This is a genomic window from Pseudoalteromonas sp. SR41-7 (assembly GCF_014163935.1).
GTDB lineage: Bacteria > Pseudomonadota > Gammaproteobacteria > Enterobacterales > Alteromonadaceae > Pseudoalteromonas > Pseudoalteromonas distincta.
The window spans coordinates 57,672-115,342 of sequence record NZ_JACJEF010000011.1; the positions used below are offsets into that span (position 1 = coordinate 57,672).

45 protein-coding genes and 2 pseudogenes (2 of these 47 cut by a window edge) are annotated in these 57,671 nt (G+C 38.6%); 24 read left to right on the top strand and 23 right to left on the bottom strand.

Annotation, left to right across the window (positions count from 1 at the left end; genetic code table 11):
• Both H5092_RS14795 and H5092_RS14800 read left to right on the top strand, forming a co-directional pair.
• On the top strand, positions 1–624 hold the 3' portion of the coding sequence (locus H5092_RS14795; protein ID WP_182733807.1) for a hypothetical protein. Its footprint begins 42 nt before the window's first position; the window shows 624 of its 666 coding nt (coding positions 43–666); its start codon lies off the left edge, out of view; its stop codon occupies positions 622–624.
• Between the two features lie 1,060 nt (positions 625–1,684).
• The gene (locus H5092_RS14800) at positions 1,685–4,444 is read left to right on the top strand and encodes a response regulator (RefSeq protein ID WP_182733808.1); all 2,760 of its coding nucleotides are present in this window, start codon (positions 1,685–1,687) and stop codon (positions 4,442–4,444) included.
• 26 nt (positions 4,445–4,470) lie between these two features.
• On the opposite strand, the pseudogene H5092_RS14805 reads toward H5092_RS14800, so the two are convergent.
• Positions 4,471–5,161: pseudogene (locus H5092_RS14805) on the bottom strand (DUF1826 domain-containing protein).
• Positions 5,161–6,360, bottom strand: a complete 1,200-nt coding sequence (gene zigA, locus H5092_RS14810) for a zinc metallochaperone GTPase ZigA (protein WP_182733809.1) — start codon at positions 6,358–6,360, stop codon at positions 5,161–5,163. Before zigA ends, H5092_RS14805 begins: the two are co-directional and overlap by 1 nt.
• 223 nt (positions 6,361–6,583) lie before the next feature.
• Between zigA and H5092_RS14815 the strand changes: the two genes are divergently transcribed.
• Positions 6,584–8,719: a TonB-dependent siderophore receptor gene (locus H5092_RS14815; RefSeq protein WP_182733810.1), complete on the top strand. Its 2,136-nt coding sequence runs from the start codon at positions 6,584–6,586 to the stop codon at positions 8,717–8,719.
• A gap of 34 nt (positions 8,720–8,753) precedes the next feature.
• On the opposite strand, the gene H5092_RS14820 is transcribed toward H5092_RS14815, so the two are convergent.
• From H5092_RS14820 to H5092_RS14850, 7 genes are all read right to left on the bottom strand, one after another.
• The gene (locus H5092_RS14820) at positions 8,754–9,848 is read right to left on the bottom strand and encodes a mechanosensitive ion channel family protein (protein ID WP_182733811.1); all 1,095 of its coding nucleotides are present in this window, start codon (positions 9,846–9,848) and stop codon (positions 8,754–8,756) included.
• Positions 9,849–9,945: 97 nt separating this feature from the next.
• Positions 9,946–10,347, bottom strand: coding sequence for a DUF6691 family protein (locus H5092_RS14825; RefSeq protein WP_002958285.1), 402 nt, complete (start codon positions 10,345–10,347; stop codon positions 9,946–9,948).
• Between the two features lie 3 nt (positions 10,348–10,350).
• Complete coding sequence (locus tag H5092_RS14830; RefSeq protein WP_021032090.1) at positions 10,351–10,764, bottom strand: YeeE/YedE family protein; 414 nt, start codon at positions 10,762–10,764, stop codon at positions 10,351–10,353.
• A 2-nt stretch (positions 10,765–10,766) separates the two neighbouring features.
• A complete protein-coding gene (locus H5092_RS14835) occupies positions 10,767–12,026 on the bottom strand; it encodes an OmpP1/FadL family transporter (protein WP_182733812.1) in 1,260 nt (419 codons plus the stop codon).
• Between the two features lie 380 nt (positions 12,027–12,406).
• Positions 12,407–13,837 carry a sugar porter family MFS transporter gene (locus tag H5092_RS14840; protein ID WP_182733813.1) on the bottom strand — a complete coding sequence of 477 codons (1,431 nt, stop codon included), beginning with the start codon at positions 13,835–13,837 and terminating at the stop codon, positions 12,407–12,409.
• Between the two features lie 36 nt (positions 13,838–13,873).
• The gene (locus H5092_RS14845; protein ID WP_182716195.1) at positions 13,874–14,977 is read right to left on the bottom strand and encodes a FecR family protein; all 1,104 of its coding nucleotides are present in this window, start codon (positions 14,975–14,977) and stop codon (positions 13,874–13,876) included.
• Positions 14,970–15,542, bottom strand: a complete 573-nt coding sequence (locus H5092_RS14850; RefSeq protein ID WP_002958279.1) for an RNA polymerase sigma factor — start codon at positions 15,540–15,542, stop codon at positions 14,970–14,972. The genes H5092_RS14845 and H5092_RS14850 overlap by 8 nt, the downstream gene beginning before the upstream one ends.
• Before the next feature lie 346 nt (positions 15,543–15,888).
• Here H5092_RS14850 and H5092_RS14855 point away from each other — a divergent pair, with 346 nt between their 5' ends.
• The 4 genes from H5092_RS14855 (at position 15,889) to H5092_RS14870 (ending at position 22,301) form a co-directional block, all read left to right on the top strand.
• Positions 15,889–19,182, top strand: coding sequence for a TonB-dependent receptor (locus H5092_RS14855; RefSeq protein WP_182733814.1), 3,294 nt, complete (start codon positions 15,889–15,891; stop codon positions 19,180–19,182).
• A 71-nt stretch (positions 19,183–19,253) separates the two neighbouring features.
• Positions 19,254–20,810, top strand: a complete 1,557-nt coding sequence (locus H5092_RS14860; protein WP_182733815.1) for a tryptophan halogenase family protein — start codon at positions 19,254–19,256, stop codon at positions 20,808–20,810.
• Positions 20,811–20,848: 38 nt separating this feature from the next.
• Positions 20,849–21,589: a SapC family protein gene (locus H5092_RS14865; protein ID WP_182716192.1), complete on the top strand. Its 741-nt coding sequence runs from the start codon at positions 20,849–20,851 to the stop codon at positions 21,587–21,589.
• Positions 21,582–22,301 (top strand): DUF6445 family protein, encoded by a 720-nt coding sequence (locus H5092_RS14870; protein WP_182716191.1) that lies wholly within the window; start codon positions 21,582–21,584, stop codon positions 22,299–22,301. The genes H5092_RS14865 and H5092_RS14870 overlap by 8 nt, the downstream gene beginning before the upstream one ends.
• A gap of 8 nt (positions 22,302–22,309) precedes the next feature.
• Here the strand turns inward: H5092_RS14870 and H5092_RS14875 are convergent, their stop codons facing one another.
• On the bottom strand, positions 22,310–22,804 hold the full coding sequence (locus H5092_RS14875; RefSeq protein ID WP_182733816.1) for a dual specificity protein phosphatase family protein: 495 nt from the start codon (positions 22,802–22,804) through the stop codon (positions 22,310–22,312).
• An 89-nt stretch (positions 22,805–22,893) separates the two neighbouring features.
• Between H5092_RS14875 and H5092_RS14880 the strand changes: the two genes are divergently transcribed.
• The 3 genes from H5092_RS14880 (at position 22,894) to H5092_RS14890 (ending at position 27,128) form a co-directional block, all read left to right on the top strand.
• A complete protein-coding gene (locus tag H5092_RS14880; protein WP_182733817.1) occupies positions 22,894–25,095 on the top strand; it encodes an exonuclease domain-containing protein in 2,202 nt (733 codons plus the stop codon).
• Positions 25,096–25,230: 135 nt separating this feature from the next.
• Positions 25,231–26,112, top strand: a complete 882-nt coding sequence (locus H5092_RS14885; RefSeq protein WP_182733818.1) for a hypothetical protein — start codon at positions 25,231–25,233, stop codon at positions 26,110–26,112.
• Between the two features lie 62 nt (positions 26,113–26,174).
• Positions 26,175–27,128: a hypothetical protein gene (locus H5092_RS14890; RefSeq protein ID WP_182733819.1), complete on the top strand. Its 954-nt coding sequence runs from the start codon at positions 26,175–26,177 to the stop codon at positions 27,126–27,128.
• Here H5092_RS14890 and H5092_RS14895 read toward each other — a convergent pair.
• The gene (locus tag H5092_RS14895) at positions 27,112–28,458 is read right to left on the bottom strand and encodes a S8 family serine peptidase (protein ID WP_182733820.1); all 1,347 of its coding nucleotides are present in this window, start codon (positions 28,456–28,458) and stop codon (positions 27,112–27,114) included. The genes H5092_RS14890 and H5092_RS14895 overlap by 17 nt on opposite strands.
• Positions 28,459–28,598: 140 nt before the next feature.
• Here H5092_RS14895 and H5092_RS14900 point away from each other — a divergent pair, with 140 nt between their 5' ends.
• The 3 genes from H5092_RS14900 to H5092_RS14910 are packed head-to-tail and all read left to right on the top strand — an operon-like array spanning position 28,599 to position 30,365.
• Complete coding sequence (locus H5092_RS14900) at positions 28,599–29,090, top strand: RNA polymerase sigma factor (RefSeq protein ID WP_182733821.1); 492 nt, start codon at positions 28,599–28,601, stop codon at positions 29,088–29,090.
• Positions 29,087–29,827, top strand: a complete 741-nt coding sequence (locus H5092_RS14905) for an anti-sigma factor (RefSeq protein WP_182733822.1) — start codon at positions 29,087–29,089, stop codon at positions 29,825–29,827. The genes H5092_RS14900 and H5092_RS14905 overlap by 4 nt, the downstream gene beginning before the upstream one ends.
• A 25-nt stretch (positions 29,828–29,852) precedes the next feature.
• The gene (locus H5092_RS14910) at positions 29,853–30,365 is read left to right on the top strand and encodes a CC0125/CC1285 family lipoprotein (protein WP_182733823.1); all 513 of its coding nucleotides are present in this window, start codon (positions 29,853–29,855) and stop codon (positions 30,363–30,365) included.
• A 32-nt stretch (positions 30,366–30,397) separates the two neighbouring features.
• Here H5092_RS14910 and H5092_RS14915 read toward each other — a convergent pair whose 3' ends face one another.
• Positions 30,398–31,282 carry a DMT family transporter gene (locus tag H5092_RS14915; protein ID WP_182733824.1) on the bottom strand — a complete coding sequence of 295 codons (885 nt, stop codon included), beginning with the start codon at positions 31,280–31,282 and terminating at the stop codon, positions 30,398–30,400.
• A gap of 102 nt (positions 31,283–31,384) precedes the next feature.
• On the opposite strand from H5092_RS14915, the gene H5092_RS14920 reads away from it, so the two are divergent.
• Together H5092_RS14920 and H5092_RS14925 are read left to right on the top strand one after the other, a co-directional pair.
• A complete protein-coding gene (locus H5092_RS14920) occupies positions 31,385–31,522 on the top strand; it encodes a hypothetical protein (protein ID WP_002958262.1) in 138 nt (45 codons plus the stop codon).
• Between the two features lie 136 nt (positions 31,523–31,658).
• Positions 31,659–32,036: pseudogene (locus tag H5092_RS14925) on the top strand (sel1 repeat family protein); the annotation flags it as partial.
• 176 nt (positions 32,037–32,212) lie between these two features.
• Here H5092_RS14925 and H5092_RS14930 read toward each other — a convergent pair.
• Positions 32,213–33,100 (bottom strand): LysR family transcriptional regulator, encoded by an 888-nt coding sequence (locus tag H5092_RS14930; protein ID WP_182733825.1) that lies wholly within the window; start codon positions 33,098–33,100, stop codon positions 32,213–32,215.
• A 101-nt stretch (positions 33,101–33,201) separates the two neighbouring features.
• Between H5092_RS14930 and H5092_RS14935 the strand changes: the two genes are divergently transcribed.
• The 5 genes from H5092_RS14935 to H5092_RS14955 all read left to right on the top strand — a co-directional run bounded on the left by H5092_RS14935 (position 33,202) and on the right by H5092_RS14955 (position 36,435).
• Positions 33,202–34,191, top strand: coding sequence for a zinc-binding dehydrogenase (locus H5092_RS14935; protein WP_182733826.1), 990 nt, complete (start codon positions 33,202–33,204; stop codon positions 34,189–34,191).
• A gap of 61 nt (positions 34,192–34,252) precedes the next feature.
• Complete coding sequence (locus H5092_RS14940) at positions 34,253–34,543, top strand: putative quinol monooxygenase (protein WP_182693737.1); 291 nt, start codon at positions 34,253–34,255, stop codon at positions 34,541–34,543.
• A gap of 12 nt (positions 34,544–34,555) precedes the next feature.
• Positions 34,556–34,975 (top strand): VOC family protein, encoded by a 420-nt coding sequence (locus H5092_RS14945; protein WP_182712605.1) that lies wholly within the window; start codon positions 34,556–34,558, stop codon positions 34,973–34,975.
• Between the two features lie 56 nt (positions 34,976–35,031).
• On the top strand, positions 35,032–35,796 hold the full coding sequence (locus H5092_RS14950) for a type 1 glutamine amidotransferase domain-containing protein (protein WP_182733827.1): 765 nt from the start codon (positions 35,032–35,034) through the stop codon (positions 35,794–35,796).
• Between the two features lie 45 nt (positions 35,797–35,841).
• Positions 35,842–36,435, top strand: a complete 594-nt coding sequence (locus H5092_RS14955) for an NAD(P)H-dependent oxidoreductase (protein WP_182712604.1) — start codon at positions 35,842–35,844, stop codon at positions 36,433–36,435.
• Between the two features lie 270 nt (positions 36,436–36,705).
• On the opposite strand, the gene H5092_RS14960 is transcribed toward H5092_RS14955, so the two are convergent.
• The 7 genes from H5092_RS14960 to H5092_RS14990 form a co-directional block, all read right to left on the bottom strand.
• Complete coding sequence (locus H5092_RS14960; RefSeq protein ID WP_076914928.1) at positions 36,706–36,858, bottom strand: DUF2496 domain-containing protein; 153 nt, start codon at positions 36,856–36,858, stop codon at positions 36,706–36,708.
• The gene (locus H5092_RS14965; protein WP_002958257.1) at positions 36,842–37,123 is read right to left on the bottom strand and encodes a late competence development ComFB family protein; all 282 of its coding nucleotides are present in this window, start codon (positions 37,121–37,123) and stop codon (positions 36,842–36,844) included. The genes H5092_RS14960 and H5092_RS14965 overlap by 17 nt, the downstream gene beginning before the upstream one ends.
• Before the next feature lie 51 nt (positions 37,124–37,174).
• Positions 37,175–38,068 carry a histone deacetylase gene (locus tag H5092_RS14970; RefSeq protein ID WP_182733828.1) on the bottom strand — a complete coding sequence of 298 codons (894 nt, stop codon included), beginning with the start codon at positions 38,066–38,068 and terminating at the stop codon, positions 37,175–37,177.
• A gap of 13 nt (positions 38,069–38,081) precedes the next feature.
• Positions 38,082–38,690, bottom strand: coding sequence for a primosomal replication protein (locus tag H5092_RS14975; protein WP_182696020.1), 609 nt, complete (start codon positions 38,688–38,690; stop codon positions 38,082–38,084).
• Between the two features lies 1 nt (position 38,691).
• A complete protein-coding gene (locus tag H5092_RS14980) occupies positions 38,692–39,468 on the bottom strand; it encodes a TSUP family transporter (RefSeq protein WP_002958254.1) in 777 nt (258 codons plus the stop codon).
• Complete coding sequence (gene dinG, locus H5092_RS14985; protein ID WP_182733829.1) at positions 39,468–41,543, bottom strand: ATP-dependent DNA helicase DinG; 2,076 nt, start codon at positions 41,541–41,543, stop codon at positions 39,468–39,470. Before dinG ends, H5092_RS14980 begins: the two co-directional genes overlap by 1 nt.
• An 84-nt stretch (positions 41,544–41,627) precedes the next feature.
• Entirely contained in the window at positions 41,628–43,361 is a 1,734-nt protein-coding gene (locus tag H5092_RS14990; RefSeq protein ID WP_182712601.1) for a tetratricopeptide repeat-containing sulfotransferase family protein, read from the bottom strand.
• A gap of 108 nt (positions 43,362–43,469) precedes the next feature.
• On the opposite strand from H5092_RS14990, the gene H5092_RS14995 reads away from it, so the two are divergent.
• The 3 genes from H5092_RS14995 to H5092_RS15005 all read left to right on the top strand — a co-directional run bounded on the left by H5092_RS14995 (position 43,470) and on the right by H5092_RS15005 (position 50,664).
• On the top strand, positions 43,470–45,809 hold the full coding sequence (locus tag H5092_RS14995; protein WP_182733830.1) for a DNA polymerase II: 2,340 nt from the start codon (positions 43,470–43,472) through the stop codon (positions 45,807–45,809).
• Between the two features lie 279 nt (positions 45,810–46,088).
• Complete coding sequence (locus H5092_RS15000) at positions 46,089–48,953, top strand: TonB-dependent receptor domain-containing protein (RefSeq protein WP_182733831.1); 2,865 nt, start codon at positions 46,089–46,091, stop codon at positions 48,951–48,953.
• 58 nt (positions 48,954–49,011) lie between these two features.
• Complete coding sequence (locus H5092_RS15005) at positions 49,012–50,664, top strand: sulfotransferase (protein ID WP_182733832.1); 1,653 nt, start codon at positions 49,012–49,014, stop codon at positions 50,662–50,664.
• Between the two features lie 46 nt (positions 50,665–50,710).
• Here H5092_RS15005 and H5092_RS15010 read toward each other — a convergent pair whose 3' ends face one another.
• The 3 genes from H5092_RS15010 to H5092_RS15020 form a co-directional block, all read right to left on the bottom strand.
• Positions 50,711–51,904: a DUF547 domain-containing protein gene (locus H5092_RS15010; protein WP_182733833.1), complete on the bottom strand. Its 1,194-nt coding sequence runs from the start codon at positions 51,902–51,904 to the stop codon at positions 50,711–50,713.
• Positions 51,905–51,909: 5 nt separating this feature from the next.
• Positions 51,910–53,706, bottom strand: coding sequence for a putative 2OG-Fe(II) oxygenase (locus H5092_RS15015; RefSeq protein WP_182733834.1), 1,797 nt, complete (start codon positions 53,704–53,706; stop codon positions 51,910–51,912).
• Positions 53,707–53,769: 63 nt separating this feature from the next.
• Positions 53,770–54,933 (bottom strand): DUF547 domain-containing protein, encoded by a 1,164-nt coding sequence (locus tag H5092_RS15020; RefSeq protein WP_182733835.1) that lies wholly within the window; start codon positions 54,931–54,933, stop codon positions 53,770–53,772.
• 314 nt (positions 54,934–55,247) lie between these two features.
• Here H5092_RS15020 and H5092_RS15025 point away from each other — a divergent pair, with 314 nt between their 5' ends.
• A protein-coding gene (locus tag H5092_RS15025; RefSeq protein ID WP_182733836.1) for a TonB-dependent receptor domain-containing protein crosses the window boundary here: on the top strand, positions 55,248–57,671 show its 5' portion. The gene runs 393 nt beyond the window's last position; 2,424 of the gene's 2,817 nt are visible here — the first part of the coding sequence; it begins with the start codon at positions 55,248–55,250; its stop codon lies off the right edge, out of view.

Sequence of the window (57,671 nt, forward strand, 5' to 3'; positions counted from 1 at the left end):
TATTCGCAAGAAGATAAAAAGATATTTCTTTTTAAGTCTCGCTGCTTGTGTAATTTCTGGGAAAGGGAAGTGAGCAAACTTAAGTTTACCTCTAAATTTTCACGAATTAATGTTTATGTGACTGATGGCAGTACAGAGGCGCGGGTACAGGCAATGAAGGTTGTGCCTTTCCTCGAAGTTGTAGTTAATTACCCAATAGATAAAATAAGTCATTTAGAGGATATTCAACTACAACAGCATTACATGAAAATATTAGAAAAAGCTTTGTCGGCTGCTGTATCCGCTATGCCAATACCTCTTGAACAAAGCTTGGATATATTGAGACGGTTCGAAGCAAGCAATTTTGAGAATGAATGGGTTCAATCTGAGAGAGTGTGGGCCAAGAAATCAATAAAATCTAAAGTGATTGCTAAACTATCAATGCATGAATTTAAATTGATACAATTTGTTTATATGGATTGCAAATTAGCAGGACAAATCATTATAGCCAAAACTCAACCAAGAGAGCTCTTGTTTAATGGCTTTCTAGGAGAGCTTTCTATATCGAAAAGCGATATTCTTGAATATAAAAAAGGAAAAAAAATCTTATCACAGTTCGATCTTAAATTAGCTAAGTTTATTTAATTTTTTCGGTCAATACTAATAATGAAAAATTTTACTTTATGTAGTAGCCAACGACTCTGTAACTAAATCTGTTACAGGGTCTAGCTAAGTGTTGAACTTTCAGTTACTTCTTATAATTTACGTATCAGTATATACTTTAACTATCAAATTAAATCCTGTTGTCTTTGGTTTGATAGTTAATGTGCTAATTAAGCTGGGTGTTATTTTTTCATTAAAAGTCGGCTTGGTTATTGAAGCCTTTAATCCCCCCAAAAAATACTTTTTAAGCAAAATCAGTCGACATACTTGCTAGCTACTTTATGTCAGTTTTTGCTTCAATGTTATGCCATGTTATACTTCACTTACGATGCTGTAGCTCAGTAAAAGCATATCTTCTTATGCCAACTTACACTTCAAACAACATTTGGGTGTTGTTTGAAGTATAAGTTGACATATTTGTACTAAAAAATTGCATAAACCAGAAGCATAAGATGACATAATTTAGTATTAACCAAATTGTTAAATGGCTCACTCACATTTGCACTTCGGCTTTTTGCCTTTTCCAATAACTTGATAAAGGCTACCACTGACTGTTTTGATTAGCTGGTTCTGAGGTGATATTTCCACTATTCTTGATGTGCTAATATAATCGTTCGTTGTGAATCGGTACGTCATGTCATCGACATAGATATCCCATAAAATTTATCCAATCATTTTCTTCACCATCAAAAATTGAAACTTAACGGTGTTTAAGTCTTAATGAGAAATATCTATTTCTACTAAATTAATCGGAATTTTTTAGCATTAAAAAACTGGCTTTGGTATCAGGAGCTTTTAATTTAAGAAAACCAGTCACTTTATGCCATTTTATGATTCAACTCTATGCCAACTTATACTTCAAGCAACATTGGGTGTATATCGCTAACTCCTTAATATTTATATTTTTTCACTAAATTAATCCATAATACCTAATAGTTTCCAGCTCCTTTTCTCGCTAGACAACTTTTAACTTGTACGCAATAATGTAGCAATTATATTAATTTAACACTGCGTGTTAACAAAGTACTCTAGGGTTGAAGTAATGCCTCAAAGAAGTAAGTGGACACTCGCTGTTTTATTAGGGTTGCTAGGGGGTTTAGTTAACCTCTCGCCGTTATATTTTTTCGACAGTTCTGAGTTTTTATTTGGGCAAGTATTTGTATTATGTAGCTTAGTGTTTATTGGGCTGCGTTATGCGTGCTTAAGCCTTGCGATCGTATCTGGCTTTTTACTTTATAGGTGGGGGCATTGCTGGCCGAGTATTGTTTATTTACTCGAGCTTTTTTGGCTTTACACTTTTTGTTTACGCCGCTCTAAACCCATACTCCCTCTTGGTACTGTTTTTTGGCTGTTAGTTGGTTTACCTATAATTTGGGGAATAGGGCAGTTTCTTATTGGTCTGCCATGGTTAACGCTAGTTGTTGCAATATCAAAGTACCTCATAAATGCGTTAATTAGCTTAGCTTTAGTTGATTTATTTAGTGTATTTGTACCCCACGCCAGCCGTGCCTATCAGGGCAGGCCTCTTGCTCGCATTCTTAGCTATGTTGTAAGCGTTATTATTATATTGGTTATACTGCTTACCAGTGTAATTTTAGTGAACGATCACCACTCTCGGTTAGAGTATGAGGTAGACGCCCAGCTTGAAGAAAAAGCCAAATATATAAGCACTCAATTAAGTGATTATTTAACGTTTCATAAAAATGCCATTGTAATGAGTAGCGACGCCATAAGCGCGGGCACAGATAGTGAGCAGCAGTTAAAAAGGCTAATGAATCTATTTCCAGGGTTTGCTACAAGCTTGTATGCAAACCCTAGCGGCTACGTCGAAATAACGTCGCCTAATAACCTTATAGCGGGGTTAACTAAGGCGCAGCGTAATATCAATGATCGCGAGTACTTTAATCAGGCTAAGCAATATCCTCTCGGTTATAGCGGTGGTGTGTTTCAAGGGCGAGGGCTTGGCAATGAAGCCATTGTTGCGCTGTCGGCACCTATTTATCGTGATGGTGAGTTTTTCGGCGTAGTAGAGGGGTCGTTAAAGCTTGGACGATTAGAGCAGTTTATTCCTAATTTATTTGAAAATACTGGCGAATTAGTTGTACTGGATGATAAGCAAAAAGTGGTTTTTAGCTCGCTTGAGCAGTTTAAAATATTAACCGACTTTAACGAAGATGGTTTTAATACGCGTAATATGGGCGATAAAAATTTATTTCGCTCCAATAATAATGAGGTTTACCATAGTTCTAGATATGTTAATCCGCAGAGCAAATGGCAAGTAATCACTTTTTATAATCGTAAACATTTGAGTATGGCTGTAGCCAAAGCCTGGCTGCCAAGTATTTTGCTAGGCGCTATGCTAATTATTATGGTGGTGCTGTTTGTACGCCAACTTGCAAATTTATTAGTGCAGCCAATCAGTGGTTTAACTAATTTAATGCAAAGCTTTAATAAATCAAAAAAACAGACTTTTAATACAGATTCAAGTTGGCAAGAAGTACTGCAACTTCAGCAGCAGTTTGAAATGCTCGCCACTGCGCTACAGCATTCAATAGAAAACCTGCAAGCGTCAAATATAAAAAACCAAGACCTAAACAAACAACTCAGTGAGTTTAACCAGCAGCTAGAAAAACAAGTTGCTGAGCAAACCAATAAGCTTAAGCAAGCAGTAGAGCGTGCTAATTTAGCTAATGTGGCTAAATCGCAGTTTTTAGCAAATATGAGTCATGAACTACGCACCCCAATGAACGGTATTTTGGGCATGGGTGAGGTATTGCTGCGTGATAGTTCGTTAACCGACGAGCAAAGAGATCTTTTAGATACGCAACAAAAAAGTGCTCAAAACTTATTGAAAATCTTAAACGATATTTTAGATTTTTCTAAAATTGAGGCTAATGCAATGCAAATTAGCCCGCGTCCTACAAATTTAGCGCCTTTTATCGAAAATATTAAATCGTTGTTTTCACCCATTGTAAGCTCTGACGATGTGCAGTTTATAGTTCAGTGCAGTAACACCTTGCCAGATTGTATTAACGTGGATGATTTACGCTTAAACCAAGTTATTATTAATTTATTATCTAACGCGTATAAGTTTACTGAGCGCGGGTTTGTACGTTTATCGTTTGATTACAGTGGCCAGCAGTTATTTGTAAGTGTGTCTGATAGCGGCATAGGCATAGCAAAAGATCAGCAATCGTTATTGTTTAGCGAGTTTACACAAGCTGATGTAGGTGTTGCACGTAAATACGGTGGTACCGGGCTTGGTTTGGCCATTAGCCAAGGGTTAATTAAAAAAATGCAGGGTGAAATATCTTTAAATAGTGAACCCGGTAAAGGCAGCATGCTTAAGTTTTACATTAATGCGCCTAAAGCTGAGTTTATAAAGCACACAGCCGCAGTACAGTCGCAATCAGTACCTAACCTTGGTAGCAAAAAATTACTATTGGTAGAAGACAACCCCATAAACCGCCAAGTAATTGCAAAAATGTTAGAGCCAACTCATGTACAAGTTACAATGGCTAACGATGGAATTGAAGCGTTAAAAGTGCTTAAGGGTAATACCTTTGACTTAATTTTAATGGATTGCCAAATGCCAAATATGGATGGTTACGAATGTACCCAAACCATACGTGCTAACGAAGTAAACACTAAGGCACATGTGCCCATTATTGCAATTACCGCTAATGCCTACGAAGATGATAAACAGCGCTGTTTAAGTGTAGGTATGGATGACTTTGTATCTAAACCTGTAAGCACACAAGGTTTGTACGAAGTAATCGCTAGGGTGATAAACGCGCATTAGCTTAGCGTTTATCACCACAACAAATTTTAGATAAAATCGAGCGTAAGTAATAAGCGTTGCTCGTTTTCAGCCACCGGGGGTGAGCGATGTACAAGCCCTGCACCTTCGTTTTCATCCCAGTACTCGCCTTTAAGCAGGGCAACATCACCTTGCTTGAGTTGATTAATATTATTTAGGCTTTTAAATAAACCAGATTCTTCATCGGGTTTACCTAAATTACCAGTACCTAGCTTTGAGCGGTTTACATCGCTGTGATTTAACCACTGCGTAGCAACACCTTGATAGGTAGTAACTAGCCGGCACGGAATTTTGTCTACATGAAAACGCGGGCACATAGGTTTATCTAATATTTTTAGCCTTAAACCGGCGCGTTTTAAATCAAACAGGCAGCAAAACATTTCAACCAACAGTGCGATATCTTCACACAGAGCTTTAACTTCATCGCGGTTATTATCTTCTGGCTTAAGCGCTTTTTATTAATTGATCAAACGCATCATCGGGCGATACCGCAAGTTCTAGTGGCTTTAAAGCATTTGCGCTAATGAGAGTATTAACTGCATTTGTTAATGTTTGCTCAAGGTCTCTTTGCCAAATAACAATGTTAGTGTCTTGGTTATAAATTTGTGGCAATACATCGGCGTCACACTCTTTAGCTGCTTTTCGGTACAGCGGTTCCGCAGGCTTTATTTGCGCAGTTATTGGGGCTAGGGCATTCATTACTCTTCCTCCCAAATAGGAAACGGGTCGTTATAGGTTCTCCAAAAGTCCTTACCCTTAAGTACCTCATCTTCTGGTAGTAGGCAGTCATCAAGCGCTTTAATCATCGCTTGTTTATTTAATGATTGACCAATAAACACAAGCTCTTGGCGCATATCACCAAAGGGTTCTACCCATTTATTATTTATGTCAGCAAGCAGTTCAGGCTCTGTGGGCCAGTCTTTTTTAGGTATTGCTTTATAAAACATACCTGCAAACCCGTAATGAGCTATACCGCCAGCTTGGCTCCACTGCGCGCAAAATAAAGGGCGCGTTGCTAACCAAAAATACCCTTTTGATCGAATAAGTTTGCCAAATTGTTCGGTGCTATGAAGAAAGTTATAAAACTTTTCTGGGTCAAATGGGCGGCGCGCAGTGTAATTAAAGCTGCTAATACCATACTCTTCAGTCTCGGGAATATGTTCACCACGCATTTCTTTAAGCCACCCCGGTGCTTGTTGGGCACGTTCAAAATTAAATAAACCGGTGTTTAGCACTTCGTTAATATTAATATGGCCGTTTGAAATAGGAATAATGTTAGCTTGAGTATTAAGCGTATTTAAAATGGCAGTGAGTTTATTTAATTCATCGTTTGTAATTAAATCAGTTTTACTAATTAAGATTACATCGGCAAATTCAACTTGGTCAACAAGTAGGTCGGCTACGCTTCGCTCGTCGTCTTTTCCTAATGATTCGCTAGTATCTTGTAAATCATTTGCTTGTTCGTAGTCGTTTAAAAAGTTAACCGCGTCAACCACTGTTACCATGGTATCGAGGGTGGCAACATCACCAAGTGAAACACCGTTTTCGTCGGCAAAGGTGAATGTTTCGGCAACGGGGAGGGGTTCAGATATACCGGTTGATTCAATAACGAGGTAATCAAAACGCCCATCTTTGGCAAGTTTGCCCACTTCAACAAGTAAATCTTCTCGTAGGGTGCAGCAAATACAACCGTTGCTCATTTCGACTAGTTTTTCGTTACTGTGATTGAGCGATACACCACTTTTAATAGTGGCTGCATCGATATTTATATCGCTCATATCGTTTACTATAACGGCGACTTTTTTACCTTGCCTGTTATTAAGAATATGGCTAAGTACAGTGGTTTTACCAGCCCCCAAAAAACCTGATAACACTGTGACGGGCAGTTTATTTATCATTTAATAATCTTACTAAATTACAATTAAAGGTATGTTATATTATATCAATTTTGTATTCCAGTAATGCTAATTAATTTTTTTAATGCTGAGCTGCAAATTTAGTGTGTTACTCAAAAACTCTTCATTCGAAAAATAAGGATGAATATGAAATTATTTACATTGCACATGTTAATGATAGTCGTTATCATTCGCAGTGTTTTATAAATCTCTTCTTTGGATCAATATGTTTAACCAAAAATATTTGGCGCTCAGTATTGCTGCGTCTTTTTCTGCTTTTTTTAATGTGGCATTTGCCGAGCAAAATAACGATATTGAAAAAATAGAAGTAACAGGCCGCGCTCAGCAGTTTTACCTAGAAACCGAAAGTAAAATTGGTACTAAAACGGATTTAGATCTTATTAAATTACCGCAATCTGCGCAGGTATTAACCGAGCAACTTATTATTGACCAAGCCGCGCGCGACATTACCGATTTATACCGCTCAATAGCAGGGGTAAGTGAGTACAGTTATTCAGGCGTTACTTTTCGTGGTTTTAGAGACGATGCCAATGTATTTTACGATGGCGTACGTGGCGATCCGTACTCGGGCTTTGGTGTACCCCAATTATTTAATGTAGCGCGTGTAGAAGTATTAAAAGGCCCAGCCTCTGCGTTATATGGTGGTGGTGAGCCAGGCGGTATGATCAACTATGTGACTAAAAAGCCTTCGTACACGCAAAGCAAAGAGCTAAAGCTAACGCTTGGCAATTACAACACACGTGGTGCATCACTTGATATGACCGGCGGTTTAACCGACACCATGGCGTATCGTGTAGGTGGTTATTACGAGGAGCAAGACAGCTTTCGTAATAATGCAGATTCAAAAAACACCGAGTTTACCGGTGGTTTATTATTTGATTTAACAGATTCAACCACACTAACCACAAGTGTTGACTACATCAAACAAGACTTAGGCGGTAACCGTTTACGTGGTGTACCGGTAGATGACAACGGTAATTTTTTAGTTGACCCAAGTTACAACGCAAACGAAGCATTTGACTACCAAGACATGGAAGCGTTAGTGCTGCAAGCCGATCTAAAGCATTACTTTAATGATGATTTTTCTGTAAGTAGCACGCTGCGTTACATGGATAACGAACGCGACCAAGCCTACCATGAGTCGCAAAGCTGGGTAGATGTAAACGGCGATGGTGAAGCAAACATTGATGACGAAACCATTAAACGCGAATACCGTAAGCAATACCGCGCAAACGAAGAAACAAGCTTAACCACCGACTTTGTTTATAGCTTTGAGCAAGGCCAATTAGCACACCAAGTATTGTTTGGTGGCGACTACCACATAGTCGATACCGAGTACGATTACTTACGCGCCCGTTATGAAGCGGACGGCGTGGCTAACTTAAACATATTTGACTTAAATTACGGCGAAACCGACCCAAGTACTTATAACCTTACCGACATGAACCGCGATGGTGTTGATACTGACCGTTTTGGCCTATACGTACAAGATGTTGTAAGCATTAACGAGCAATGGACCGTGATTGCCGGCCTGCGTTACGATTATTTTAAAGAGCTAAACAAAGAAACCGGTTACAGTTACTCAGATAACGATGTAACCCCGCGCGTGGCTGTTACATACCAACCCGTTGAAAACACATCGGTATACATAAATTACTCAGAAAGCTTTAACCCAGCATCATCGGGCGATCAAGAAGATGTAGAGGGCGAGGGCAACTTAACCCCAGAAACCGGTAAACAAACCGAAATTGGTATGAAAAACAAATGGCTTAATGGCAAAATTATGAGCACCTTTGCTATTTACCAAATTAATAAAGAAAACGTAGTAATGAGTAACCCCGACGACACAGGCGCGGGTGATGGCATTGCAGCACTTTTAAATATAGGTGAAGTTGAAAGCCGTGGATTTGAAACAACTTTAGTAGGCGATTTATCCGAGCATTGGACAATAACGGCTAACTACGCATACAACGATACGCAAGTAGTAGACGGCGTAACGGGTGATACGCTTTCAGATACATTTGGTGATGGCTCGCGCTTTGCTAATGCGCCGTGCCATCAGGCAGGTTTATGGTCACGCTTTGGGCTCGATTCGATTAATTCCTCTATTGCGTTTGGCGCTAATTATGTGAGTGAGCAAGTAAGCTCCGATGGTCAAAAAGTAAAACCGTTTACCGTATTTGATATGAGCTGGACGAGTCGCTTTGATGACGTATTACTAAGTGTAAATATTAACAACCTGTTTGATAAGGAATATGCTGTAAGCGGATTTAGCCAGCGTAACGGTCACTTTCCTGGCAGCCCGCGTGAAATTGTTGGGCAAATAACCTACAAGTTTTAATACTTATTAGCGCGAGTGTCTCTCGCGCTTTGTTTTAAGTATCGCCTTGCACCTTTTTATCACTATTAAATTTAGCGGACTCTTGTGTAGTGTTAATAGCCGTAATAGGGAAGGGGATTACAATGCCTTCTTTTTTATAGCGTTTATGCAGGGCTTTTATAAAAGCAGATTTAACCCAAAAGCGATTAAAGTATTCTTTAGCTCTAAGCATTACCGTAAAGTTAATACTTGATCTGTCAAAGGTATGAAAAACCACAAAGGTATTGTAATCATCAACGCCCCATTCGTGTGAAATAAGTATTTCACGAGCCACTTCAAGTGTTACTTGCTCAACAAATTCTAAATCCGAATCGTAATGCACGCTTATATCTACAGGGACGCTTAGCTCTCTTTCAGGATAAAAGTAATTAATAATACGCGATTTAGATAATTGGCTATTAGGTATAATAATCATATTATTAGGTAGCATTTTAACCCATGTAGAGCGCCAGCCTATGTGATCTACAAAGCCTTGTTCTTTTGATTCAAGCTCAATAAAATCGCCCACTCTTATGGGTTTATCTATTACTAGCTGCACGCCAGAAAAAAAGTTTTCGAGGGTAGGTTGTAAAGCAAGGGCAACAGCCAGTGATGTAATACCTAACGAGGCAATAATGGGTGTAATAGAAATACCTAACGTGCCCATTAATACTAGTATTCCTACGGATGATAATGTAACGCGTATCACGCCTTTAATTATGCTTTTTGAATTAAAAACAACGGCAGATTGTTTGCCATAGTAATTAATAGTGCCAATAATAAAGCGGTCTAAAAACATAATAAGTGCCAGTAGAGCTAGTACAATATTAATGCTATTAAAAGGAATTTGTTGAGAAATAGAAGTACTAATAATGAAGGTGTCGTGCTCTAAAATGGTGAGTAGCACAATAATTGTGCACAGTGTTAGCGGCTTAGATATTGACTCTATTAGTAAAGTATCGAATATAAATTTGGTTTTTGAAGTCCATTTTTTTAGCCAGTACATTACAAAAAAACGAACTAAAAACAGTAGTATAGCTATAAGTAAAAGGGAGGACGCTGCGCCTAACCAAGGTGTGCTGTTAGAAAATTCCAGCGCTTTATTTAGCATAACTTAAACCTGTTCAATATAGTTTTATATATATTGCAGCAAGTTATGTACCTTTGTTTGGGTAAAAGTAGCTGCCGAGTTTAGTCGGCAGCAAATATTATACTTTTTTGGCTAACCACATACCGCCTAGCACGGCTGCAAAAAATAATAAAAACTCCATTTTAAGAGACACCAATTGAACCAAACCCGGGCCTGGGCATATACCACTTAAACCCCAGCCTAAACCAAAAAGTACCGAGCCGATAATTAAGCGCGCATCAATTTTTTTTAAATCACTTAAATTAAACGTTCCTGAAAGAAGTGGCTTCTCTTTTTTTGCAACCCATAACCATGTAAGCATCATTATTAGCATGGCAACAGCCATCACTATAATTAAGCTTGCGTCCCATTGGTTTCCATAAGTAAGAAAGTTAATCACTTTAGCGGGGTTTGTCATCCCGCTAATAATAAGTCCTAAGCCAAATATAAAGCCTATAACAACCATCATAATTGCTTTCATTATTTATCCTACAAGGTTTGCTGTAATGAAGGCGACAAGCATAAATGTGCATGTTGCAACCCAAGAGCGAGTAGAAAAGCGCGACATGCCGCACACACCATGGCCACTTGTGCACCCATTAGCTAACGTTGTACCAGCGCCAACTAAAAGCCCTGCAACAACAATAAGCCAAGGCGGTAATTGCAATTCACCTTCTAATAAAGATGGCGCAAATACCCTTACAGCCACTCCTGCCAACAACAACCCTAAAATAAAGTATAACTGCCAACGAGAGTCTGAATTTGCTTTAGCGAATACAGACTTAACAATGCCTGATATGCCCGCAATTTTTCCGTATAAAACCAGTAATAACGTACACGCTATACCTATTAATGCCCCGCCTATTGCAGCCGATACTGGGGTGAATTCTGTTATCATTTTTAAATTTCCCAAACAATAGAAACGCCTAAACCGGTTTGTTTCATTTCGATTGATAATTGTTGATTAGGCGCTAAGTAGTTAGCACCCGTTACTTTTTTTGCTGGCGAATAAAAAGCCATAGCGTTTAATTGTACCTTGTTGGTAAAAGAATGGCTAAAGCCAGTAGTAAGATGCCACTCTTGAACGCCCGGGGCTAAAATATTAAGCAAAACGTTTGATGAAGGAATAGGTTGCTCGGTATAAGATACCCCAAAACGAATCTTTTGTTGCGATGTACGTTGCCACTGATAGCCAAGCTTATAAATAGTCATATCGTTCCAGCCAAACCCAGCGCCGGCGTTAGCCCCTAAAGGTGCTGACACCAAGTTACTGATTGGATTTGCAATACTTTTTACTTCGCTGTAATTTATTTTTTGCCAATCAAATACAACCTGATTACTTGGGGTAAGCTTGTAGGCTGCGCCAAGTTGAAACGAACTTGGTAGATCAAATCCGCCTTGCTCTGCAAACAAACCTTTATAGCTATCAAACTCTTGCATAGACACTGATGAGCGGTAACTTGCTCCCCAGCTTAATGACGAATTTATATCTTGGCTAATACCTAGTTGAATGCCTAAGCCTGTGCTTGTATCGGTGCCATTATTTGTGAGCGCTTCTGGTGATTGCGAAAAAGGAGCAAAGTTTCCAAGCCCTTGCGCTTCAAACTGTTGCACCACGTAAATAGGGGATACACCAAGGCGTGTTTGTTCATTCAACTCATAGCTTACTGTTGGGCTAATAAAGAGTTGTTTTAAATCAACGCCCGTTGTACCAGCGTAAAAAGTCCCCTCAGGAGAGGATTCTGCGCCGTACTCGGTATTCATACCGCCGTTGCCATACACTAATAAACCAATATTTACTTTTTCATTTAATTGATGGCCAATAGCAAACTCTGGAATTACAAATACGGTGTTGTCGCTTTTTTGTGTTTTTGCTTCAAGATAAAATGCGCCAGGGTAAAAAGTATCTACTTTTGATGCAGTATATTTTCGTTCAGGTGAAAAAAGCTCTAAGCCCAGTGATAGCTCTGTTCCATTAGGTAAAAAGGTTGCTGGATTATTAGCGCCAGACATTAACTCTTCTGACAGCGCTACACCTGCGCCAGCCATGCCTTTGTGGGTCATGCCATAGCCGTGAGTAAAATAACCATTAGTAGCAAATGCACTGAACGAACCTAACGCACACGTTAAAGCTAAGCCTGAAATTAACTGTTTTTTCATTTTAGTAAATACATAAAGTTGGAATGGGCGGACAATAGCTAATTTTTGATATTCTAAAAAGGAATTTAAATAGATTAGTAATAATAAAAGGTAATACGGCAATGGTTATAAAGTTAAAATAAATGAGCGTAGATTGCTATTCAACCTTAACTTAAAGTTAAAAGTTTCGCTAACGTATTGAGCTGTAGTGATATTTAAGTATGCAATCGGTAGCTATAAACTTTGGTAGTAAAAGCTTGCTGGTAAAAGGAGCGTTTACGTATTAACAGCAGTTTAAAATATATTTATTAATTAACGTTGAGCTCATCCAAACAATCACTCTTAAATAACGCCATTGTATGTAAAAGCAAAGCGGTGATTAATATCACCGCTTTTAAAAATTACATAGATTCGAGCGTTTTACCGCGTGTTTCTTTTATGTATTTAACAACAAAAAATATGCTTATAAGTGCCGATAACGCATAAAAGCCATAAGCACCGGCAAGGCCAATGTTAGCCAGCATAATAGGGAAGGTCATGGTAATGGCAAAGTTAGCAATCCATTGTGCGCTAGCTGCAACAGCAAGGGCTGCACCACGAATACGATTATTAAACATTTCGCCTAATAATACCCATACAACAGGGCCCCAACTTAAGCCAAAAAATACCACAAATAAGTTAGCCATAATCAGTGCAAACGTACCCATGTTATCGCTAAGGGCAAGTTTGCCTGCTTCATCAAGGCCTGCACTACCAAATATATAAGTAAGCGCGCTTAAGCTAATAAACATACCAATACTGCCTACTAATAGCAGTGGCTTACGGCCAATTTTGTCAACTAGGGCAATGGCAATAAAGGTTGATACAATATTAGTAGTACCTGCGAGTACATTTATAAATAGCGATTGCGACTCGTCAAATCCAGCGGCTTGCCACAGCTCTGAGCCGTAATAAAACACCACGTTAATACCCACAAATTGCTGAAATACACTCAGCGCAACACCCACCCAAACAATTGGGTGTACTTTTTTACTGTTATCAATAAATAAATCGCGAATACTTGGCTTTGTGTCGCTATGCAATGAGCGTTTTACATCGCTTATTTGTTTATCTGCATTGTCGTCTGAAATTTTGCTAAATACCGCTTTTGCATCATCCACTTTACCTTGCGCCACTAAATAACGAGGCGACTCAGGAATAAACAACACACCCACTAAAAACAGTATTGCAGGCACAAGCTCAGCCCAAAACATCCAGCGCCAAGCGGCTGTATCAAGCATTAAAATATTTTGCGCGCTACCTGCTGCATCAGCAATTAAATAGTTACTTAAAAACGCAGCAAACAAACCCAGTACAATAGCGAGTTGTTGAAGTGTAGCTAAACGACCGCGAAGTGCTGGTGGTGCAACCTCAGCAATGTAAGCTGGCGCTAATACCGATGCAGCACCAATACCTAAGCCACCAAATAAGCGATAAAAAATAAATTCAGCTGAGCTTTCGCTAATGCCCGACCCAAAGGCACTAATGGCAAAAATAATCGCGGTGATGATCATAATTGCACGGCGGCCAAATTTATCAGCCAGCGGCCCCGCAGCAAGTGCACCTACGGCGCAGCCAAGTAACACAGACGCTACGTTAAAGCCCGTAGCTACACTGCTTGAGTTAAAAGCATTACCGAGTGCCGACACTGTGCCGTTAATAACACCTGAGTCAAAACCAAATAAAAAGCCACCAATAGCAGCCACGGCAGAGATAAAAATTACGTAAAAAAGTGAGCACGTGTTTGATGTGTGCGCCGAGCTATTATTCCTCGGCGATAAAGATGATGTCATGATTGTGTGTCCTGATTTTTATTATTGTGTACTGTACTATATTGAAGCGCTTGGATCTGCGTAATTTAAACGAATTTTATCTGGGCTAATTCTTTCATAACTAATATTAAAATTATTATTTAATACTTCTAATAAGCCCTTAACATCGCCTGTTTTAAACATACCAGCGACTTGTACCCTTGTTAAACGCTCATCATCAGAAAGCTCAAAGTCTATATTCGTATATCGACTAATCTCGGCCATGGCATCGGCAAGAGATTCGCCTCTAAAAATAAGGCTTCCTTTACGCCAAGAAAGACTAGCCGCTACGTCTATAGGGTCTACTTTTTCAACGTGCTTAGCTATTTTACCTTTGAAACTTAAATCGAGCTTTTCACCTTTAGAAACTGCTGTAGAGTTATTTGATAAAAATTTACCAAGCTTATTTGTTCCATTTTTTTGGAGGCTTGATGGTTGCGAATTACTTTGTTCGGCAACAAGCACTTTTCCATCAGTGACTATTAATTCTATTTGTTTTTCACCCACTTCAACATTAAACGCAGTGCCTACTGCCTGAATAACTTTATCACCAGCAATAACACTTAAAGGCCGTGCCTTATCATGCGCCACATTTATATGTATCTCCCCCCGCAGTAAGTTAATTACTCGAGAGTCTCGGGTATATCTTATTTGTACAAAACTATTAGTGTTTAATGTAATTTCACTTTTATCTGGCAAAATTATGTCTTTGCTTTCACCTACACCCGTTTGAAAGTTAAGTTGCTTAGCGACAACAGCTGACCGATTAACGGGATAAAAAAATGAAAAATTAAATGCTTCTTGAAAAAAGCTAAGTGCAACAGCCAATAAAACAGAAGCGGCCGTTGCACCTAACCACACAGGGAGGCGTTTTTGTCTAGATTGTGATTGCGGGAATAGATCAGATAAGCGGCTGAGTTCACCCATCTTGTCCCATAGGTGTGCAACTTCAAGTAATACTTCGACGTTTTTATATGACTGAGCTAACCAGAGCTGCAATGCGTCTTTTTCGGGTTTAGTTAAACCTCTATCGAGCTTAGCAAGCCATTCACTTGCACAATCAAGGCGTGCGTCTTCGACTGCCTTATTATTTCGTTCGTCTATATGGTGGACATTACTCATGACTACCCCCTGCACTTTTTTGTGAAGAAGAGTTAGGTTTGCCATACACACTTTTTTCAGATTGTCGCATAAACTGCGTACAACGTTTTACGCCGGTTGCTATATGTTTTTCCACGGTACTTTCACTAAGGTTTAATTGAGCAGCAATTTCTCGCTGCGAATAACCATACACTTTTTTTAATACAAACACTTTACGGCATTGAACAGGCAAAAGCCTGACAGCTTCACAAAAATTTGAAAATTCGCAATCGGTAAGCGCATTTTCGTACATTTCGTCTTTCTGATGTTCCGTTAAGAGTTGCTCTAATGCTTCCATGTTGTCGATACTATCGACTAGTCGTATATTGGCTTGCTTTTGATAATCGAGCGCTAGGTTACGCGCCGTTTTATAAATAAAAGATTTTGGTGAGCAAATGTTTTCAGTGTTTTTTATTTGACAAATTCGCACGTAAGTTTCTTGCACAATGTCTTCAATTTCATGTGGAGGCACTATGCGTGCCACTACATTTGAGAGACCTTTGCGCGAGGCCAGATAAGCCTTATAAAATAGTGTGTCTTTTGTCATTGAGTGTGTGTCTCGTGTGTGTGTGGTTTTGGCAATTGTTGTTATTGTTTTGCCATTACAGCTTAAGACGATTGGTAATAAAAAATCCGCTACTCAATTTTAAAATAAATTGTTTTTCTATTTGTAAAATTGCAGGCACTATCAATCCTTGTTGTTAAAAGCTTGTAATTTGAATACCAAGTGTACTACAGTTTTTCAAATTATTAACACGTATAGGCTAGCTTTATAATTATACGTGTTCATATAACCAATTAATTAATATAAAAATATATTTAACTTTTTTAGTTGAAACCCCACAACATTTTTTTGCACACCAAAAAATAATAAAGGTTTAGTAATAATAAGTATGGCTAGTCAAAAAAATAAATTATTTGAAAAAAATAAAAAATATTTATGGAGGAAAATAAAAAGTCACTCGTCTTCATCCTGTGTATGGCCAAAAACTATACGCATGGAATGTATACATTTGCCACTTTGTTTACCGCTATATGTGCTTGTTTTTAGCTTAGTCACCACAGAGGTGAAAGCGAGCTCGGTGGACGAAAAAGCAATGTTTAACATTCCTCGACAAAGGGCCGATTTATCGCTAATAAACTTTGCCGAGCAAGCCGATATTACTTTGCTTTTTCCGTTGGATAAAATTCAACAGTTACAAACAAATACTATTACTGGCGAGTATTCAATAATAAATGCATTACAGACTTTACTCGACAGTACCGGCTTGCAAATGCAAGTTAGCGAAGATGGGCAAATTTCTATTTTAATAGACCCTAGCTTCGAGAGAACTGACAACATGGCTAACTATAAAAAAAATGGCGTGTCCAGTGCAGTACTTGCTGTACTAAGCACAATGACAACGCTCCCTGCATTAGCAGAAACAGCAGCACAAGAACCAGAAATAATTGAAGTACGCGGAATTAGAGGCTCGCTTGGTCGAGCCATGGATGCAAAAAGAGAAGCCGGTGGCGTGGTTGACTCCATTTCAGCAGAAGATATTGGTAAATTTCCTGACACAAATTTAGCCGAGTCTTTGCAACGTATTACTGGGGTTTCAATAGACCGTTCAGGCGGCGAAGGGCAGCTTATTACGGTGCGTGGTTTTGGCCCGCAGTTTAATACTGTACTAGTAAACGGACGCCAAATGGCATCAGAGAATCAAAGCCGTGCATTTAGCTTTGATACCATTGCATCAGAATTGGTTAAAAGCTTAGATGTATTTAAAACCTCAACAGCCACTATGCAATCTGGTGGTATTGGCTCAACAGTAAACGTTAATACGGCACGTCCATTTGCGATTAGTGGCTTTAAAATAGCGGGTAGTGTTAAAGGTATTTACGATGAAAATAGCGAAGAAACCACACCTGAGATTTCTGGCTTAATTAGTAATACATTTAATGATGACACACTGGGTTTGTTGTTTGCCGTTTCTCGTCAAGAACGCGAAACACGCTTAAATCAGGCACAGGTAGACGGCTGGTTAGAAAACGTGGGCGTCCCAAATCCTCAAACTCAAAGCGGGCAAGCATACACCGGTAATATTTTCTCGCCACGTAATTACGATCATAAAGTTACTACAGAGACACGTACACGCACTAATGCAAATTTAGTTATACAGTATGCACCTTCAGATGATTTAGTTATCACTGCTGATGCGCTCTATTCAGATTTTGATGTAGAAGCAGACACAACGTCTTACGGGCACTGGTTTACAGCTCCAAACTTAGAAGGCTTTGGTGATGCTGCAGGCCCAACCGTTGATGAAAATGGCACTGTGGTTGATTTATATCAAGAGGTAGGTCTTGCCACCGATATGCACGCTAAAAAGTTTGATCGTTTAACCAACTCTAGCGCATTAGGTTTAAACTTTGATTGGCATGTAAACGATAACTTAAATATGAAGTTTGATTTGAGCCACTCAAAAGCCAAGCGTGAGGCTAATAATGGCGGTGGCGATCAGCTATCGTTGATTGGCTATGCTAACCGAGTTCGATTTGAAGTGGATGGCGGTATCTTACCTTACGCGAGTGAGTTTGCCTCTGCTAACCCTAACATTTATAGCGGCCAGCAAGAGCTGGACGGTGTTGCTTATAACCCTGCAGTTGCACCTGATGGCGTATCAAATCATTTAGATACAGCCAACAGCCGTGCACACGTAATGCTTCGCCGTGGTTGGGCTGTAGAAGATACTGTGGATCAGTTTCGTTGGGATAGCATTTGGCATAACGATGGCAGCTCAGGCCTAGTTTCGGTTAAATTTGGTACTATGTATTCAACTGAAACTAAAAACCTTGATCGTTGGGACAACGAAGGCGTAGGTATTCACTGTACCTTTTGTGGTTACCCAGATGACCCAAGTATGGATGGCTTAGTGCAATTTGTATTTGACGCAGGAGATGACTTTTTAGGTGATGTGAGCGGCAGCGGTCGTATGCCAACGTCATGGCTTGCACATGATGGAGAGGCAAACTTTGCGTACCTTGAGCAAATAGCTGCGGCGAATGGTCAGCCTATTAGTTTTGATGCAGTTAAACGTAATAAGTCGTTTGAGATAACTGAAGATACTTTCTCGTTTTATACAGAATTTGATTTTGAAGCTGAACTTGCAGGCATGCCTTTATACGCAACAGCGGGCTTTAGATATGAAAGCACCGATGTAAAAGTAAAGGGCACAGATGAGCCGGTTAGCGCGTTAACTATCTTAGATAAAACAGAAATGCTTGCTAATTTCGGCGCCGTAGAAAATATTTCAGCAAGTTCAGATTACGAAGCGATTTTACCTAACTTTAGCGTAAAGCTTGAAATAAGCGATGAGCTAATAGCACGTGCTGCTGTATCACAAACAATTACGCGACCAACACTCGATAGTATGTCGCCTGTAACAGTAATTGAAACAACGCGCCAAGGGGGCAATTTAACATCAAGCTCTGGTAACCCTGCGCTTGAGCCATTTACCTCTGATAACTTAGATTTATCATTAGAGTGGTATTACGCTGATGCCAGTTATTTATCCGCTGGTTACTTTAGAAAGAATGTTGCTAACTTCATTATCAATACCACTGAAGATTTAACCTTTGAATTGTCTGACGGCGGATTGTTGACTGACCCCTCAACAGGTAACGATGTAGATAACCCTGACGCTGCTGACTCGACGGCTGTATTTACAAACACATTACCAAATAATAGCGAATCGGCGATTGTTGATGGCTGGGAAATAGCCTTACAGCATAGTTTTGATAGTGGCTTTGGTTTTATGGTTAATGCAACATTTGTTGATAGTGATGCAGAACTAGACCCTGCAGATATAACTCAAGTATTTGCATTAACAGGCTTAAGCGACTCTTATAATGTGGTTGGCTTTTATGAGAATGGCCCATTTCAGGCGCGTTTAGCCTATAACTGGCGCGATAGCTTTGTACAGTCACTAACACAGTTAAATGGTGATGGTGTGACGATAGTTGAAGACTATGCACAATTCGATGCCAGTGGCAGCTATGATATTACCGAAAATGTATCGGTGTTCTTTGAGGGTATAAACTTAACCGAAGAATACGTACACAAACGTGGTCGCTTCTCTAATCAATTACTAATGGTTGAAGATAGCGGGCGACGTTTTGCGTTAGGTGTTCGTGGAAGTTTCTAACTTAAATAATAAAAGTGGCTTTTACATTTAGTAATAGCCACTTTTTAAATACGCCTTTATAGGTAACAAGCATGAACCAGCAAAATAAAGAAATAAAAACAGTGGTTGTCGTTGGTGGTGGTATAGCAGGCTGGCTAACAGCTGGTCGATTAGCGGCGCACCATAAAAGTAATACCCCCGATGGTCTTAATGTTGTGCTAGTTGAATCTCCAAATGTACCAATTATAGGTGTTGGTGAAGGCACTTGGCCTACCATGCGTAGTACATTAATAGCACTTGGTATTAGCGAAACCGATTTTATACGCGAGTGTGAAGCAAGCTTTAAGCAAGGAGCAAAATTCGCCAAATGGGTGGATGGCAGCGATGATGATTTTTACTATCACCCATTAGTTCTGCCGCAGGGCTTTTCAAAAACCGATATGGCAGGGCATTGGTTAAATAACACAGCAGAGTCAACGTCTTTTTCAAACGCAGTGTGTTACCAAGAAGCTATTTGTGAGCAAGGGCTTGCCCCTAAAACAATTCGTACACCAGAATATGCTGCTATAGCCAATTATGCCTACCATTTAGACTCTGCAAAATTTGCCGTTTTTTTACAAAAACATTGTACTCAGCAGCTAGGCGTTAAACATATTTTAGCTGATGTAACGCAGGTCAATAATGCTAAAAATGGCGATATTGCAAGCGTTACTACAAAGCAACAAGGTGAAATTAGCGGTGATTTATTTATCGATTGCACTGGTTTTTCATCATTGTTGTTAGGCGAGCATTATAAGATTCCTTTTCAGCCCTGCGATGATGTGCTGTTTATTGATACCGCCTTAGCAGTGCAAGTCCCTTATGAAGATGAAAATGACAGTATTGCATCTCACACAATTTCAACAGCGCAAGAAGCGGGTTGGATATGGGATATAGGATTACAGCACCGCCGTGGGGTGGGCTATGTGTACTCCAGTAAGTACAGTACCGAGTCGCAAGCAAGGGAAAAACTTAGAGAGTATGTAGGCGATAAAATAGAGTCGTTAACAATTAGAAAAATCCCTATTAAAAGTGGCCACCGCTCACATTTTTGGCAAAACAACTGTGTTGCGGTTGGGCTTTCGGCTGGTTTTTTAGAGCCACTAGAAGCTTCTGCATTGGTATTAGTAGAAATGTCAGCGCAAATGATAAGCGAACAACTTCCCCATACCCGGGATATTATGGATATTACCGCCAAACGCTTTAATGAGACGTTTACCTATAGGTGGGAAAAAATAATCGACTTTTTAAAGTTACATTATATTTTATCAACCCGTGACGATAACGCATTTTGGAGCGATAACAGAGACCCTAAAACGATTCCTCAAAGCTTACAAGATCTAATGAAACTATGGCAATACCGCGCCCCTGCTGATCACGATTTTACAAGTAACAATGAGGTGTTTCCAGCGGCGAGTTATCAATATGTTTTATATGGTATGGGCTTTAAAAGTGATTACAGCACAACTGCCTATATGCTTGAAGACACTGTTTTTGCTAAAAGTCAGTTTGATAAAAATAAGAGCATGATAAACCAAGCTGTAACTAACTTACCTAGTAACCGAGAATTGTTAAATAAAGTTAAGAATCATGGGTTTAGCACTATTTAGCTTAAAAATTTACACATAAAAACAATAAAGAGACACACATGGAAAATTTAGTCGCATTAGAACAAAATGCTCATCAGCACATAAAAATAGACACACAAAAGGCACAATCACACGCAGAAAACATTAATATGGTCCCTGTTGTTATGGCAGAACTTAATCAAATTGCTGTTCAGCAGCCTATAGTTTTTGCAAAAAACTCAGAAACAGGGGAGTTTACACTCAATGCTTTATTAGGCTTTGAGCAACATGAGAACTTGTTTTATCAGAACTCGCAGTGGCAGGGTGTGTATTTACCGCTTCAATTACAGCGTCAGCCATTTTTTGTTGGTGATACTCATGCGCAGCAAACTCAATACCCTGTGTGTATTAATTTAAATAGCCCAGCAGTCGTTAATAATCGAGCGCAAAGCCAGAATAATTTAGAACCAATTTATACCCAAAGCGCAGAAGAAAGTAGCTATTTCAAACAAATAAAGCAGTGTTTAGGGCATTTACTACAGGGCGAAATAGACAATAAAAAGTTAATTGATACCTTGTTACAGCATGATCTACTGCAGCCATTATCGCTTGAGGTCACGTTTCAGAACAGTCAAAAAACAAAGTTAAACGGCCTATACACTATTAACCAAGAAAGACTCGCACAACTTAATAGTGATCAAATTACGCTTTTACATCAAAGCGCTTTATTACCCGCTATTTATACTGTTATAACCTCACTTGGCCAAATATACCCATTGATAGAGCGTAAAAATGCAGTGCTTAATTTAGCCGATGATTGATTTTAAACTAAACGAAAATATGGCGTTACACATACATACTGTAGGGGAAGAAAAAACCCCAATTATTGTTATTGATGATTTTGTAAATAATGTAGATGCGCTTATTAATTTTGCTGCGTTTTCTCAAAGTGCTAGAGAAGCGTTTTGCGCACAAGAAAGTGATTTTTACCCAGGAGTAAGAAAAGCAGCACCGCTTAGTTATATCGAGCGGTTAAAAGCGCTTGCGCCAATTATTAATTCACACTTTGATATGGCGGATAAAAGCGAGTTCGATGTAATTCTTTCTGCTTTTTCAATTGCATGCACTGAGCCTAATAAGCTCAGGCCAATACAAATGCTCCCTCATTTTGATACACCTAATATGAATCAACTTGCTATGGTGCACTTTTTATGTGATGAAACTCATGGTGGCACTTCATTTTATAAGCATAGAGCCCTAGGGTATGAACGTATAACAAAAGAGCGGCTTATGCTTTATAGGCAAGCTATTAAGCAACAAGCCATGGCGCAAAAACTTCATAAAAATCCACAATATATAAATGGAAGTACAACTTTGTTTGAGCAAGTTTACAGTGTAGAGGCTAAGCTAAATCGGGCAGTTATATACCCAAGTAATTTATTGCATTCCGGTAATATAAACGCGTCTAATGGTTATGCCTGTGACCCAGTTAATGGGCGTTTAACTATCAGTAGCTTTGCTGTTTTACGCTAGCTTTTTTATTACCGACTAAAACTCTCAAAGTACTCTTTTTGCAATTCTATAGTAAGCGCTTTAGGGCGAATGCATTGTACTAGGCTGTATACTTCTTCTTTTGTGTAACCTGCCGAATTTAAAATAAGCGCAGCGACCAACCCTGTGCGGCCTGTACCGCCTTTGCAATGTATGGCAATGGTTTGTTTGTGTTGTATGGCCTGTAATATGTCGGTTTTGTGGGTGTTCCAGCTTGATGTAAAAGGCTGTTTGGGTGCTTCGTCGTCATTTATTGGTAAATGAAACCAAGTTATATCGTGCTTATTGCACTCACTATTAATTGTTTCTACGTTGTTTTTTTCAAGCTCCTTTTGCGGCATAAGCGATAACAGCATGTGAGTGCCAGCGGCTTTTAATGTGGCGATTGAATCCGCTAGGTTTTGTGTTTTTGTGCCAGGGCAAGGCGTAAAAATAATATTTGCGCCGTTGTTGAGTGATAAAATATCGTATGGGTGCGCGCTCATGGTAAGTCCTTTATTTTTAATGAATTTGCTTTAATACGCTCACTATAGCGTGTTTTAGTTACAAGTTTAAGATTGAATAATAAGCACAAATGCTAGATACTGTTTTTATATACAGTTATGGCGATATTATGAAAAAAGAATTACCAGCAAAATACTATTTAGCGCATTTTAGAGAGCTTATTGAGTTTGTAACTAGTAAATGTATGCATTTACTTGAGCCCAAACACAGCGAATTTATTAGTAAAATTAACCAGCTAGATGAGCAAAGCCAATGCATGTTGGCGCGTGTGTACTCGCGAAAGCCTTATTTAGTGCAGGCGCAATCGCTTAATTATGAAGAAATAACCTCGCCGCATCAGGCTATTTATACGCTAAAAAAAGCCGGTATTTTATTTCAACCAAACGAGCAGCATTATTCGCAGCTTTTAGCGCACTTAACTAAGCCTTCTTTGGTTGAGTTGCTAAGTAATTACAGTGAGCAAATAAGTTTTAAAAAGAGTGCCGCTAAAGGCGCGCTGGTGGATATTGCGCGTGAGTTTTTTAAAGCACGCCCACAAGAGCTTGCGCCACTTTATAGCCAGTATGTAATTAATAACCGCAGTGATTACTACGAGTATTTTGAGTTTTTATTTGCAGGTAAACTAAGCAGTGGAGATGTGAATCATCAAAACCGTTTTGTAATGCGAGACTTAGGCTTAACCGCTACGCGCGAAGGACACAGCGAGAGCTTGTCGCGTTTTGAAACACTTGACGAAGCGCAATCAAACTATTTATTAAACCGTTACCGGTTAGCATTTAAAAATATTACAGATGAGAGCGACTATGTTGCTTTAGCGTCGCAGGTTTTAGTGCAAGCTGCACATGGTGCAATTGCCGTTGTATTAAAAAACAAACTATTAGTTAGGCTTTATAGGCAGCTAAAAACAGTTGATAGCGAACTTGCTTTTAGTTTACTTGAAGGGTGCGTGGATGATAGCGAAGCACAAGAAATTCAAATAAGAGAGCAATACAGGCTTGGCAATAAAGAGTGGGTAAAAGCTCGATTAGAAGCCATTATCGAAAACCCACTTACTGATGATTTACTTTATTTTGCTGACGATTTTTTAATGCGTAAGTTTAATAAAAAAACACGTTCGCGTTTAAGTGCCATGCTTGCCGACACTCAGTGCGTGCTAGAAATAGATGAACTGTACCGAGGTGAAGTAGAGCAGGGCGTAAACGATTATTATACTCGCGAAGGTATGGCTGTATTTAATACCGAAAACACGCTTTGGCAAAGTTTGTTTGGTTTAGTATTTTGGCACGAGTTATTTGTGGAGTCGCCTTATCCGCCATGCAATGAGTTTGATATTTATCCGCAAGTATTAAGGCTTGGTAATTTTTATGAAGCGCAGCAAACACAGATAAACGAGCGCTTAGCTCAGTGCCAAACGTCGCAAGCATTACTTAATTTAGTATGCAAAAATGCAGCGCAATATTTTGATCAGCCCAATGGCTTATTTAGATGGCGCAGCAATTTATTAGAGCCACTAGAGGCACTTATTTTAAACAGCCCGCTTGAAGCGTTAATTGCGCACTTAACGGCAATGAGTAAACACTATTTACAGCTAAAAGACGGCTACCCCGACTTAATGGTTATTAATAATGGCCAAGTACATTTTGAAGAGGTAAAAGCCCCAGGCGATAAGCTTAGGCGCAACCAATTAACCACCATTGATAATTTAAAAAATGTGGGTTTTACAGTACATATTGCTGCAGTTAAGTGGTTTGTAGACCCTAACCGTATTTACAGCGTGGTTGATATAGAAACCACGGGCGGCTTAAAAGGCGGCAACCGAATTACCGAAATTGGCATTGTTAAAGTGCAGCACGGTAAAGTAATTGATACCTGGACGAGCTTAGTTAACCCCGAGCGCCATATACCTGGCTTTATTACGTCATTAACCGGTATTAGCGACAGTATGGTTTACAACGCGCCTGTATTTGCCAATATAGTTAAGCCGCTATTAGATAAACTCGCAGGCAGTATTTTTGTAGCCCATAACGTTAATTTTGACTACGGCTTTATTAAAAAAGAGTGCGAGATGGCAGGGCACTTTTTTAAAATGCCAAAAATGTGCACCGTGGTTGAATCGCGCAAAGCGTTTAAAGGCTTAAAGTCGTATTCGCTTGGTAACCTTAGTGCGCATTTTGATTTAAATTTAACCAGCCATCACCGCGCATTGGCCGACGCAACCGCCACTGCCGAGCTGTTATTGCTGATACAAAATAGTGAAACGCAAACGCCGTAGGGTATTGGCTTACCTTTAAGTATTTGAAATTTAGTTAATAAGTGATTTTATTGTAATTTTTTAATTTATTTTGGAATAAAGTGTTTTTGTAAATCGTCTTCTTTATGTCAATCCGACAAACTAGAGGACAAAACAATGACTAAATTAAATAAAATTGTAAGCGTAATGATGTTAAGCGGTGTGTGTACTTTTACAGGTGCAGTGCACGCCGCTGATATTGAAATATCTCAGTCAACGTCGGCGCAGCAACAAACATCTACATCTATTGCGCTTTCACAAAATGGTTTAACAGCCAGTGGTAGCAATGACACAAACGCATCTAGCAATACACAAGTAACGGCAGATGACTCGCAAAACACAGATTCAACGGCGAATAACACGCAAACTCCAGCGCAAGAAAGCAGTGAGGCCGCAGAGCCTGCAAATTCATTAGTTGCATCTGCTAGCTCATCTTTAAATAACTCATTGAACGCATCGGCCTCGTCTTTAAATGCCACAGGTAATACCACAGTCAATACAGCGCTCGATGCAACAACGCAGTTAACCTCATCGGCGGGTAATTTAACAACCGCTGTGAGTCAATCGTCATTACTTTCTGTTAGCTCTGAGCAAGGCGCTCAGCCTGATACTACTGATACACCAACAGATGCCTCTTTACTTTCAAATGTGAGTAGCGCAACCGATTCAGTAACACAAGCTGATGCAGCGAGTGCGCTTAATGCGGGTGAGCTTACAAACCAATTAGCAATTACTAATACGGCTGCAAACTCAGTGAGTTCTGCACTGCAGGTAGGTGATGCAATTAATACCAGTAATGAAATTGTAAGTAGTGTTCAGCAATCTTTAATTGCCAGTGTGCAAGATAGTACGGTTAGCAGTTTACAAAGCACGGTACAACAAAGTGTTAGCGGGCAGGTGAGTGCAGCGGTTACTGATCAAATTAGTAACGATGTAGCACTTAGCACCGCAAGTGAAGTAGTAACCAACATTACTAACGACTTAGACCTAGGCCTTTAATACGCCGCGTGTTTGCACAAATGCCGAATAGGGAAACCTATTCGGCCTGTTGGAGAATAAATATGAAAGCAGTTATAACCGCCACATTGTGTGTTTTTAGTGCCCAAGCGGTGCTTGCACAAACCAACCACGTTAAAACACCTGAGCAAAATAAACCCTTTAAAAGTAGCTTTGAGCTAAATGCAGATGCAGAAGTTGGGGTATTGAGCAATTCAGCGCTCTCTGTTCAGGAGCTTGATGATATTTCGTCACAAAGCGACAGTGGCATAAAAACCGTAGCCGGTGTTAATGCAAAATGGCAATTAACCAAAGGCGCTAAATTAACCTCAAGCTATAAGTTTGAACAACAAGACTACGATGAATTTGATCAATACGATTTAGACCTGCATCAATATGGTTTAGATGGCAGTTATAGCTTTAATAGCCATGAGCTAGGGGTTCGTTACGATGGCGCAAAAGCAAATGTAGATGGCGATACATTTTTACATTTTAATCAAGCCAGCGCCTACTATGGCCATTTTTTAAACCCGCATACGTACTTGCGTATGAGTGTAAAAACCAAAGCTAAACGTTTTGCTACTGCAAAAGCACGTAATGCCGACGGCGTAGGCGGCGATGTAGCGCTTTATCATTTTATAAATAACGGCCAAACCATGCTAATGGCAGCGCTAAGTGCCGATAAAGAAAACGCCGACGACAACCAATACGACTTTAACGGCTACGGTTTTACTACTAAAGTTACGCACAAATTTACGGCCTTTAATGTAGCGAATAAAGTGGGCGCAGGCTGGCGTTATCAAAATAAAGATTACGATGAGCAAACAACGGATGATTTTTTTGAGCAAATACCGTCGCGAGATGAGCACAGAAATGTCGTTAATGCGTTTTATAACCTAGCTTTATTTGAGCACGTAACACTCATAGCCGAGGCTGAATATGGCGATTATCAATCAAAGCTTAGTAGTAATACCTATACGCAATCGGTTTTATCGGCGTCAGTTAAAGTGCACTTTTAGGTGGGTAAATGGCGCCATAACCAAAGGTGGTGTCTTTGCCTTGCTCGCCTAAGTCGACGGCAAGCGATGTAAGCTCGTTAAGTGCTTTGGTTTTATTATTACCATGTTTTAACAATAAACAACTTAATGCCGCGCTTACATGCGGCGCCGCCATTGACGTACCCGACTCCCTCCCAAATTTTCCATTGCCTTGGCTTGTAACAACATTTACACCAAGGGCTGCAAAGTCTATGTAATCGCCTTTATTTGACCATCTATAAATGTGGTTTGTTGCATCAATAGCACTTACCGCTATCACGCTTTTATACGCGCCTGGGTATAACGGCTGCGACGCCGGACCTTGATTACCCGCAGCTGCTACAATTAAACCATTTTGTTTTATTGCTGCAGTAATACTTGCTTCTAAAATTGCGTTATTTGGCCCCGTTAGGCTCATATTTATTACGGGGATTTTATTACTAACTAGCCAGTTAAGTGCCTCTACTAAGGCAAATAAAGTAGCCCCTTGTGCATATTCAGATTGCCTATAAAACACCTCGGCACTGTAAAGCTCTGCACTGCCTAAAAGCGGGTTAAGTTTTGCGCCTTTACCTGTAATTAGCCCTGCAATGGCGGTGCCGTGTAAATTTGGCGAGCTTAACCCTTTAGGTAAAAAGCTTTGCGTAGTGATATTTGCACCTTCAAAAGCACTGTGTTTGGTATTAATGGCGCTGTCGATCATGCCAATTTTTACGCTTTGTGTGCAGTAGGGGGCAATAGAGTTATTTGGTGTTACTTTTTCGGTAGGCTCGCCTGTTTGCGCTTGGTATATGTGGTTTCGGTCAAGTATTGCAGACTCATCTAAGTTAAGCGCTTTTAATAACTCACTTTTAGAATTAACACCTTGGGGCACGTTAAAGCGCACTAAGCTCATGTTAAGTGCGTTGTAATTTTTTACCGATACAATGGTTACATTTTGCTGTTTTAGGGTATTAAGTTGTTGGCTATTTGCCATTAATAACCATTGGCGCTCTATTGCTCTAAAGCCGTTTTCTAGCTCTACTTCAACAAATGCGGTGTTTTGGCTATTTATATTAATGTTAAGCACATTGGGTAAGCTGCTAATTGGCTCATTAATTTTCGCTTTTAGTTCATCAATCGAAACTTGTGGTACAGGCACCGGAAGTGGCAGGCGCTGTGCGCGCTCTATAGTTTGCTCAATACGCTGCTCTATTGGGTTTAACTGCTCAAGCACTTGATCGACTCTCACTATATTGGCAGAGCTCGTTGCGCTAAATATGCAAAGCGAAGCGGCTATTATGTGTTTAACGCGTGTGTTTTTAATATTCATAGTGGGTTACTTCTATTAAATTTATCATGCTGGTTAGTTAACGTTTAACACATAGAAATATTTCATTATTCAAATTATTTTGATTCTTTGGGAATAAATGTTTTTTTGAATCGTCTTCTTTATAAAAGGGGTAAAAATCAATGAACGAAACTCTAAAAACCTTATTGCCCATGCTTAGGCGTTTTGCCTATTCGCTAACGGGTAGTAAAGCAGATGCAGATGATGTAGTGCAAATAACAATTGAAAAACTATTAGTAAAAGGCATTCCGGATGACGTTGAGCCTGCTAAATGGGCATTTAAAATTTGCCGTAATGTGTGGATAGACGAATACCGCTCACGCAAGGTAAGGCAAAATACGGCTCATGCCGATATTTTACCAGAGCCAATATCAAGTAATGAGCACCACACTCTCGAAAACAAACAAATGCTTAAAAATGTAAATACAGCACTTGGGCAATTACCCGAAGAGCAACGCGCCATAGTATCGCTGGTGGCAGTGCAGGGCATGGCTTATAAAGAGGTAGCACATACGCTAGATATACCTATAGGCAGTGTAATGAGTAAATTATCGCGCGCACGCAGTACACTTTATAATTTAATAAAACCCGACTTTAAAAAGGAGCAAGTATGAACATTAACGACGAAACACTTAGCGCCTTTTTAGACTCAGAACTAAGCGAGCACGAAATGGAGCAAGTGCGCAAAGCCCTTGAAACCGATGATGAGCTAGTAATGCGACTTGCAGAATTTAGCGAAGTAGACATGTTAGTAAAAGAGCACGCAACAAGTATTGACGACGCACCACTTAGTGACTCATTAGCTAAAACGGTTGCAAAGCTTGATATAGCAACGACAAAAAACACGTTAAACAGTAATGTAGTAACGTTAACGCCTTGGCAAAAGGTTAAGCAATCGGCTAATAAAAGTATAGCAATAGCAGCAAGCGTAGCTGTGGTATTTGGTAATGCAATGACGAGCTATTTACAACCCAGTGAGGCGCAAAACTTAGTAGCCAGCAATACAGCTTCAGCCCTTAATACGCAGCTAAGTAGTGGTGTGTTTGAGCAAAGTGATGGCTCAGTATTTAGCGCACAGCTTAGTTTTAAAAATCAGCAAGGTGAGCTTTGTAGGCAGTATGCACTAAGCTCAAATAATACAACGCAAACAAGCATTGCTTGTAAAACGCAAAGCGGTTGGCAAATTAAAGCGCAAACAGCTACGCAGCAAAGTAACAATGGCGCGCAATATCAAACGGCGTCTAATAACAGTGACTTAGATGCTGTTATAGATAGCATGATCAGCGGCGCACCACTCGATAGAGCGCAAGAGCAGCAAGCAATTAGCGCAAAGTGGCAGTTAAACAAATAATAATGTGTATAAAACGAGGTGAACTATGAAAACATCTATTTTAATTATCAGTATTTTACTTATGGCGGGCTGTGCATCTAAACCTGATTATCGCGCCGCAAATAATGGCTCACAAGGTTACAGCGAGCAAAAAATTAGCGACGATCAATACCGCGTCGAGTTTAAAAGTGTGTCAAACAACGTAGCCGATGCCGCTGACTATGCATTATTGCGCGCGGCTGAGCTTACACAAGCACAAGGCTACGACTGGTTTGTTGTAACCAACAAAGAAACCTTTGTTGAGTCTAAATCGCAAGCTCCCGCGTCATCTATTAGTGCATCACAAAGCCAGCAATATGAGCGAAACTGTGGTTTATTAACCTGCGAAACTCGTGCACGCCCAACAAGCAGCGTAGGCGTACAGGTAAGTAACAATGATAAACGCAAAGAAGTGCACACCTTAATTGATATTAAAATGGGCAAAGGCATTAAACCAAGCGACAATAGTTTTAGCGCCCAAGACTTAATTGAAAACTTAAGCAAAAAGGCGAAAAAGTAAGCTTTTTTGGTAAAAGTGCTTGATATAAGCACTTAGCTTGTTTTAGCTAAGTGCTTTTTTCGTGGTAAAAATCCAGTAACCAGCATAGTGCCCACAATGACAAATAATGCGCCTAATAATGTATTTGGCCCAACTTGCTCATCTAAAATTAAATGCCCCCAAAAAATGCCAAATAGCGGAATTAAAAAAGTGACTGTTAACGCCGAGGTAGGGCCTATATCTTCGATTAATTTAAAAAATAAAATATAAGCAAGTGCGGTGCACATTACTCCTAATACGAGTACACCTAGCATAACGTTGGTGCTTGGTATTTCTCGTATTGGCATAAATAAGATAAGCGGTAATACCATAAAGCTTGAAGCCCACATTGAGCCATGGGCGTTATCGAATGGGGGCAGTTTAGGCGCGTTTTTAGTGTAATGCGATGCAATGGCATAGCAAAGTGATGCGCTTAATGCTGCTACTATGGCCAAAATTGATTGGCTATTTAACACAAAATGATTTTGCCCAACCAAAATAACTACGCCAATTAAACCCAGTAGTAAACCAATCACCATACTTTTATTGGGCTTTGTTTTTGTCCATAAAATTCCAACAACAACACCCCATATTGGTGTTGTAGAATTTAAAATTGAGAGTGTGGATGCGCTAATAGTTTGGGCTGCGTAAGCAAAAAATAAAAACGGCAGAGCAGAGTTAAACGCGCCTATTATAAAAAAGTGTTTTGTGTGCTCAGTAAACGCCAAGCGGCGTTTTAAGTACAGCGCCACAATAAAGAGGGTGAGTGCGGCAAAGCCAACTCTAAATTCTATTAACACCGCTGGGCCTAAGCTGTTAGCTGCCATTCGCATAAATAAAAATGACGCGCCCCAAATTGCAGCCAGAAAAAATAACCGAAGTAAACTTGCTAAGCTCATGATAGTATTTTAATTATACAAACAGGATTACACAATAGCAGGCTTTGCAAAGAGTGTAAGCCAGATTCGGTACTCGCATATAAAAATAATAAAGGACTAGTTATGGCTAAATGTATATCGGTTGCAGCAATTTTGGCTGTAGGTTTATTAGGTGGGTGTGGGTCGACCCCTGTTAGCCTATACAGCGACAATACAATGAAGAAAAAAGAATACAATGGTATTAATACCAATCCGCAATAATACTTAATCATTTTGCGGGGCTAAACGTGTCGCTACCTGCGTTAAAAAATTTTCATTTAGAACAACTAAATAGCGAATTTTTTGCCTAGCTATCAACAAGTTTCTCCATCCTCAAAATAGATTACTTAATTAAGCGAATTGGTATAAAGCGTATAAAAAGGGGCTGTACGAGCAAGCTTTTTATGATTTAAAAGAGCCGGCAGCACTTGGCTATAAAAGTGCACAATATACGTTGGCATTCATGTTTTTAAAAGGCCAATACTTGGAGCAATCTACTAAACTCGGAATGGGCTGGCTAGGTGTTGCAAAAGAAGAGGGGGTTGAGAATTGGTCTGCGCAATACGATGCATTTTACAGTGCAGCGACTACGCAGCAAAAACAACAAATAGACGAAACAGTTGAGTTGTATATAACGCAATTTGGCGTTAAAGCACAAAATATGACCTGTCGGCGTTCAACTTCGCCTAGACGTACATTTGGTGAAGTTAAATGTAGTAGCTCACATCTAATCTGACAGTAAACGCAAATAGTTTAGACTTTATCTGACAAGCAGCTATGAGCGAATAACGGGCGGCCTCTCTAGCGCATTTTTGTAAAATTATCAGTTACAGTCTCGTTAGCTGGAAAGCCTCTAAATTCTAATAGCAACCGTCTTGCAGTGGTAGAGTTCCAAAAAAGCAAAGTTTATATTTAAAGAGGATTACTTTTTATCCACTTTTTCAAGTGGTCAATGAAGTTCTTAACTATTATCGATTGGTTTTTCCTAGAAGGATATAACAGGTTAATTGAAATTGAGGGGTCGCATTCCCAGTCCTCCAAAATAACCTTTAAGCGCTCTTGAGCAACACTTTCTTTAATGTGCCAATCTGACAAAAGCGCGATACCGTGGTCTAATTCCACCATACTCAAAACGCTGTCTCCTAAGCTAGAAGAAAAGGCAGGGTTTAACTTAACTGTTTTCCGTTCACCTTCTCTAATGAATGACCAATTAGTTTCATTACCAACGGTTAATAAAGTATGCTCTGTTAAATATTCAGGTGAATGTGGCACTCCTCTCTTTTCTAAATAACTCGGCGTTGCACATAAGACTCTCTTTGTATCGGATAGCTTTTGACCTATTAACGATGAGTCCCGCGAAGGGCCATGCCTAACAGCTAAATCAACACCTTGTTCAGTTAAATTTACCAAGCTGTCAGTAGAAATGATTTCAATATTAACTTGCGGGAAATTTTTTAAAAAGCTGCTAATCACAGGTAATAAATAGCTTTGCGTAAAAGAAGCCGACGCAGTTATTTTTATTTTTCCTTTTAACGTATTAGTTGGGTCAAGGTCATGTTTAATCTCATCACTAATACTTAACAGTCTTTGTGCATGGTTATATAGCTTCTCACCTGTAAATGTCGGACTAAGAGTCCGAGTTGTTCTATAAAATAATTTCGCACTCAGTCTGTTTTCGAGCGCTATCAACCTTTTACTTACTGCCGCAGCCGTTAGATTGTGAGCATCAGCAGCCATTCGGATAGATTTGAGTTCAAAAATCGTACTGAATATCTTCAGCTCTTCTATGGAATCAATCACATTATCAACCTTTCGGAATTAATCATTAAACCTTTGGTGTGTTTCTGGTAGTTAATTATGTTGATAATATCACTTTCGTCAATAACAAAGAGGTAAATTTTATGAAAGCAATTGCAATTAATGGCCATGGTGATGTTGATGTTCTACACGAAATCGAAGTTGATGCACCAAAACCAAAACGTGGTCATGTCGTAATTGATGTAAAAGCGACAAGTGTGAATCCTGTAGATACTAAAATCCGTAAAGGCAGTGAAGGTACTGCTGGTATGGTTTACCCTGCAATCCTTCACATGGATGTATCGGGTGTAATCAGTGAAGTTGGTGAAGGTGTAACTAACTTCAAAGTTGGTGATGAAGTGTATGGTTGTGTCGGTGGTATTGTTGGCATTCCAGGTACTCTAGCTGATAAGGTTGAAGCTGACGCTGTATTATTAGCACACAAACCTAAAACGCTTAGCTTTGGTGAAGCGGCTAGCTTGCCTTTAGTAGCAATTACCGCTTGGGAAGCAATTATTGGTCGAGCTGAAATCCAGCCGAGCGATAAAGTTTTAGTTCATGGTGGTACAGGTGGTGTAGGCCACATCGGTCTACAGCTTGCGAAAGCGCTAGGTGCACATGTTACAACGACTGTTGTAGATGAAGAACGTGCAGAAATTGCAAAACAATTGGGTGCAGACGAAACGGTTCTATTCCCTAAAGAAGAACCAAAGGAATATGTTGAAAGATTAACCAATGGTCATGGTTTCGATACTGTATTTGATACAGTGGGTGGGCCAGTTCTGCAAAACTCACTAATCGCTGCAAAACTGAAAGGGCATGTTATTTCTACAATTGGTTATGCTGATTATAACTTAACTGAAATGCACTTTAAGGCTCTTAGGTTAGATCTTGTATTTATGGCGATTTCGATTATTCACAATATCGATAGAGATACTCACGGTGACATTCTACGCCGACTTGCTGGGCTTGTAGATAAAGGCCAAGTTAAACCTTTGATTGATAGTTTCCCTTTCACTTTGGATGGAGTTAAAGCTGCTCACTCTCGTCTAGAGTCAGGATTAGCTACAGGCAAAATCGTCATTGAACGTTAATTCTCTCTTCTTGAACTAAAGGCTGTGTAAGCAGCCTTATACACCAAAATAGAGGTTAAAAATGAACAATGAAGTTATGATTGTTGTGGATATCCTATGTGAAACACAGCATTACAACACCGTTTTAAACGCAATTTATAAGTGCGCAAGTGAAAGTGTGCTTGAAGATGGGTGCGAGCGTTATGATGTTTACCCTGATACGAATGGTTCACAAAAGATCACATTGGTTGAAATGTGGCGTGACATAGATTCTTTAGAACAACATAAGAGTCTGCCGCATTATCTTCAATTACAAGCCTCATTAGAAGATAGAGTGCTATCAGTCGATATTCAAACAGCTCGTGTGTTTTAAGGTTTGTGATAAATGAAGTATCTTCACACAATGCTGCGCATATCAGATATTGAAGCATCACTGAGGTTTTTCTGTGAAGGTTTAGGGTTGAAGATTCTTAAAAGGAAAGACTACTTTAAAGATAAGTTCACTCTAATCTTTTTAGCTGCACCAGGTGATGAAAGCGCTCAAATTGAACTTACGTATAACTGGGATCCTGATTCTCTATATTCTGGACGAAACTTTGGGCACATAGCATACAGGGTTCAAAACATATATGAGACATGCGCTCATTTACAGGCACTAGGTATCGAAATAAATAGACCTCCTAGAGACGGTCACATGGCCTTTGTACGCTCCCCAGATGATATTTCAGTCGAGTTGTTACAAGCAGGTGAGCCGCTACCACAAGCTGAGCCTTGGGCTTCAATGCCAAATATTGGTAGTTGGTAAAGTATTAAATATGTAACCAACGAGTCCGTTGGTTAAATTTGTATGAGAAAGATATTATGAAATTTCTATTATTATTCATGACGCTAGTTTTCGTTGCCCCAAGCTTTGCTGCGGATAAAGTCCTTTTCGTATTTACTAGCCACAATAAGATGGGTTCGTTAGATATGAAAACTGGCTTTTGGTTAGGTGAGTTAACACATCCTTATTACGTCCTTGCTGATGCAGGCTTTGGAGTTGATGTTGCTAGTATTGATGGTGGAATGGCCCCAATAGACCCTAAAAGTCTAGATTTTTCAGATGAAAACAATGCTAGGTTTATAAATGATAAAAAGCTCATGGCTTCAATTATAAACACCATAGCAATTGAAGATGTAAACAGTGAAGATTATCAAGCGGTAGTTTATGCAGGAGGACACGGAACAATGTGGGACTTCTCGAACAATGAACTTATCAATAAGTTAACCGCTTCAATATATGAAAGAGGCGGTGTTGTAAGTGCTATTTGCCACGGGCCAGCTGCTTTTACAGATGTAAAACTTAGTAACGGACAATACGTCGTTGAAGGAAAAAAATTAGCTGCGTTTACTAACGAAGAAGAGTCAAATATTGGACTAACAGATGTGGTTCCGTTTTCACTACAGGATACTTTAATTTCTAGAGGTGCAAAGCACATTTATGGTGCAGCGTGGGTAGAAAATGTAGTGAATGATAAGCGAGTAATTACTGGTCAAAACCCACAATCTGCTCGAAAAGTTGGTGAAGAAATTCTGTCCGAACTAAAAGATATCAAATCGATTAATTCTAAGAGCTTTATTAATTAGTGGGTTGTAAGTGAAATGCTAATAAAGAATTGGAAGTAGCACCTAGTGAAAAATATCTTAATATTAAATGGCGGAAAAAGTTTCGCTCACTCTAAAGGTGAACTGAATAGTTCCCTTGCAGCCTTTGCTGAAAACTTCTTTAGACAGAGAAACTGCAATATTAGTAATACGACTATCGATAAAGGTTATGATGTTGATGAAGAAATATCTAAATGGCTATGGGCAGATTTGGTAATATTTCAGATGCCTGCATGGTGGATGGGGCCTCCATGGACTGTGAAAAAGTACATGGACGAGGTTTTCACCGCCGGACACGGGAAGTTGTATGAAAGTGACGGTAGGTCTAGAAGTGATAGTTCAAAGAACTATGGCTCTGGCGGCTTACTTCAAGGTAAAAAATACTTGCTTTCTGTTACGTGGAACGCCCCAATGGAAGCTTTCATTGATAATGAGCAGTTCTTCGAAGGAGTCGGGATAGATGGTGTGTATTTGCCAGTGCACAAAGCAAATCAGTTTTTAGGAATGGAGCCACTAGAAACTTTTATTTGTAGTGATGTCATGAAAAACCCAAAAATTCAAGCTGATATGGAACGGTACAAACTACACTTAGAGGATGCAATTGTAAACCTGATTTGGTAGTTTTAAGTGTTTCAAACAGCTTTACTCAGTGGACTTTTTGTCCCCTTATAACACCATATACATATGTTATATGGTGTTTTATGTAGATAGCTTCTGATCTTTCCCAAAATAAACACAGCGACTTTGAGTCAACACATATACAACTGTCAGATTCGATTGAGTTCTATTATTCGAATCTGACAGATCAAGTTAAGATTTATTCAAGAAAATTGATTGCACTAAGCACGAAGGTAGCGTTACCGAGCACGACATACAGATAATAGAATAGAGTTATGACTTTTCTAGCTTCTTTTCAAAGTCGCTTTTAACTATTTCAAGTGCTTTAAGTACTTCTTCTGGAGCAACATCGTGTTGCTCTAGTATCATAATTAAATCTACTGCAAGTTTCATATGTGTAGGGGCTTGATCAAGTGGACTTGTCATTTAACTCTTTCTTTTTTGATATTTGGCTGATGGCAACGTTTATTGCGGTTTGTACACGTTGTTCCATATGTATGCGTTCTGATTGCGGTAAATAAAACGCCATATCTACATCGTAGCGAATATATCGTGGCGGGAGCTGATTTAGTACCGTACAACAAAAGTCAGCCATTACATCTTCATCATATTTTTCATCAAGTTTAAGTTTGATAACTTCCTCGACTACAATCTTTTCGTAATAGTTGTGTATGTCTTCGTGTAATCGCATATTCCCACCGCTTTAAAATAATCCGTTTAACTGAGTCTATACTATGGCTTGCTATAAATCGATAGCGGCTTTAAATAGTTGTTTATGAACATTAATTAGTGAACTCAAATTACGCTGATAACCTCCGCCTAGGCCGCACATTAGTGGGATTTGGTGTTGCTTACAAAAGTTGAGAGTAAAAAAGTCGCGTTTATATACGCCATTAAGCGATACATCAAACAAGCCTAACTCGTCTTTTGTGTAAATATCAGCACCTGCATTATACAAAATAATATCGGGGTTATGAATACGCACGCAAAAATCGAGTGCTTGCTCTAATGTAGCAAGGTACTCAGCGTCGGTTGTTTTAGCGGGCAATGCAAAATCGTAGGTGGACTCTTGCTTATTACGAGGAAAATTTTGTTCACAATGAATTGAGCAGGTAATAATTTGGTCATGATTTTGAGTGATTTGTGCTGTGCCATCGCCTTGGTGTACGTCGCAATCAAAAATTAAAACAGTGTCGACTTGCTCTGTATTTATTAAATGTGCTGCTGCAATAGCTAGATCGTTAAAAATACAAAAACCGCTACCGTAATCACTGTATGCATGATGATAGCCACCACTTAAATTAGCCGAAAAACCATGTTTTAGCGCGTGTTCACTACTTTGGATGCTTGCACCAACTGATAGTAATGTGCGCTCTACCAATTCATTTGAATAAGGGAAGCCCATTTTTTTTATGGCTTTATTGCTAAGAGTCCCATTTAAAAAGTCATCTATATAACGTTGGCTATGACATAGCGAAAGTTGAGATTTGGTTGCTTTTTTAGGCTCTTGAAAGTGAATAGCCGAAACACCTAGGTTTTCTATTTCTGTTTTAAGTAACTTATACTTTTGAATAGGGAATCGATGACGTTCTGGGAGTATAAGGTCTGAATACAATGGATGATAATAAAGCTGCATAGTAAAGTGCGCCTTAACGCAGCTGCTGTTTTTCTACTTGTTGAATTTTATCTTCGGTGGCAGAAATTGCTTTTCTGCAGCGGCCTAATCGAGCGTGTGTGCTTAATATTTCAAGGTTAAGCTTTTGTGCTTTAGCAGGCGAGGCTTTATCCATTTGCATTTTTCGCTCTTCAATCATGAGCACTAAACGGCGTTCAAACTCATGGTTTTGTTTTAATTCGTCGTAAAGCTCATGGGATGATTGCATTATTTTTTGCACAGCTTGCTTATAAACGGTTTGCTTAGGGCGTGGTTTATAATGGCTTTTGTTTTCTTTAACCCAAATAGGCGTTGATTTAATAACATTGAATACAGCTTGTATTTGAGCTGCAATACGTTCAAGCGCGTAGGTATAAGCATGGCGATGCTCGCTTGGCGGTAACCTTGAAACTTCGTCTTCTATTTCTATTACGTAATCGGCTAGGTTCATGCTTTTGGTACTAAAAACTGCGCGGTCAAACAAGCTAGGTTGTGCTTGCATGTAACGATTTTTAGAAAAAAGTTTAGCTTTATCAAATTGCTCAGCTTGTTGTTTTAGCGTTGCAACTTGTTGGCGTAGTTTATCTAAAGCCATTGAATGCATATTAAAAGTAAGCCTCGTAAATTAGTTTTAATGCTAAAAGTATAACCATAGTATTAAATACTGGGCGAATAAATTTGCTACCAAAACGTATTGCTGAATGCGCCCCAAACCATGCGCCTAGCATAATAAAAAAGCCCATTGTTATGCCAAGTAAAAAGTTTACATGGCCGAGTGCAACAAAGGTAATTAAAGATATAAAGTTAGACACAAAATTCATTGAACGCGCTAAACCACAGTTGAGTAGCAGGTTCATTTTGTAAAGCATGCCATTAGAAGCAGTCCAAAATGTACCCGTACCTGGGCCTGCTAAACCATCAAAAAAGCCTAATGCTAAACCTTGTAGCCATTGTTTTATTTTCATCGCTTTGTTTAGTTTAGGAAGTTCATCGCCTTCGGTGGTGCTTAAATTACCAAATAAGCTATAGCCAGCAACTAAAATAATAATAATGGGGAGTAGTTTGTTTAAAAAATCGATACTTAAATGATCAACAATAACAGTACCTATCAATGCACCTATTGCGGTAGCAATAATGGAGGCTGCCCAAAACTTAGGACTAAATAAGTTCTTTTTATAGTATGTATAGCTTGCCGTTAACGAGCCAAAGCTAGCCGCTAATTTATTGGTGCCTAATGTTAAATGTGGAGGTAAGCCAGCAGTTAATAAAGCGGGTACAGTTAACATGCCACCGCCACCGGCGATAGCGTCTATAAAACCTGCGGCAAGTGCAACAGCACATAAAACAGCCCAGGTTGTTGGATCGAGTGCGAGTTCAAACATTAATAATCTATTTGTCTTTTAAAAGGTGGTAGGGTGTCGAGCATGGCTTTACCGTATCGCTTAGTAACTAAGCGTCTATCGAGAATAGTAATACAGCCTTCATCACTCTCTTTTCGCAGCAGTCTACCACAGCTTTGTACCAATTTCTTTGCGGCATCTGGCACGGTAATCGTTAAAAACGGGTTACCACCTTTGCTTTGTACAAATTCTGCTTGCGCTTCTTCTATTGGCGAAGTAGGTACAGCAAACGGAATTTTAGTAATTATTAGGTTCTCTAAATATTTACCTGGTAAATCAAGACCTTCCGAAAGGCTCTGGGTTCCAAATAAAATACTGCCTTTGCCTTCGTCTACATTTTTAGTGTGTAATTTAAGCAATGCTTCTCGCGACATCTCACCTTGTACTAATAAGTTAAAACCTTTTGTTCTAAGAAACTTTGTTACGTGGTCCATTTGCCAGTAAGAAGCGAATAGTACAAGGTTCGCTTTTTTATCATTTAGGTACTCTGGTAAAGTTTTAGCTAGGTGATCACTAAAGTCTTTATCGGTAGGTTCTACTTTAGATACCGGAATACGTAAAGTGGCTTGTTTTGGGTAATCAAAAGGAGAAGGTACTTTAATAAATTTAACGCCTTCTTCTTTAGCAAGTCCTGTTTCGTAAGCAAAGTGATCAAACGAGTCCAGTGCACTTAATGTCGCAGAGCACAAAACAGCGCCCGCGCATTCTCGCCACAATTTATCTTTTAGGTAATAACCGACCTCGATAGGGCAGTCGCTTAATAAGTGGTCGTGATGGCTTTTATATTCAAGACGTTTTATCCATCGTGCATGGGGAGCACCTTCGCCTTTTTTTGCGTAACTAAACCATAGTTTGTTTAGTTGCTCTAAGCGGTTTATGTATTGACCGCTTTCGCCTAGTATTGGGTCGGCAACGTAAGGTTTTATGTCGCCGTCGCTTACATCTTGGGTAAGGGTGTCGTGCATTTTGTTTAAACAGCGCAGCGCATCTTGCGTGGCTTCGCTTATGTCTTTTGCTTTACTGTGCAGCGATTGTGGAATTTCACCGTGCTCAAAGCGATAAGTATCGTCTTTCGAATATTCAAAGTCGGCATTATCAAGGATATCGCGAACTACTTTTAAATCTTTATTCGCGTCATTAATGCTGTCGCAAAGTTTAAAGTTTTGGCCAATGGCTCTTTGCCCTACTAAAACCTTCGCCATTTTCCCGCTAAACTTGGTGAGCTTATCAAGCCATTCTATTGTGCCTTTAATTGTTGCTGCGGCCGATGAAAAATCGCGTGTTATATGTGCTAAATGGTGCGCTTCATCAATTACATAAATGGTGTTGTCGGGCTCTGGTAAAATTTTACCACCGCCTAGGTCTAAATCGGCAAGTAATAAAGAGTGATTAATTACCAGTACGTCCATTTGCATTAATTGATTACGAGCAAGCTGAAACGGACATGTTTGATGGGCCTTCATTTGGCGTTGGCATGAATGTTTATCGCACGCTATTAAGTTCCACACTCTATCGGGTACGGTATCGGCCCAACTGTCTCTATCGCCTTGCCATTTTTTATTCACATATGCGTTATATAGCTCATTCAAACACTTGGTTTCCATTGCGCTCAATGGTGAAGTAAGCGTTGGCATAAAGTCCATTTGTGTTTGGCTATCGCCGTTTACAGCATTATGTAATTTGTGAGCGCAAATATAACGATGGCGACCTTTTACCAAATCAAATTTAAAGTCGAGGCCTGAATGCTTTTTAAAAAATGGGAGCTCTTTTGCTATTAATTGTTCTTGCAGTGCAACGGTTGCGGTAGAAATAACTAGCTTCTTTTTTTGCGCTAAGGCAAGAGGCAACGCGCCTAAACAATAGGCAAGAGACTTACCGGTACCGGTGCCTGCTTCAATTACGCAAATGCGCTGCTTTTTATGGTATTCGCCAGCAAGTGTTTTTGCTATTTCGGCTACAAGATAATTTTGACTGCTACGAGGGCGATAATCTTTTAGGTTACTAGCCACATGCTGGTGTACTTGCCTAATTGTTTTTTTTAGTGAGTCAGAAAGCATGGGATGATTTACCTAAAGTATGTATATAATTACAGTGCTATGGATTTTAGAGTTATAAGAGTGTAACTACAAGCAGCTTGTTTACTAATTTAGCCTATTAAGCAGTGGCGTTAGATGATTTGCATATTTTTTCCAGTCAGTCAGCGCTTCTTTGTAAATTGGCTTACGTACTTGTTCTGAACTGGGAGTTAAAACAGGGCGTTGGTTATTATAAAACTCATAACATGCTTGCTCTACTACTAAATTGCAATGTTCAAATAAATCATTAACCGTTTCAGTGAAGTTGTTTATTAAGCTTTCATAATTAATTGTATATATTTCGTCAGGATATACGCTATGCCAATGTGTCATCAGCTTATAATATTCATTCATGTAGTGAGCTAAATCTTCCTGATCGTAGCTATAACTATGGCCTTGTGAAAATGAGTGCTTATAAAGGCTCCATGCAGTCGCTTTTTTATCTCGTTGTACATCGATTATTTTTGCATTAGGGAATAAAGTTTTGATAAGAGCAATATGTTGAAAGTTGACTGGTTGTTTATCAATAAAGTAAGGCTTGTTATTGCGAAAAGGTTCAATGAATTTTAAGTAGCGTTTGGCTAATGTTGCCAAGTGCTCTTGAGTCAAACTATTTAGCTTATAAGGTACGTTGCTTTTTATCTGAAGGTTTTCTAACTCTACTGCAATAGAATTGATTTCTGATAATTCATAGCTAGCGTCAACATGGCTATGCGATGCCAGTATTTGCTCAATAAGTGTAGAGCCACTTCTAGGCAAGCTTACAATAAATATCAGCTGGACTTCATTTTCGGTTGAGGAATGTACTGTATTGGCTACTTTTTTGGTTAGGTATTTTTTACAGCGCTCATTAAAGTCATTAGTAATGTAAGGGGTAAGTGACTTTTGTAAATCGTTACTTATTCTTAGCTGCAAAAAGGCATCTTCGTATCTGCTATGTTGTTCATATGCTTTAGCTAAAGCAAAGTGAAGTTGTGCTCTATTTAATTTATTTGAGTCTATTGTTATCTGCTGTTCTAAATTAGCTATATTGAGCTGAGTGAAAGTATATGTTTTTAAGTTTGCTAAGTTCCAATAGGCTTCGCCGATATGGGGAGCTAGTTTTATTGTTTTGCAATAGTACGCAATAGCACTTTGGTTATTGCCAATTATCTTTTCTATGTTTCCAAGTCTTAAATTGCAATATGCGGGGTAATAATTTTTATTTAACAAAGATTGGTAATTTAGAGATGCATTTTTGAAGTCCATCATTTTTACATAGGCAGCAGCGAGTAGACTTTGGGATTGTGGTAGTAAAGTAACTAATTTGGTCGACCTATTATAAAAAGAGATTAGCTCTAAATATTGCTTTGTATTAAATAATGCTTCAATGTGCGCATCATAAGCGGCTGATTTTGTGCTATTTATATTTATATTATGAGAAGTAATAGCCAAATACGTTTTTAAGTCGTTTGCCTGAAAAGCTATTTTACTTAATAACACTAAAACACGGTATTCATTCGCTACAAGCTTGAGCAACTCATGGGCAATGTTTTCTGCTGGTTTTAATTCTTTGTTTAATAGATGCTGATTCGCTTTATCTAAACGTTGGTTAAACCAAGCAATCATCTCATATTGTTTAATGGCTTGTTGGTATTGCTCTTGCTCTTTTAACTGTCGATGTACTTGGGCTAATACTTGCCAAGCTTGATGGTGCTCTGGTGCAGTTTGAATTAAAGATAATATTATTTTTTTGGCTTGTTGAAGCTTGTTTTGTTGAAGGAGATTATTAGCGTGTTGGATAATTTCAGAAGGGCTCATTGAATGCTCATATTATTTTTTCTTAAGACTAACTTAGAAAGAAATAAAATATAACCTGCTTTACAAATTTTATTTTTGTCGTTTTTTATTACAAGGCTTATTTCATTAATGCACTTAGACTCGGGGTTTATTCTCTCTACAGAAACAGTTGATTCACCTTTGGGCGTAAGTTTTGTTATTTGGCTTTTAACTGAAAAAGGGCCATTAAAAGCAATTAGCTTACCAGAGTCAGTTGTTTTTTTTATCAAGTTAAAGGATAAAGCGACGGTAGAAAAAGTACTGCGGCTCTCAGATGTTTCTTTTGAAATTGTCCCTGTAGAATTAAAAGATTTTCAGCAGGGGACTGTGGCTGGTTGCTACTTTAAATCACTTAAACATTACTACAATGCGTTAAAAGCTCTAAGCGCAGAGGGCATTGTGACATACGAAGATGACATACGCCCTATAGATCGCTTTTTAATGGAGCGATTTATTAAAGGCTCCACATGGGTGAGAGGAGATATTACACAAAAAGACGGATATAGGCTGTTAACCAATTGCCAATTTAAAAATAACCCAGATGTAAATCCTAAGTTTAAAACAGTTTCTTTAGACATCGAGTGCAATGGAGAAGGGGTATTATTTTCCATTGGTTTGGTCGGTCATGGCATTGATTGTGTATTAATGATTGGCAGTCCTATTAAATATAGTGATGCAATTGAAATAATATGGTGTGTTGATGAAATCGATCTTTTACAAAAATTACAGCACTTTATAGCAAAAACAGATCCAGATCTTATTATTGGTTGGAACGTCATTGAGTTTGATTTTTCTGTTCTTCACTCCAGAGCTGAAACTCTAGGTATAGAATTGCGTCTTGGACGTAATAACGAAAAAATAAAAATACGAGTAGGCCATTATACTCGATTAACTATACCAGGAAGAGTTGTTATAGACGGTATAGACACGTTAAAAAATGCGACCTACCACTATGATAGCTTTAGCCTGTCAAATGTAGCTGCTAAGGAGCTTGGTGAGAAAAAGTTCATCAGTTCAAGTGACCAGCTAGCAGAAATTGAACGCCAATTTAATGATAATAAGTTATCCCTTGCGAAATACAATAGACAAGATTGCGTACTGGTTCTACGTATTTTTAACAAATTAAATTTACTTGATTTTGCTGTTGTTAGGAGTCAATTAACGGGGCTTGAACTTCATAGAATGGGCGGTTCAGTCGCTTCATTTGTTAACCTTTATCTGCCCTTACTTCACCGAAGTGGTTATGTTGCACCTAATTTAGGAGATCATGGCTTAAGTTTTGATAGTCCTGGAGGGTATGTAATGTCTTCAAAACCGGGGTTTTATAAAAATGTACTTGTACTCGACTTTAAAAGCTTATATCCATCAATTATGCGTACTTTTTGTATAGACCCTCTTGGTTTAATTGAGGGGTTGCTCAATCCAAAAGATGCAATCCCAGGATATAATAATGCACTTTTTTCAAGACATAAAAATCATTTACCAGCCCTTATAAAAACTCTATCAATAACAAGACAAGAAGCAAAAGATAGCCAAAAACCTATGTTATCGCAGGCTATAAAAATTATTATGAATAGCTTATATGGAGTGCTTGGTTCTCGGGGGTGTCGCTTTTACGATCCACGTCTTTCAAGTTCAATCACACTACGTGGGCACGATATAATGCAAACCACAAAAAAATGGATAGAGGAGTGTGGGTACAATGTAATTTATGGCGATACAGATTCAATATTCATTACTTTGGATGACGGTTTGAATACGCTTCAATGCGATGAAATTGGTAAACAATTAGCTATTAATATCAATCAACAGTGGGTACAAGAAATTAGTCAGAAGCACGACTTAGAGAGCTTTTTGGAGATTGAATTTGAAACCTTATACAGTCCTTTTTTTATGCCTACAATTAGGGGGAAAACGATGGGCTCTAAAAAACGATATGTAGGTCAAAAAATTAACAAAAATCACAATGAGCTAGTATTTAAAGGTGTTGAAGCAGTTCGAAGTGATTGGACTGAGTTCGCTCAAGAGTTTCAAGTAGAGTTGTTTGAAACTTTGTTCAGTAGTGACTATAAAATAAGCCTTTTAGAGGAGTTAGTTAATTCTTACTCTAGGCGTTTACAAAATGGAGAATTTGACGATAAATTAATTTATAGAAAAAGGTTAGGACAAAATTTAACTGAATATAAAAAGAATATTCCACCACATGTCCAAGCAGTTAAAAAATATAAAGCCCAGAACCCAAATTTTGAGGTGAAACGAGGGCAAATTATAGAGTATGTTTACACATTTGATGGACCAGAGCTCAGTGATACAAATAAAAGACTGAATTATCCTTTGTATATAAAAAAACAATTAGACCCAATAGCCGAAATGATTTTTAGTGCTATGGAAGTGACGCTATCAAAGAGCACTCAAACCTCTCTCTTTTAAGTTACCGTAAGCTAAAAGTTAACCTTTGTGAATTCAATCCCCCCTTTTTTTATAATTTCCCTTAATGCAGTAATGGCGCTATTTAATAATACCAATGTAAATTTTTTGATTTTAAAATTGTAATGCTTTAGCTTTGAAAGTGTTGGTAATTAACAATAAGTTAATTTTATGTTGACCGCATTGTATTGCTGGTATTATCATAACGTATGATTACCATTTATTAACAAATGGTAATCAAGCAAAAAATATAAAAAATATAAAGTATTCTGGGAGAATCGAATGTTAAATAATAAAGTTTCAAAAGCAGTTCGCTTAGCGATAGCTTTCGGTACAGCTTCAACAGCTGCTTTTTCAGCAAGTTCGTTTGCTGCTGATGAAGAAAAAGTTGATAAGGTTGAACGAATTGAAGTTACTGGTTCACGTATCAAACGTACAGATATGGAAACAGCTAGCCCAGTGCAAGTAACAACTGCTGAAGAAATTGCTGTTGCAGGTTTTACTCGTGTTGAAGACATGATGAATAGCTTACCGCAACTAGAAGCGTCTAATACTTCTTTCCAATCAAATGGTGCTTCGGGAACTGCAACTCTTGATTTACGTGGTATGGGTCCTCAGCGTACTCTTGTTCTTGTAAACGGTCGTCGTATGCAAGCTGGTGGTATTTACACACAATCAGCTGATATTAACCAAATTCCTGCTGCGCTAATTAAACGCGTAGATGTAATGACTGGTGGTGGTTCATCTACTTACGGTGCAGACGCTGTTGCTGGTGTTGTAAACTTTGTAATGAACGATCAGTTTGAGGGTTTTGAAGTTAATGTAGGTACAACTGCTTACCAACATAATAACGATAATGAATACATGCAAGGCCTAATGGATGATGCTGGCTTTGAATATGAAGAAGGTAATACGGGTCTTGATGGCGCGTCATTTGATTTTGCAGCGACTCTAGGTGGTGCATTTGATAGTGGTAGGGGTCATGCAGTAGCTTACTTTACTTACAACAGACAAAATGAATTACGCCAAGGTGCACGTGATTACTCATCTTGTGCTCTAAATGCTGCTGGTACAGCTTGTGGTGGTTCAGGTAATGCTGTTAACCCTAACTTTTATATCTCAGCTCCTAACGCTGACGGTGTTGTAGACTTTGGTGAAGGCCAGTACGAATACTGGACTCTAGGTCAAGATAGCAGCTTTATTCCTTCAGTTGGTAATACATATAACTACGCGCCAATTAACCACTTTATGCGTCCTGATGAACGTCATACATTAGGTATGTTTGCTAACTACGAAATCAATGATAGCTTCCGTCCGTTCATGGAAGCAATGTTTATGCGTAACCGCACTACAGCGCAGATTGCTGAGTCTGGTACGTTCTTTAATGATAATTACTCAATTGATTTTGATAGCCCATTATTAAATGATACACAACGTGCACAACTAACTGAGCGCTTTGGATTGACTTCTGGTGATCAGTTTGCAACTTATATTGGTAAGCGTAACGTTGAAGGTGGCCCTCGTGCAGACAGCCTTGAACATAACTCTTTCCGTTTAGTATTAGGTAGTAAAGGCGAAATTAACGACCTTTGGTCTTACGAAGCATTTGCTCAATACGGTTCAACTTCATCTTCTTCAGCATATGAAAATGATTTCTTTGGTCCGCGTATAATCACCGCTTTATCAGCAAATGGTGAAGATTGTAGCGCGACTTCTGGTTGTATTCCGTACGATGTTTTTCAGTTTGATGGTGTAACTGAAGAAGCTGCAGGGTCACTTACTGGTACGGCAATCTTGAACGGTGTTACTGAGCAATTGATTGTAAGTGGTTTTGTTACTGGCGAATTCGATTTCTCACTTCCATCTTCAGAGTACCCAGTTGCTGCAGTATTTGGTGCAGAGTATCGTGAAGAAACATTCAGTAGAACAGCTGATGAAGTATTTGCACAAGGTCTATTACTAGGCCAAGGTGGTACTACTAAGAGTTTAAATGGTGGTTATCAAGTACGTGAAGTGTTTGGTGAGCTTAGCCTACCAATCGTTGAAGATTTACCGTTAGTTGAAAGTTTACTTGTTGAATTAGGCTACCGTTGGTCAGACTATAGCACTTCAGGTGCTGAGCCGACTTATAAAGTGGCAATGAACTGGGATGTAACAGGCGATTGGAAAATTCGTTCAAGCTACAACCGTGCAGTTCGTGCAGCAAACAATGGTGAGTTATTTGCTCAACAAAGCACTGGTTTATGGGCCGGTACTGATCCATGTGCTGGTACACCAAGCCTAACAGCTGCTGAGTGTGCAAATACAGGTGTTTCTGCAAGTCAGTACGGCAATGTAGGTAAGAGCCCTGCGGATCAATATAATGCTCTGTTTGGTGGTAACCCAGATTTATCTCCAGAAATCGCTGATACTATTACTTTAGGTGTTGTTGGTAACCCATTTGAAAACTTCAACTTCTCAATCGATTACTGGGATATTGAACTTGAAGACGCGATTGGTAATATTGACCCAGAAATTCTAGTTACACAATGTGGTAAAAGCGGCGCGGCTGTATTTTGTGATAACGTAGACCGTACACCTGGTAGTGGTAGCCTTTGGATAGGTTCTGGCCAAGTTGTTGCTACAAATACTAACTTAGGTAATATCCATTACGAAGGTATCGATTTAAGCGCAAACTACGATATGGAAATTGCTGAAGGTACATTAAAAACTAGTATCATTGGTACCTACATGTTAACTAAGGAATTTGATAATATTCCTGGTGTAAGTGAAGTATATGACTGTGTTGACTCATTAGATAACGGTTGTTTCCCTCAACCAGAATGGCGTCATGTTGTATCTGCTAGCTACGACACGGGCAGCTGGTGGAGAGCTACTGCTAAATGGCGTTTCTTCAGCGGTGTAAACGATTACACTGGCGCTGATACATTAGTACAAGACGACGGTATTAGCTCACAAAGCTATATTGACCTTAAAGGTACATTTACTATTAATGATTACACGTCTTTATTAGTAGGTGTTAACAACGTTATGGATAAAGAGGCACCTCTAGTTGGTGGTTCATTATCAACAAACGCAAATGCTATTGCTGGTTACTACGATTCGTTAGGTCGTTACTTCCATGCGAGCCTTTCATTAAAATTCTAATTTGAATTAATTAATGTATATTAAGCGAGCTTAGGCTCGCTTTTTTTATGGGGAAAAAATGAAATCGGTAAAAGAAAGTTTACTGTTTGCAATACAGCAATTGAATAGTGGAAAGATTGTGGCAGGAAAAGCAACCCTAGAAGGTTTATGCGACAACCCTGAAGTTAATGAGCAAGCTTTAGCTGTATTGTTTAAAGTAGCTATGAATGAAGGAGATTTACTAAAAAGTAAGGAAGTTTGTAGAAGACTCATTTCATTAGCCCCCAAAAAATTCGATTATGTAAATACTCTTTGTCAGTTATATGCCGCCAGTAATGAATTCTCTTTAGCAATAGACTTACTTAAAAAATACACTGAAATAGTACCGGATAGCGCAATGTCGTATTTTCAATTGGGTGAAATGGCAAAAAAAGATGGCAATGGTATTCTTGCAAGTACATCTTTCTTAGCAGCTATCGAGCTTGGTTACCACGACATATATACCGCTTATGTGGAGTTAGCATCCGTCTACTCTGAGCTTTTAATTGATTATGGGACTGCGACTAATTATTTACAGCAGGCAATTACAGTTGAACCAAATAAAATTAATGCCTATTTTAATCTTGCTAATATATATGAGCAGCTTGGTGATAAGCAAAACTGTTTAAAGAGCTTTAATCAGGTATTAAAGATAAATCCTTTATATGGTCTGGCGCATGCGAGAATTGCTGATATACAAACATTTAATAAAAAAGAAGCGTTAGAATACGAACTAAAAAGCCTATCTATTTTAGAAGCTACAGAAGGTGATGTGTTAAAAGCTGATATGTATTATGCGCTTGGAAAAGCTTTTGACGATAGCAAAGATTATGAAAAATCATGGTCTTATTATACTAAAGCCAATAGTTTTAATCGAAAATATATCCCGCAATACAACAGGGTTGATATCGAAAATCAAGTAAGTAACACACTAGCAAGAGAGCTTAGTAACGTAAAAAGTAAGACTGGCGATATTGTTCCAATTATTATTTGTGGCATGTTTAGGTCTGGTTCAACCTTAATAGAACAAATAATTTGCACTTCTGAGGTGATTAGCAATGGAGGAGAGATTGATTACTTGCATAAGCAACTATTCAATCTAATTGATAAGCCTAAAGTGCTGTCAAGCACGGTTAACTCAACATTATTTCAGCAAGGTTATGAGAAAGAATTAAAGTTAAGAGCGGGAAAAAGTAGTCTTGTTACTGATAAACGGCCTGAGAACTACTTATACATTGATATAATTAAAATGATGTACCCTGAAGCAAAAGTTATTTGGACACAGCGCGATATTAGAGATAACAGTTTATCAGCTTACTTTCAACATTTAGGCCCAAGTTTGAATTATGCGACCGCACTGAATGATACAGTGCACTATCATAAAGCGCAGCAGCGTGTTAAAGCACATTGGCTAAAAAAGTATCCTAATGATATTTTTACAGTCAATTATGATGAACTTGTTTCAAAGCCCGAGGGGGTATTATTGCCTCTGTTCGAATTTTTAGGCGTAAAATATCAAGGTGAAAGCGGTTTATTTCATCAACAAAAAAATATTGTAAGTACTGCTAGTGTTTGGCAGGTGAGAAAGCCTCTTTATACATCTTCATCGGGAAGATATAAAAATTTCAGTAGATATATTAAAGAAAGCTTATCTATTTCTGATTTTGAAGAGTTTAATAATGTATTAGATTAATCACTGAGAGTATTCAGCACTCAATAGAGCGCTGAATACAATTTAATTATTTAGTGGGTAAGTCTTTTATTTTAACACTACTACTATTGATTTTTTTCTTGAGACGAAGCTTATTAATTTTGTCTAATACTGCAGGTGAAAAGCGAGATTGAGAGCTAACTTTAGAGGATAACATATCGCTTAGGAAGCTAAGATTCATAGCGCCTGCACCAGGCACGTTACTATTGGCTGCTACGGCATTTAGTAAGGCCGCTTTGTTGGTGGCATTACCCTCACCAAATGAGCGCTCAGTGCCGTATATGTCGGTTACATTCCAGTCCTCAATAGCTAGAATTAATTCTTCCGAATCTTCTACTTGTGGGTTAATAGAAGAATCAGAATAGTTTAAAATATGCTTTAGTAGATCGTTCTCAAAGTCAGGAAATAAAATTTTTGCTTGATCATAAAAAATAGAAACGTTTAGACGATTTCTTTTAACTTGAACGCCTCGGTTGGAGTTTACAAACTCTTCAGCATTACCTGAAAGTTGTTTATATACCTTATCAGCTGTGTAAGCTTCGTTACGTAAATTCGGACTTCCGATTATCCCTTGATAGAAGCCATACATTACTATTTTCTTATTCCCAAATTTCTTAAAAACGATATCATGTTGAATATTATTAAGTGACAAGGTATGGCCTGAAACATTTATAAATTTATCGTTTAGTATTGAGTTTTCACCTTCGAGTAATTTTTTTGCATTTCGAACTGGGTAATGTTCAATTAACTTTTCAATAATGGCTGTATTATATAAGTTTAGCCAATAAGCTAATTGCTCATCTAAGGTTAATGCGTTTAAAGGGACTTCTTCAGGTACTTTTTCTAGGCTTTGGCGAATTACTTTAAAACCTAGCTTAATATCCGATTTTACAACTTCTTCGAAATAAAAGCGGTTAGCCTCTAAAGCCGTATCTCTGTCTCTATTAGATCGTAACCTTGTGCCATTACCTACTATTGGTTTTAGAATAGTCCTATCAGATAAACCCATGTCAATAACGGTTAACTCTAGGAGTTGGTCTAGGTCTTCATAAGATATGCTTATATCCCTATTTAAGCCAAAATCTGAAAACTCTTCGGGTAAAGAGAATTCTTCAGCTTTCACTGGAATAAAAACAATAGCGATTATAAGTAGCAAGCATTTTATCATGATCAATCCTTTGTTTTTGTTTATTTTTATAGCACTAGTTTGAATTTCAATCAACTAGATTAACCAATTGGCATAATATCGCTAGGTATTGTTAAGCGAGGTCTATCGCTTTTAAGCTCATTTGTGCCATGCCAAATATAGCTAGGAAAAATGATAATTTGTCCACTTTCAGGGCATATCTCGCGATCTATTGATTCTCTTTTTCCTAGATCAAGACATGTTTCTCCTAACTTTAACCAGCCATTTTTAAGTGGATCATTTTTACTCATTTCATCAGGTATAGAAATATAGCTGGGTGCTGACAACCAACCGTGAGGATGAATATGATTGGCATGATATCCTCCATTTTCTAGTTTTACTGACCAGCTGCCTTTGGCAGTAAAGTTTAGGCTATTTCTTGCCGTTAATGGGTGCATACTATCTGCTGGTAAATCATTTAAGTAAGTAGATATACATGACTCCATTGACTGCTTAAATAATGAGAGTAACGTATTAGAGCGATAGAGTAAGTGTCCTTCAGTTTGACTTCCTCTTCTAACACTTTGATCAAGCGGGTCTTGTTCTTTAGTGTGTAGAGTAAGTAATAGTTCCTTGAGTTCCTTCCCAAAAGAGTCAAACGACTTGTAGCCTTTAGGCGTAGGTAGAGCCATTGTTTTAACAAACATATCGTAATTAGTTAACCAATGATATTTATCGTCTTTAGCTAAGCGCCAAGCTGTGGATAAATAAGCCCAGATTTCTTGATCAAAAGGGTTGTGTTTAACTGCAGTGTTTAAGTGCAATATTGCTTTTTTATATTCAAAATTTTCAATACAGTAGTTTGCCAAATCTACACTATATCTTGCTGATTGGGGAGCCTGTGATACAAGCTCATCTAATATAATGAATGCTTTATCACTTTGCCCATGCTTACCTAAAATGATGCCATGAGCATGTTTTATGTCTAAGTTATCAGGGAAGAGCCTAATTGCTTGTGAAGATACATCAAGGGCTTGATTAAAATCTTTAAAATGTAAAAGCTGAGCTAGTTGTGATTGAACTAGTTGTGGGTTTTTAGCATGATTTAAGAATGTACTATTGTAGGAGCTCATAAGGGCTGATTTGTTTGCACGATCCCAGTATAATTTATTTAAACACTCATGCGCAGGTATATAGTTAGGAGCCTGTTCAAGACATCGTTTTAAATACTGCTCTGAGAGCTCAAACTTTAGTAAATCATAGTAAGTACAGCCAATCAAAAAGTTAACCTCGGGGCTATACTTGTTCTGCTTATCGCTTAGCATTAAAAATATATCTAAAGCATTGTCAAATTTACCCATATTGCGAAAATTACAAGCACGTTTATATTTAAATAAAAATTGATTTTTTAAATCGGCAGGTAAAGATAGATAATAGCTTTCAACTAATTCTAAGTCACCCAAACGTTCTAGTAATTCAAGCTTTAACCAGTGATATCTCTCTTTTAAGGTTTCATCAGATACGGTTTTAGAAAGTTCCTTTTTTGCTTGTAACAACTGGTTGGTTTTGATCAAGCTTTCTATAAAATTCAGAGATACCTTTTTGCTTAATGCCAAATATCTTGTGTTTTTTAAAAAGTTTAAACATAACGAATGTTTAGCAGTTCTGCACAGCAAGTTTGTATAGTTTTCAATTAGAGGGAGGGATGAAGGAAACTTATTTACTGCGTAAGAATATGTTTGTTCGGCATTTTCATTTTGGTTAAGTGCGCTATATGTAGCGGCAAGTAAAATATACCAATCAACAGTTTTAATATCACATTTGTTTAAAAAAAGAATAGCTTGGTTATATTGGCGTGAATTATAAGCAGCGAGCGCAGAGTTAAGAAAGTTAGACATAAAACACCCTATTTTTCGTACCATGTTAACAGGGTGTTTTTTAAAGTTAAATAATAAAATTTATTAAAGGTCTTTTATTTTTACAGAGCCACTATTATCAGTTTCTTTTAGCTTGAGAGCTCTAATTTTTTCGAGCATTTCTGGAGAAAAGCGGCCAAAGTCCATCGTTTTCTCCGAAATAGAATTAGATAAAAAGCTTATGTTAACAGCACCTAGTCCTGAACCTGCGCCATCAGCTCCTATTGGTTTTGATGAGTTATTTGCAACAGCATTGAGCATGGCGGCAGGATTTGTTGACGCTGCGCCACCAAACTTTCGCTCTGTGCCATAAATATCAGTGATTCTCCAATCTTCAATACCTATTTTAAAGCTCTTAGCATATTTTATATCAGAGCTCATTGGCGGGTTTGCATAGTCTTTTAGGTGCTCTCGTAAATCTTTCTCGAAGTTTTCGAATAATGGTTTAACTTGCTCATAGTACTTAGAAGCATAAAGGCGATTTTTTCGCTTGATACTAGTTCCTCTATTTGAATTGACGAATTCTTCAGCGTTTTCAACTAATTGATGATAAACCTTGTTTCCTTTATATGCTTCGGCACGAATGTTAGGACTTCCTATATTTCCTTGATAAAACCCATACATAACTATTGGTTTTTTTATACCAAACTTTTTAAAAACAATATTTTGTTGTATATCGTTTAAAGAAAGTTTATGGCCAGCAACATTTAAAAACTCATCCTCTAAAATTGAATTGCTGCCAAAGAGTAAATCTTCTGTATCGCGAATAGGATAGTGTGTGATTAGTTTTTCTAACATGGCTGTATTGTACAGGTTTAACCAATAAGCAAGTTGCTCATCAAGGCTGAGTTCGTTAAGTGAGATTTCATTTGGCAGACTTTCTAGGCTAACTCTGATCTTATAAAAACCGTCTTTAATCTCTGATTTTGTTACTTCTTCAAAGAAGAAACGATTTGCTTCTAATGCTGTGTCGTTATTTTTATGCGACTTCATTCTTGTACCGATGGAGGCTTGAGAATTTAGTTTGGAACGATCTGATGCTCCAGTATCAATTACAGTAAAACTTAGAAGAGTATCTAAGTCATCATATGAGACAGTAATATCTCTATTTAAACTAAAATCTGAAAATTCTTCCGGAAGCTCTTTTAAGTTAGCGAAAGCCGAGAATGAGATAGTGAGTATTAAAATACATACGAGGTGAGTTTTCATAGCAATTCCTTTGTTTGTTAGGAACACCATAATCTACAAATGTTAATTCACTTTCAAGTTTTGCTTACATTTAATTTCATTTTATTAGCATAGCACCAAAAAGTGGAATATTGCTCTTTGGTTAATGGTGATGATATCGCAATGTGTTAGCTTTTTGTTTCTTTAAGTTGTTGTAAATTAATGTGTTTTTTCGTTGTCAAAGTGTTGACCTTTTGCTTGAGTTGGGCCTACTATTCAAACCGAAATAGGTACTGTGATGAATTGCAGACCGTTTTGAAAACAAAATAATTAAAAAATATTCTAGGGAGAATCCAATGTTAAATAATCAAGTTTCAAAAGCTGTTCGCTTAGCGATAGCTATTGGTGCAGCATCTACAGCTGTATTTTCTGCAAACTCGATAGCTGCTGACGAAGGTGTAGAAAAAGTAGAGCGTATTCAAGTTACTGGTTCACGCATAAAGCGAACTGATATTGAAACAACTGTACCAATTACATCAATTGGCCGAAGCGATATTATTCAAATGGGCGCATTGAATGTAGCCGATGTTTTGAATCAATCTCCGGTCACTATCGCTGGTTCAAATCAATCAAATAGTGCATTCGGTACTACAGGTGTTGGTCTTAACACTACGTCTTTACGCAACTTAGGTTCCTCAAGAACTTTAGTGTTAGTGAATGGTCGTCGCTTTGTATCAGGTGTTTCTCCTTCAAGCGGTTATGCGGTTGACTTAAATGCAATACCAGCATCAATGATTGAACGTATTGATATTCTTAAAAGTGCTTCTTCAGCAGTTTATGGTTCAGATGCTGTTGCTGGTGTTGTGAACATAATTACGCGAAGCGATTTTGAAGGTGTTGAAGTTAACGCTCAAACAGGTGTTTCAGATGAATCTGATCGCGAAAAATATTCTTTAAACCTTACTGCTGGTAATAGCTGGGATTCAGGTAGTGTAACAATTGCTGCTGGATATGATGATGATAAGGGTTTGAAGTCATCCGATCGAGACTTCTCAAGGTATGATGAAGCTATATTTTTGAATGATGAAGGTGGTGAATATGTAGGTGTTCAAAACTCTTCATACCCACCTCAAGGCCGTGTTGGCGGATATAATGCAGATGGTACACCATATGTAGGTGATGAGAATTCATTCAATCGTGCATCTTACAGACAGTTAGTGACTCCGCTTGAGCGTAAATACGCAGCAGTTAACTTTAAACAAGATATTTCAGATAGTGTTCACTCTTTCACGGAAGTAAACTGGAATTCATCTAAAACATACAACTCGACTATTGAACCGACTCCTTTCACTACGGATGATGTATATCTACCTTCACGTGGTGGCGTTGGTGGTATTAAGCTGGGAAGCCCTTTAGTTCCAGATCTTTTACGCCAAAATTTAATGTCTGATAATCCTGATTTGACAATGGATGATAATATCCCAACGCTAGTTCGCCGTATGGTTGAGTTTGGTGCTCGCTCAACAGATTTAGAGCGTGATACTATTCGTATTGCGACAGGTATAGATTGGGAAATTAATGACAACTGGCTTTTAAACTCTTATATCTCATGGGGTAAAACTGACCAGCGCCAAGAAAATGGTGGTCAAATAAATGTTGAACGTGCTGCAAATGCATTAGATGTATATACTAATGCAGAAGGTAACGTTCAATGTTCTAATGATTTAGCAGTACTTCAAGGGTGTGTGCCTTTAGATTTGTTCGGTGCAGGAACTTTGTCTGATGAAGCCGTTGCATATGTAAGATCACCTGCAAAATCTCAAGGTCAAGTTGAGCAGTTTATATTTTCAACAACCCTTTCTGGTGAATTACCAATTGAGTTAGAAGGTGGTATGGTTGGGCTAGCTGTTGGTGCAGAACATCGTCTTGAAAAAGGTTCATACTCTCCAGGTGATTTAGCGCAAACTGGTGCTTCAAGTACAAATAAATCTGAGCCTACAAATGGTAGCTTCTACACTAACGACGTTTTTGTTGAAACTGTTTTACCAGTTCTAGAAAATGTTGAACTAGATTTAGCCGCTCGCTATTCGGACCATGAAATTGTTGGCGGACAAACAACATGGAATGCAGGTGTACAATACTCTCCTACAGATACAGTAAAATTAAGAGCATCAGCAGCACGAGCTATTAGAACTCCAAATATTGCTGACTTATTCGGTGGTAGAGGCGAAACTTTTTCAGGTGTTGCAGATCCTTGTGATGCAATTACTGCATCATCTACAGGAAATGTAGCTGCTAATTGTCTTTCTATCGCTGAAGTGGCTAATAGAGTTGCTGCTGAAGGCGCATTCAATTTGACAACTATTGAACGTCAGAGCACTGGTGGTTATATTGGTGGTAATGAAGATGTAAAAGAAGAAACATCTGATTCATTTAGCGTTGGCGCTATTTGGCAAGTAACAGATGAATTTTCATTAACGCTTGACTACTACGATATTGCTGTAGATGACGCTATTGCTACTACTGCTAGAACAACTGTATTGAACCGATGCTATGGTGTTGATCCATCTGACTTTGATGCTACATGTGGTGGGGCAATACGTGATACTAGAGGTGCCTTGACAGAAGTTAGCTCAGGGACTAGCAATGAAAATGATTTAAGCACAAAAGGTTTAGATATAGAATTAAGTTATAAGCAAGAATTTGCTTTCGGGCAATTATCAGCGGACTTGATATGGAATCATTTGTATGAGTATGTTGAAACATCAATTGAATCTGGT

Bases quoted from the DNA above. Each gene is read 5' to 3' on its own strand.
- H5092_RS14800 (WP_182733808.1), top strand. From the start codon at position 1,685: ATGCCTCAAAGAAGTAAGTGGACACTCGCTGTTTTATTAGGGTTGCTA.
- zigA (WP_182733809.1), bottom strand. From the start codon at position 6,360: ATGATAAATAAACTGCCCGTCACAGTGTTATCAGGTTTTTTGGGGGCT.
- H5092_RS14815 (WP_182733810.1), top strand. From the start codon at position 6,584: ATGTTTAACCAAAAATATTTGGCGCTCAGTATTGCTGCGTCTTTTTCT.
- H5092_RS14820 (WP_182733811.1), bottom strand. From the start codon at position 9,848: ATGCTAAATAAAGCGCTGGAATTTTCTAACAGCACACCTTGGTTAGGC.
- H5092_RS14825 (WP_002958285.1), bottom strand. From the start codon at position 10,347: ATGAAAGCAATTATGATGGTTGTTATAGGCTTTATATTTGGCTTAGGA.
- H5092_RS14830 (WP_021032090.1), bottom strand. From the start codon at position 10,764: ATGATAACAGAATTCACCCCAGTATCGGCTGCAATAGGCGGGGCATTA.
- H5092_RS14835 (WP_182733812.1), bottom strand. From the start codon at position 12,026: ATGAAAAAACAGTTAATTTCAGGCTTAGCTTTAACGTGTGCGTTAGGT.
- H5092_RS14840 (WP_182733813.1), bottom strand. From the start codon at position 13,837: ATGACATCATCTTTATCGCCGAGGAATAATAGCTCGGCGCACACATCA.
- H5092_RS14845 (WP_182716195.1), bottom strand. From the start codon at position 14,977: ATGAGTAATGTCCACCATATAGACGAACGAAATAATAAGGCAGTCGAA.
- H5092_RS14850 (WP_002958279.1), bottom strand. From the start codon at position 15,542: ATGACAAAAGACACACTATTTTATAAGGCTTATCTGGCCTCGCGCAAA.
- H5092_RS14855 (WP_182733814.1), top strand. From the start codon at position 15,889: ATGGCTAGTCAAAAAAATAAATTATTTGAAAAAAATAAAAAATATTTA.
- H5092_RS14860 (WP_182733815.1), top strand. From the start codon at position 19,254: ATGAACCAGCAAAATAAAGAAATAAAAACAGTGGTTGTCGTTGGTGGT.
- H5092_RS14865 (WP_182716192.1), top strand. From the start codon at position 20,849: ATGGAAAATTTAGTCGCATTAGAACAAAATGCTCATCAGCACATAAAA.
- H5092_RS14870 (WP_182716191.1), top strand. From the start codon at position 21,582: ATGATTGATTTTAAACTAAACGAAAATATGGCGTTACACATACATACT.
- H5092_RS14875 (WP_182733816.1), bottom strand. From the start codon at position 22,804: ATGAGCGCGCACCCATACGATATTTTATCACTCAACAACGGCGCAAAT.
- H5092_RS14880 (WP_182733817.1), top strand. From the start codon at position 22,894: ATGCTAGATACTGTTTTTATATACAGTTATGGCGATATTATGAAAAAA.
- H5092_RS14885 (WP_182733818.1), top strand. From the start codon at position 25,231: ATGACTAAATTAAATAAAATTGTAAGCGTAATGATGTTAAGCGGTGTG.
- H5092_RS14890 (WP_182733819.1), top strand. From the start codon at position 26,175: ATGAAAGCAGTTATAACCGCCACATTGTGTGTTTTTAGTGCCCAAGCG.
- H5092_RS14895 (WP_182733820.1), bottom strand. From the start codon at position 28,458: ATGAATATTAAAAACACACGCGTTAAACACATAATAGCCGCTTCGCTT.
- H5092_RS14900 (WP_182733821.1), top strand. From the start codon at position 28,599: ATGAACGAAACTCTAAAAACCTTATTGCCCATGCTTAGGCGTTTTGCC.
- H5092_RS14905 (WP_182733822.1), top strand. From the start codon at position 29,087: ATGAACATTAACGACGAAACACTTAGCGCCTTTTTAGACTCAGAACTA.
- H5092_RS14910 (WP_182733823.1), top strand. From the start codon at position 29,853: ATGAAAACATCTATTTTAATTATCAGTATTTTACTTATGGCGGGCTGT.
- H5092_RS14915 (WP_182733824.1), bottom strand. From the start codon at position 31,282: ATGAGCTTAGCAAGTTTACTTCGGTTATTTTTTCTGGCTGCAATTTGG.
- H5092_RS14920 (WP_002958262.1), top strand. From the start codon at position 31,385: ATGGCTAAATGTATATCGGTTGCAGCAATTTTGGCTGTAGGTTTATTA.
- H5092_RS14935 (WP_182733826.1), top strand. From the start codon at position 33,202: ATGAAAGCAATTGCAATTAATGGCCATGGTGATGTTGATGTTCTACAC.
- H5092_RS14940 (WP_182693737.1), top strand. From the start codon at position 34,253: ATGAACAATGAAGTTATGATTGTTGTGGATATCCTATGTGAAACACAG.
- H5092_RS14945 (WP_182712605.1), top strand. From the start codon at position 34,556: ATGAAGTATCTTCACACAATGCTGCGCATATCAGATATTGAAGCATCA.
- H5092_RS14950 (WP_182733827.1), top strand. From the start codon at position 35,032: ATGAAATTTCTATTATTATTCATGACGCTAGTTTTCGTTGCCCCAAGC.
- H5092_RS14960 (WP_076914928.1), bottom strand. From the start codon at position 36,858: ATGACAAGTCCACTTGATCAAGCCCCTACACATATGAAACTTGCAGTA.
- H5092_RS14965 (WP_002958257.1), bottom strand. From the start codon at position 37,123: ATGCGATTACACGAAGACATACACAACTATTACGAAAAGATTGTAGTC.
- H5092_RS14970 (WP_182733828.1), bottom strand. From the start codon at position 38,068: ATGCAGCTTTATTATCATCCATTGTATTCAGACCTTATACTCCCAGAA.
- H5092_RS14975 (WP_182696020.1), bottom strand. From the start codon at position 38,690: ATGCATTCAATGGCTTTAGATAAACTACGCCAACAAGTTGCAACGCTA.
- H5092_RS14980 (WP_002958254.1), bottom strand. From the start codon at position 39,468: ATGTTTGAACTCGCACTCGATCCAACAACCTGGGCTGTTTTATGTGCT.
- dinG (WP_182733829.1), bottom strand. From the start codon at position 41,543: ATGCTTTCTGACTCACTAAAAAAAACAATTAGGCAAGTACACCAGCAT.
- H5092_RS14990 (WP_182712601.1), bottom strand. From the start codon at position 43,361: ATGAGCCCTTCTGAAATTATCCAACACGCTAATAATCTCCTTCAACAA.
- H5092_RS14995 (WP_182733830.1), top strand. From the start codon at position 43,470: ATGCACTTAGACTCGGGGTTTATTCTCTCTACAGAAACAGTTGATTCA.
- H5092_RS15000 (WP_182733831.1), top strand. From the start codon at position 46,089: ATGTTAAATAATAAAGTTTCAAAAGCAGTTCGCTTAGCGATAGCTTTC.
- H5092_RS15005 (WP_182733832.1), top strand. From the start codon at position 49,012: ATGAAATCGGTAAAAGAAAGTTTACTGTTTGCAATACAGCAATTGAAT.
- H5092_RS15015 (WP_182733834.1), bottom strand. From the start codon at position 53,706: ATGTCTAACTTTCTTAACTCTGCGCTCGCTGCTTATAATTCACGCCAA.
- H5092_RS15020 (WP_182733835.1), bottom strand. From the start codon at position 54,933: ATGAAAACTCACCTCGTATGTATTTTAATACTCACTATCTCATTCTCG.